The 57671-nt window shown below is 43.6% G+C and carries 53 protein-coding genes and 1 pseudogene (2 of these 54 only partly in view); 15 read left to right on the top strand and 39 right to left on the bottom strand.

Annotation, left to right across the window (positions count from 1 at the left end):
* The 3 genes from ygjJ to OCV19_RS03305 form a co-directional block, all read left to right on the top strand.
* A protein-coding gene (ygjJ, locus tag OCV19_RS03315) for a protein YgjJ (RefSeq protein ID WP_065677564.1) crosses the window boundary here: on the top strand, positions 1-167 show its 3' portion. Its footprint begins 892 nt before the window's first position; the window shows 167 of its 1059 coding nt (coding positions 893-1059); its start codon lies beyond the left edge, outside the window; the stop codon is at positions 165-167.
* Positions 168-182: 15 nt separating this feature from the next.
* The gene (ygjK, locus tag OCV19_RS03310; protein ID WP_065677563.1) at positions 183-2558 is read left to right on the top strand and encodes an alpha-glucosidase; all 2376 of its coding nucleotides are present in this window, start codon (positions 183-185) and stop codon (positions 2556-2558) included.
* A 392-nt stretch (positions 2559-2950) separates the two neighbouring features.
* Complete coding sequence (locus OCV19_RS03305; protein ID WP_017070359.1) at positions 2951-4291, top strand: MATE family efflux transporter; 1341 nt, start codon at positions 2951-2953, stop codon at positions 4289-4291.
* Between the two features lie 84 nt (positions 4292-4375).
* Here OCV19_RS03305 and OCV19_RS03300 read toward each other — a convergent pair whose 3' ends face one another.
* Both OCV19_RS03300 and OCV19_RS03295 read right to left on the bottom strand, forming a co-directional pair.
* Complete coding sequence (locus OCV19_RS03300; protein ID WP_065677562.1) at positions 4376-6070, bottom strand: solute:sodium symporter family transporter; 1695 nt, start codon at positions 6068-6070, stop codon at positions 4376-4378.
* 101 nt (positions 6071-6171) lie between these two features.
* The gene (locus tag OCV19_RS03295; RefSeq protein WP_065677561.1) at positions 6172-8274 is read right to left on the bottom strand and encodes an alpha-galactosidase; all 2103 of its coding nucleotides are present in this window, start codon (positions 8272-8274) and stop codon (positions 6172-6174) included.
* A 248-nt stretch (positions 8275-8522) separates the two neighbouring features.
* Between OCV19_RS03295 and OCV19_RS03290 the strand changes: the two genes are divergently transcribed.
* The 3 genes from OCV19_RS03290 to OCV19_RS03280 all read left to right on the top strand — a co-directional run bounded on the left by OCV19_RS03290 (position 8523) and on the right by OCV19_RS03280 (position 11845).
* Positions 8523-9596 (top strand): LacI family DNA-binding transcriptional regulator, encoded by a 1074-nt coding sequence (locus OCV19_RS03290; protein WP_065677560.1) that lies wholly within the window; start codon positions 8523-8525, stop codon positions 9594-9596.
* Positions 9597-9868: 272 nt separating this feature from the next.
* Positions 9869-10990 (top strand): phosphatase PAP2 family protein, encoded by a 1122-nt coding sequence (locus OCV19_RS03285; RefSeq protein WP_240508221.1) that lies wholly within the window; start codon positions 9869-9871, stop codon positions 10988-10990.
* Between the two features lie 93 nt (positions 10991-11083).
* The gene (locus tag OCV19_RS03280; protein WP_086738309.1) at positions 11084-11845 is read left to right on the top strand and encodes an IS5 family transposase; all 762 of its coding nucleotides are present in this window, start codon (positions 11084-11086) and stop codon (positions 11843-11845) included.
* Between the two features lie 69 nt (positions 11846-11914).
* Here OCV19_RS03280 and OCV19_RS03275 read toward each other — a convergent pair whose 3' ends face one another.
* Complete coding sequence (locus OCV19_RS03275; RefSeq protein WP_065676100.1) at positions 11915-12847, bottom strand: LysR family transcriptional regulator; 933 nt, start codon at positions 12845-12847, stop codon at positions 11915-11917.
* 100 nt (positions 12848-12947) lie between these two features.
* Between OCV19_RS03275 and chrA the strand changes: the two genes are divergently transcribed.
* Complete coding sequence (gene chrA / locus OCV19_RS03270; protein WP_065676101.1) at positions 12948-14093, top strand: chromate efflux transporter; 1146 nt, start codon at positions 12948-12950, stop codon at positions 14091-14093.
* 130 nt (positions 14094-14223) lie between these two features.
* On the opposite strand, the gene OCV19_RS03265 is transcribed toward chrA, so the two are convergent.
* The 14 genes from OCV19_RS03265 to OCV19_RS03200 form a co-directional block, all read right to left on the bottom strand.
* The gene (locus OCV19_RS03265) at positions 14224-15240 is read right to left on the bottom strand and encodes a tetratricopeptide repeat protein (RefSeq protein WP_065676102.1); all 1017 of its coding nucleotides are present in this window, start codon (positions 15238-15240) and stop codon (positions 14224-14226) included.
* Entirely contained in the window at positions 15237-16208 is a 972-nt protein-coding gene (locus OCV19_RS03260; protein ID WP_065676103.1) for a type II secretion system F family protein, read from the bottom strand. The genes OCV19_RS03265 and OCV19_RS03260 overlap by 4 nt, the downstream gene beginning before the upstream one ends.
* Before the next feature lie 3 nt (positions 16209-16211).
* Positions 16212-17177, bottom strand: coding sequence for a type II secretion system F family protein (locus OCV19_RS03255; protein ID WP_065676104.1), 966 nt, complete (start codon positions 17175-17177; stop codon positions 16212-16214).
* 10 nt (positions 17178-17187) lie between these two features.
* Positions 17188-18639 carry a CpaF family protein gene (locus OCV19_RS03250; RefSeq protein ID WP_065676105.1) on the bottom strand — a complete coding sequence of 484 codons (1452 nt, stop codon included), beginning with the start codon at positions 18637-18639 and terminating at the stop codon, positions 17188-17190.
* 32 nt (positions 18640-18671) lie between these two features.
* Positions 18672-19886, bottom strand: a complete 1215-nt coding sequence (locus OCV19_RS03245; protein ID WP_017076273.1) for an AAA family ATPase — start codon at positions 19884-19886, stop codon at positions 18672-18674.
* 1 nt (position 19887) lies between these two features.
* Positions 19888-20388: a TadE family protein gene (locus tag OCV19_RS03240; RefSeq protein ID WP_017076274.1), complete on the bottom strand. Its 501-nt coding sequence runs from the start codon at positions 20386-20388 to the stop codon at positions 19888-19890.
* Positions 20388-20816, bottom strand: coding sequence for a TadE/TadG family type IV pilus assembly protein (locus OCV19_RS03235; RefSeq protein ID WP_065110856.1), 429 nt, complete (start codon positions 20814-20816; stop codon positions 20388-20390). The genes OCV19_RS03240 and OCV19_RS03235 overlap by 1 nt, the downstream gene beginning before the upstream one ends.
* Positions 20817-20818: 2 nt before the next feature.
* Positions 20819-22084, bottom strand: coding sequence for a Tad domain-containing protein (locus OCV19_RS03230; RefSeq protein WP_065676106.1), 1266 nt, complete (start codon positions 22082-22084; stop codon positions 20819-20821).
* Positions 22085-22098: 14 nt separating this feature from the next.
* Entirely contained in the window at positions 22099-22368 is a 270-nt protein-coding gene (locus tag OCV19_RS03225; RefSeq protein ID WP_029225220.1) for a hypothetical protein, read from the bottom strand.
* Positions 22358-23815 carry a type II and III secretion system protein family protein gene (locus OCV19_RS03220; RefSeq protein WP_017076278.1) on the bottom strand — a complete coding sequence of 486 codons (1458 nt, stop codon included), beginning with the start codon at positions 23813-23815 and terminating at the stop codon, positions 22358-22360. Before OCV19_RS03220 ends, OCV19_RS03225 begins: the two co-directional genes overlap by 11 nt.
* An 8-nt stretch (positions 23816-23823) precedes the next feature.
* Positions 23824-24573, bottom strand: a complete 750-nt coding sequence (gene cpaB, locus OCV19_RS03215) for a Flp pilus assembly protein CpaB (RefSeq protein ID WP_017110456.1) — start codon at positions 24571-24573, stop codon at positions 23824-23826.
* Positions 24566-25915 carry a P-loop NTPase family protein gene (locus tag OCV19_RS03210; RefSeq protein WP_065110853.1) on the bottom strand — a complete coding sequence of 450 codons (1350 nt, stop codon included), beginning with the start codon at positions 25913-25915 and terminating at the stop codon, positions 24566-24568. The genes cpaB and OCV19_RS03210 overlap by 8 nt, the downstream gene beginning before the upstream one ends.
* A 39-nt stretch (positions 25916-25954) precedes the next feature.
* On the bottom strand, positions 25955-26485 hold the full coding sequence (locus OCV19_RS03205; RefSeq protein ID WP_065110852.1) for an A24 family peptidase: 531 nt from the start codon (positions 26483-26485) through the stop codon (positions 25955-25957).
* A 162-nt stretch (positions 26486-26647) separates the two neighbouring features.
* Complete coding sequence (locus tag OCV19_RS03200) at positions 26648-26836, bottom strand: Flp family type IVb pilin (RefSeq protein ID WP_017076283.1); 189 nt, start codon at positions 26834-26836, stop codon at positions 26648-26650.
* 193 nt (positions 26837-27029) lie between these two features.
* Here OCV19_RS03200 and OCV19_RS03195 point away from each other — a divergent pair, with 193 nt between their 5' ends.
* Both OCV19_RS03195 and OCV19_RS03190 read left to right on the top strand, forming a co-directional pair.
* Complete coding sequence (locus OCV19_RS03195; RefSeq protein ID WP_065676107.1) at positions 27030-27773, top strand: helix-turn-helix domain-containing protein; 744 nt, start codon at positions 27030-27032, stop codon at positions 27771-27773.
* 83 nt (positions 27774-27856) lie between these two features.
* A complete protein-coding gene (locus OCV19_RS03190) occupies positions 27857-29545 on the top strand; it encodes an AMP-binding protein (protein ID WP_065676108.1) in 1689 nt (562 codons plus the stop codon).
* Between the two features lie 122 nt (positions 29546-29667).
* On the opposite strand, the gene OCV19_RS03185 is transcribed toward OCV19_RS03190, so the two are convergent.
* From OCV19_RS03185 to OCV19_RS03165, 5 genes and pseudogenes are all read right to left on the bottom strand, one after another.
* Positions 29668-31050 (bottom strand): VWA domain-containing protein, encoded by a 1383-nt coding sequence (locus OCV19_RS03185; protein WP_065676109.1) that lies wholly within the window; start codon positions 31048-31050, stop codon positions 29668-29670.
* Between the two features lie 11 nt (positions 31051-31061).
* Positions 31062-31619 (bottom strand): TadE/TadG family type IV pilus assembly protein, encoded by a 558-nt coding sequence (locus OCV19_RS03180; protein WP_065676110.1) that lies wholly within the window; start codon positions 31617-31619, stop codon positions 31062-31064.
* 11 nt (positions 31620-31630) lie between these two features.
* Positions 31631-32125, bottom strand: coding sequence for a TadE/TadG family type IV pilus assembly protein (locus OCV19_RS03175; RefSeq protein WP_017108785.1), 495 nt, complete (start codon positions 32123-32125; stop codon positions 31631-31633).
* Positions 32126-32648: 523 nt separating this feature from the next.
* Complete coding sequence (locus OCV19_RS03170) at positions 32649-32840, bottom strand: hypothetical protein (RefSeq protein WP_065676111.1); 192 nt, start codon at positions 32838-32840, stop codon at positions 32649-32651.
* An 89-nt stretch (positions 32841-32929) separates the two neighbouring features.
* Positions 32930-34198, bottom strand: a pseudogene (locus OCV19_RS03165) (IS4 family transposase).
* A gap of 141 nt (positions 34199-34339) precedes the next feature.
* Between OCV19_RS03165 and OCV19_RS03160 the strand changes: the two are divergent.
* Positions 34340-35245 (top strand): LysR substrate-binding domain-containing protein, encoded by a 906-nt coding sequence (locus OCV19_RS03160; protein WP_065676564.1) that lies wholly within the window; start codon positions 34340-34342, stop codon positions 35243-35245.
* A gap of 56 nt (positions 35246-35301) precedes the next feature.
* Here OCV19_RS03160 and OCV19_RS03155 read toward each other — a convergent pair whose 3' ends face one another.
* Complete coding sequence (locus OCV19_RS03155; protein WP_017080015.1) at positions 35302-35508, bottom strand: DUF1127 domain-containing protein; 207 nt, start codon at positions 35506-35508, stop codon at positions 35302-35304.
* 31 nt (positions 35509-35539) lie between these two features.
* Between OCV19_RS03155 and OCV19_RS03150 the strand changes: the two genes are divergently transcribed.
* Complete coding sequence (locus tag OCV19_RS03150; RefSeq protein ID WP_240508236.1) at positions 35540-36562, top strand: LysR substrate-binding domain-containing protein; 1023 nt, start codon at positions 35540-35542, stop codon at positions 36560-36562.
* A 45-nt stretch (positions 36563-36607) separates the two neighbouring features.
* Complete coding sequence (locus OCV19_RS03145) at positions 36608-36826, top strand: VF530 family protein (protein ID WP_004734468.1); 219 nt, start codon at positions 36608-36610, stop codon at positions 36824-36826.
* A gap of 110 nt (positions 36827-36936) precedes the next feature.
* Here the strand turns inward: OCV19_RS03145 and fusA are convergent, their stop codons facing one another.
* Together fusA and radA are read right to left on the bottom strand one after the other, a co-directional pair.
* On the bottom strand, positions 36937-39024 hold the full coding sequence (gene fusA / locus OCV19_RS03140; RefSeq protein WP_048612295.1) for an elongation factor G: 2088 nt from the start codon (positions 39022-39024) through the stop codon (positions 36937-36939).
* 234 nt (positions 39025-39258) lie between these two features.
* Positions 39259-40638 (bottom strand): DNA repair protein RadA, encoded by a 1380-nt coding sequence (gene radA, locus OCV19_RS03135; RefSeq protein WP_017058826.1) that lies wholly within the window; start codon positions 40636-40638, stop codon positions 39259-39261.
* Positions 40639-40799: 161 nt separating this feature from the next.
* On the opposite strand from radA, the gene OCV19_RS03130 reads away from it, so the two are divergent.
* Positions 40800-43145, top strand: coding sequence for a PilZ domain-containing protein (locus OCV19_RS03130; RefSeq protein WP_059020103.1), 2346 nt, complete (start codon positions 40800-40802; stop codon positions 43143-43145).
* Between the two features lie 121 nt (positions 43146-43266).
* On the opposite strand, the gene serB is transcribed toward OCV19_RS03130, so the two are convergent.
* A complete protein-coding gene (serB, locus tag OCV19_RS03125; protein ID WP_065676563.1) occupies positions 43267-44247 on the bottom strand; it encodes a phosphoserine phosphatase in 981 nt (326 codons plus the stop codon).
* Positions 44248-44356: 109 nt separating this feature from the next.
* On the opposite strand from serB, the gene OCV19_RS03120 reads away from it, so the two are divergent.
* Positions 44357-44968, top strand: coding sequence for a YtjB family periplasmic protein (locus OCV19_RS03120; protein WP_076655999.1), 612 nt, complete (start codon positions 44357-44359; stop codon positions 44966-44968).
* A 125-nt stretch (positions 44969-45093) separates the two neighbouring features.
* Here OCV19_RS03120 and deoD read toward each other — a convergent pair whose 3' ends face one another.
* The 13 genes from deoD to ubiT all read right to left on the bottom strand — a co-directional run bounded on the left by deoD (position 45094) and on the right by ubiT (position 57132).
* The gene (gene deoD / locus OCV19_RS03115; RefSeq protein WP_017063285.1) at positions 45094-45813 is read right to left on the bottom strand and encodes a purine-nucleoside phosphorylase; all 720 of its coding nucleotides are present in this window, start codon (positions 45811-45813) and stop codon (positions 45094-45096) included.
* A gap of 65 nt (positions 45814-45878) precedes the next feature.
* Positions 45879-47099, bottom strand: a complete 1221-nt coding sequence (locus tag OCV19_RS03110) for a phosphopentomutase (protein ID WP_052878856.1) — start codon at positions 47097-47099, stop codon at positions 45879-45881.
* 76 nt (positions 47100-47175) lie between these two features.
* Positions 47176-48504, bottom strand: coding sequence for a thymidine phosphorylase (deoA, locus tag OCV19_RS03105; RefSeq protein WP_065676562.1), 1329 nt, complete (start codon positions 48502-48504; stop codon positions 47176-47178).
* A gap of 110 nt (positions 48505-48614) precedes the next feature.
* Positions 48615-49391, bottom strand: a complete 777-nt coding sequence (gene deoC, locus OCV19_RS03100; protein ID WP_010436196.1) for a deoxyribose-phosphate aldolase — start codon at positions 49389-49391, stop codon at positions 48615-48617.
* Between the two features lie 517 nt (positions 49392-49908).
* Positions 49909-51171: a NupC/NupG family nucleoside CNT transporter gene (locus OCV19_RS03095; RefSeq protein WP_017058833.1), complete on the bottom strand. Its 1263-nt coding sequence runs from the start codon at positions 51169-51171 to the stop codon at positions 49909-49911.
* A 204-nt stretch (positions 51172-51375) separates the two neighbouring features.
* On the bottom strand, positions 51376-52206 hold the full coding sequence (locus OCV19_RS03090) for a TatD family hydrolase (protein ID WP_065676561.1): 831 nt from the start codon (positions 52204-52206) through the stop codon (positions 51376-51378).
* Positions 52187-52342: a DUF5363 family protein gene (locus OCV19_RS03085; protein ID WP_167352286.1), complete on the bottom strand. Its 156-nt coding sequence runs from the start codon at positions 52340-52342 to the stop codon at positions 52187-52189. The genes OCV19_RS03090 and OCV19_RS03085 overlap by 20 nt, the downstream gene beginning before the upstream one ends.
* Positions 52343-52447: 105 nt before the next feature.
* Positions 52448-54028: a peptide chain release factor 3 gene (gene prfC / locus OCV19_RS03080; RefSeq protein ID WP_017059244.1), complete on the bottom strand. Its 1581-nt coding sequence runs from the start codon at positions 54026-54028 to the stop codon at positions 52448-52450.
* Positions 54029-54222: 194 nt separating this feature from the next.
* A complete protein-coding gene (locus OCV19_RS03075; protein ID WP_086738309.1) occupies positions 54223-54984 on the bottom strand; it encodes an IS5 family transposase in 762 nt (253 codons plus the stop codon).
* Between the two features lie 88 nt (positions 54985-55072).
* Complete coding sequence (gene rimI, locus OCV19_RS03070; RefSeq protein WP_050633586.1) at positions 55073-55528, bottom strand: ribosomal protein S18-alanine N-acetyltransferase; 456 nt, start codon at positions 55526-55528, stop codon at positions 55073-55075.
* The gene (locus OCV19_RS03065) at positions 55521-55919 is read right to left on the bottom strand and encodes a DNA polymerase III subunit psi (RefSeq protein ID WP_065676721.1); all 399 of its coding nucleotides are present in this window, start codon (positions 55917-55919) and stop codon (positions 55521-55523) included. Before OCV19_RS03065 ends, rimI begins: the two co-directional genes overlap by 8 nt.
* Positions 55920-56117: 198 nt before the next feature.
* Entirely contained in the window at positions 56118-56621 is a 504-nt protein-coding gene (locus tag OCV19_RS03060; protein WP_065676720.1) for a GNAT family N-acetyltransferase, read from the bottom strand.
* On the bottom strand, positions 56605-57132 hold the full coding sequence (ubiT, locus tag OCV19_RS03055) for a ubiquinone anaerobic biosynthesis accessory factor UbiT (protein WP_065676719.1): 528 nt from the start codon (positions 57130-57132) through the stop codon (positions 56605-56607). Before ubiT ends, OCV19_RS03060 begins: the two co-directional genes overlap by 17 nt.
* A gap of 258 nt (positions 57133-57390) precedes the next feature.
* On the opposite strand from ubiT, the gene OCV19_RS03050 reads away from it, so the two are divergent.
* Positions 57391-57671, top strand: the start of a protein-coding gene (locus OCV19_RS03050) for a bifunctional diguanylate cyclase/phosphodiesterase (protein WP_065676718.1). It continues 1759 nt past the right edge of the window; 281 of the gene's 2040 nt are visible here — the first part of the coding sequence; the start codon lies at positions 57391-57393; the stop codon falls past the right edge of the window.

Genomic DNA, 57671 nt, shown 5'->3' with positions numbered 1-57671 from the left:
ATGGTGACAACGGCGACAAAGAAATCACCTCTTACATCAACGCGGGCGTTTGGTACGAATACGGCAACGGCACATTTGCGACTGCTTTCGATAGCCGCTTTGGCGTAGGCAGCGACACTGAAATCGGCGACGCACAAGTGTTCGCAATGCAATACTTCTACTGGTAATAACAGGAACTCACTATGAAACTGAACAAATCATTCGCAGCTATCGCTATCGGTGCAGCACTTGTTGTTACTGGTTGCTCATCAAATACAGGCTCTGAAGAGCTTCAAGCAAGCCAATTTAAGAACGTTATCGACCGTACTGGCTCACCAGAATACATGCGTGATTACGACTTCGATGACCACCAGCGTTTCAACCCATTCTTCGATTTAGGTGCATGGCACGGTCACCTACTGCCAGACACAGCTGAAGGCATGGGCGGCTTCCCGGGTACTGCTCTGCTTACCGAAGAGTACATCAACTTCATGGCTGACAACTTTGATCGCCTAAGCGTGTTCAAAGACGGAAAAAAAATCGAATTCACGATGGAAACTTACAGCCTACCGGGCGCATTGGTTCAGACACTAAAATCTGACGATGTGACAGTAGAAATGACGCTGCGTTTTGCTTCTAACCGTACCTCTCTGCTAGAGACCAAAATCACCACCGACTCACCGGTTGAATTGGTGTGGGATGGTGAACTACTAGAAAAGACGCACGCCAAAGAAGGCGTGGCACAAACCGACAAAACAATCGCTGAGACTTACCCTGAGTATGACCGTCAAATCGTCGCAACTGACGATGGCTTGAAGGTGACTTTCGGTAAGGTGCGTTCAACGTGGGGTCTACTGACTTCTGGTGAATCTGAATACCAAGTTCACAAGTCGATTCCAACACAAACCACAGTGGATGGTTTAGCGTTTACTTCAACGGCAAACATTGAAGCATCGACCACCATCTACACGACTTACTCGCATGTTCTAACGGCAGAAGAAGCGAAAGCTGAACAGCCAGAAATCAAAAAGATCATGGCAAACCCGACCGACTTCTTAGCCGCATCTGAAGCGCGTTGGGAAGGTTACCTAGAAATGGGCCTGACCAACCCGAATGCAACGCCAGAGCAAGAGCGTGTTGCGGTAAAAGCGATGGAAACCCTAAACGGTAACTGGCGTGGCGCTGCTGGTGCGATGGAGTTTGATTCTGTCACTCCATCGGTAACCGCGCGTTGGTTCTCAGGTAACCAAACTTGGCCTTGGGACACATGGAAACAAGCCTACGCAATGGCTCACTTCAACCCAGACGTAGCGAAAGATAACATCCGTGCAATGTTCGCTTACCAAATCCAAGCCGACGATGCCGTTCGCCCTTGGGATGAGGGCTACGTGCCCGATCTACTCGCTTACAACCTAAGCCCAGAACGTGGCGGCGACGGCGGTAACTGGAATGAGCGTAACACCAAACCAAGCCTAGCAGCATGGGCAGTAATGGAAGTCTACAAGACCACCAGCGACGAAGCTTGGCTACAAGAGATGTATCCAAAGCTCGTGGCATACCATGATTGGTGGCTACGCAACCGTGATAACAACGGCAACGGTGTTCCAGAATACGGCGCAGCACGCGACAAAGCACACAATACACCTGAAGGTGAAATGTACTTCACCGTGGTTCGTGGCGATAAGCACGAAACAGTCGTAGGCCAAGCGGCACTGGATAAAGTGATTGCAGAGGGTAACTACGATTACATCGAGAGCCCCGCACAAACGGCTGCATCTTGGGAATCAGGCCGTGACGATGCAGCCGCATTTGGCTTCATTGATAAAGATCAGCTAGACGCATACGTTGCAAACGGTGGTAAGCGCAGCGATTGGGATGTTGAGTTCGCTCAAAACCGCGCTGAAGACGGCACACTGCTAGGCTACTCGCTACTGCAAGAATCTGTCGACCAAGCAAGCTACATGTACAGCGATAACAAGTACCTAGCAGAAATGGCTGACATTCTAGGTAAAGACGCAGAAGCAAAAGAGTTCCGTGAAAAAGCAGAACACCTATCGAACTACATCAACACTTGTATGTTCGACGAAGGCACTAACTTCTTCTACGACATTCGCATTGAAGACAAACCACTAGCCAATGGCTGTGCAGGTAAACCGATTGTAGAACGTGGTAAAGGCCCTGAAGGGTGGTCACCACTGTTCAATGGCGCAGCAACGCAAGATCACGCTGATGCGGTTGTTTCTGTGATGAAAGATACCTCAGAGTTCAACACCTACGTTCCGCTGGGTACGGCAGCGCTTTCTAGCCCAGCATTTGGCCCAGATATTTACTGGCGTGGACGCGTATGGGTAGACCAGTTCTACTTCGGCCTTAAAGGCATGGACAGCTACGGCTACCGTGATGATGCGATTGAAATGGCAGGCGCGTTCTTTGACCATGCTGATGGGTTAGTTCAAGACGGTCCTATCCGTGAGAACTACAACCCACTAAATGGTGAACAACAAGGCGCACCAAACTTCTCTTGGAGTGCGGCTCACCTGTACATGCTTTACAACGATTTCTTTACTGACGCAGAGTAAATCAAACCTATACCTGTCTTCTGGAATTCAATGAAAACATAACCTCATAAATTTCAGACTTTGGCACTCAGTATCTCGCTGAGTGCCTTTTTTACACCTGAAGCAAAATAAGCGAACAACAAGCACTTAGACCATTTGGCCTACCATGATCCTTTTACTCAATTCGCTGTACTCCGCTAACACGGGCAACCTTTTACTCACAAAAAAACAAAGAGTGCTCTTGCTATGAAATCCCGCTCAAAAATTTCATCACTCTCATTGAAACATTGGTTTCTGAAGACTTATTCAAATTTTATTTATCCTTATTAGCCTTCCGGACATTAATTTGATAGTCGTTTACTAAATAATCGCTAAACTATAGTGTCGCCTACCCCTTTTTTGAGAAAACCTAAATGCCTAATGCTGATTCCACCCTAAACAAACGTATGGGAATCGTTGCGCTCACCTGGCCAATTTTTATCGAAGTTCTTTTAAGAACCGCACTCAACACCAGTGATGTATTCATGCTATCGGGATACTCGGACAAAGCCGTGTCTGCCGTTGGTGTTATTTCTCAGATATCCTTTTTCCTGATCATTGTTTCGACCATGGTCAGCAGTGGTACGGGTATTTTAATCGCGCAGTACAACGGTGCCTCCCGCACTCAAGAGAGCGCTCACGTGGGTGTAGCAAGTATCATTCTAGCCATTATTGCAGGTGTGCTACTGAGTGTGATTGCCGTTCTTGTTGCTGAATATTTTATCCCGCTTTATCAACTCGAACCTCAAGTTGAACAGTACGCGCAAGAATACCTGTTCATCAGTGGTGCTCTCACCTTCAATGTAACCATAGGTGTGGTTCTCACCACTATTTTGCGCAGTCATGGCTATTCAAAGTCACCGATGGTGATCAACATGATTGCTGGCGTTATCAACGTATTCGGTAACTACTGCGCCTTATATCAACCTTTTGGTTTGCCTGTATACGGCGTGCAAGGGGTTGCGACTGCGACCGTCATTAGCCAAGTGATCGGGATGTTGATCTTGATTGGTGTGGTCAGAAGCAAAGGTATTGATCTACCAGTGAAGCAGTTTAAATCTGTGCCTAAAGCCATCTATCAAAAAATCATTAAGATCGGCTCGATGAACGCAGGAGAAGTGCTCTCTTATAACATGGCTCAGATCAGCATTACCTTCTTCGTGGTGCAGATGGGCACCTCTTCACTGGCTGCGTTTACTTACGCACAAAACATCGCTCGTCTCTCTTTTGCGTTTGCACTGGCAATTGGTCAAGGCAGCCAAATCCAAACTGGCTATTACATTGGTAAGGGTTGGATTGACGAGATCACCAAGCGCGTGCAACGTTACTTTGTGGTTGGCTTTATCGCCTCAACTGCGATTACCTGCATGGTTTATGTGTTCCGTTTCGAAATTCTCGATCTGTTCACGCAAGATCCAGAGATCATTGCGCTAACGGCGGCACTGATTGCAGGTTCCATCATTCTTGAAGCTGGCCGAGTATTTAACCTGATCTTTATCTCTTGTCTAAAGGCCGCTGGCGACATTAAATTCCCGATCAAAATGGGTATTCTCAGCATGTGGGGCATTGGGGTTGCCATGAGCTATTTGCTTGGCGTGCATTGGGGTTATGGCGTATTAGGTGCTTGGATGGCAATCGCGATGGACGAGTGGTTCCGCGGAATCATTATGGCCTATCGCTGGCGAGCTAAGAAATGGACTCGATTCTCTTTTTAGACTTCCATTTATCTTCACAAGATCGAAAAACGCCGCTCCTATTTCCAAAGAGCGGCGTTTTCGTTTTTAATTACCCTAACTCATCTACGCGGTCGCAAGTCCTTTCTTACGCTTTGCTAATCGGCCCAAAATACCGACTAACATCACGATGCCACACACACCGTAAACCTGCATGATGGTTGGATCATCAGATACAAAGCCCACATCAGAGAACATCACGTAAGCACCTAATACCATGTAGAGAATGATAGCCGAAGCCTCGAAACGGAACTCCCAAGGTGTCACATCAATATTCTCATTGACTGGCATCACGTACTCAGACTCACGTGGCATAAAGTAGCCAATGATGAACATCAGCGCTGTACATACAACAAACAGAATCGCCAATTGGTGTAAGAAGTGAATAGGTGTTTTGAACACTAACTGCATCGCAGCGTATGAACTTACAAATACCACCAATGCCACTTTAGCCGCTAGAGCTGGCACACGTTTAGAGATGTAACCCACAAACACGATAGTGAAGATTGGCACACTGAAGAAGCCCGCTACCATTTGTAGGTATTGGAACAAACCTTCTGGTGCGTACATGATGAATGGTGCGATACATACCGAGATAATCGCGATCACAACGCCAAAGATACGGCCTTTACCCACTAGCTCTTCATCCGTTTTACCTTGGCCAAACAAAGGTTTGTAGACATTCAATGCAAATAGAGTGGTCGAACTGTTAAGCACACCATTAAATGTACTTAGGATGGCACCAAACATCACCGCAACGAAGAAGCCCACCAGCGGTTTAGGCAAAACTTCATTCACTAAACGAGTGTACATGGTATCTGGGTTACCAGCATCTGCGCCAAACATATGGAAAGCGATAATACCTGGAATGATCAAAAACAGCGGAGAGATAACCTTAATCGCACCAGCAAGGATAACCCCTTTCTGACCTTCTTTCAGGTTCTTAGCACCCAATGCGCGTTGAATGATGGATTGATCAGTACCCCAGTAGTACAAGTTCACCAAAAGCAGACCAGTAAACAGTGTTGAGAACGGCAGTGGATCAGTCTCTGTACCAACCGATTGCAGTTTCTCTGGCGCGGCATAAAGCAGAATATCCAAGCCAGCACCAAAGCTGCCCTCACCCAACACCATTAAACCAAACACGGGGATCATCATGCCGCCAATAATAAGACCAACACCATTAATAGTATCGGCAATCACGACCGCTTTGAGTCCACCATAAATCGCGTAAAAGAAACCAAGTAGACCGATCGTCGCTGAAATTAGGGCAATAGAGCTGAATTCTGAAATATTAAGCAGAGCTTGAACATCAAAGATCTCTCCCAGAACAACGGCACCGGCATAAAGTGTGGTTGGCAAGATATTGATGACGTACTGGCACAAGAAAAGTAACGTCACAAACTTCTTCACCGACATGTCGTAACGGCTCTCTAAGAAATCAGGAATCGTCGTTATCCCTTGCTTCAGGTAACGCGGTACCAGCATCAAAGCGATGATCACCAAAGTGACACCAGAGGCCACTTCCCACCCCATGACACTCATGTTATGGGTATAAGCTTGTGCACTCATGCCAACAAAGCTAGTCGCGCTCAAGTTGGTTAAAATTAGGGAGCTGGCAATCAAACCACCGGTTAAGCTTCTTCCGCCAAGAAAGAAACCGTCTTGTGAGGTGTTCTTGTCATTTTTAACTTTGTTGTAGGTAAACGCGACAACAAAACCAGTAAATAACAAGAATGACAGCAGAACTGTAATAGACATTTTGTTTTCCTTAAGTTTAGTTATTGCGGCAGCAATTCCTCGCTGCCGATTATATTTTTATATTTAGAATTTTATTTGTAGGGGTACTCAGAGTTAGCGTTTCATATCTTTTTCAGATGAACAATCAAGGCAGACTCTGGGTCGAGAATAGGTAAGGTCAATCCAATCTCTTTGAGGTTATCGCCACTCAGGGTTAACGTTTTGTCGAGCCATTGGGGGCGTTGTTTCATCAACTGGAAACTGGTTTTTGGCATGTCCACTAACTTCACTTGATACATCGCGTTGTCTTCCACGCAGCTAATACGAAGTGGCGAAGGCAGAGCATATTCAGGCATCGCTAATTGGCACACGGTGATCAGCATTTCATCGTCATTTTCAACGCCATAAATGTTCTGATTTTTGTCCGAAGGATCCATTCGGAAACTACGACCAGAATGCAAAACATGACGAAATTGCTTATGCAGTGAAATGTAATGTGAGAATGCTTGTTTCTCTTCCGGTGACTCTTTAACAGGGTCAAGCTCAACACCCATATGCCCCATGAGTGCAGTTACACCACGCATATTGATGCTGTGACGACGGTTGGTTGAGTGGCATTCTGCTGGGCCAATGTGCGCCCCCATCACTTCTGGTGGGAAGAAGTAACTCATGCCTTTCTGAATGGCTTGGCGCTCTAAGGCATCATTACAATCCGATGCCCAGAAACGATGTGTTCGTTTTAGAATTTCAAAATCGATACGGCCGCCGCCCGAAGAACAAGATTCAATCTCGACTTCTGGGTGCGCTCGATTCAACTCATCAACAAGGCGATATAGCGCTTTAGTTTGACCATGCACAGCAGCTTTACCTTGATGCCCAGGTTGAACCAACTCTCGGTTCATGTCCCACTTAAGGTAAGTGATGTTGTATCGAGTCAAAAGCGCATTGAGGCGTTCATACAAATAGTTAAAACACGCTTCATTTTGTAGGTCTAACACGTACTGCCAACGGCCAGATGGTTGATGATACCCTTGTAAACCAAGCACCCAATCAGGATGATTTCGGTAAAGATTAGAATCTTGGCTTACCATCTCAGGTTCAACCCACAACCCGAACTCCATACCCTGTTGATTAACATGTTCAATCACAGGTTCTAAGCCATTTGGGTATTTCACCTCATCCAAATACCAGTCGCCCAGTGCGGTACGTTCACCATCACGCCCCACAAACCAACCATCATCAATAATGAAACGTTCAACGCCCATCACGCCCGCTTCCGTTGCCATCTTCATGATGTACTCAGGCTTGTGATCAAAATAGATCCCTTCCCATGTGTTTAAATGAACGGGACGAGGTTTTTCGGTTGGGAATTGAATAATATTGTCGCGAACAAATTGCTGAAAACGCTGAGCAATACCGTTCAAGCCAGAATTGCTGTAACAGGCATAGAGCCAAGGTGTCTGATAAGTAGCCTCTGGTTCTAGAATCGATTCACCCGCTAGCAATAACTCTCCCGCTTGAACAAAGCGGCGGCCATCACTACGAACATCCGCGCGCATTTGGTGGTTACCGCTCCAACCCAAATGAAATCCCCACACCAAACCGTTCTGCTCTGAGAACCCTTGAGTGCCTGCAAACATGCCAGGGAAGTTTTCATGTGAAGTACGACCGCGACGGTTCTCTTGCATGAAGCCGCCATGTTCAAAACGCTGACGTTGCGTTTGAAATTCATGACACCAACGGCCATGGAACGTCATGAGTTCGTTGGCGTGATTCGGCAATGGCAACGTAGAAGAAAGCTTATTCAGGTAGTATTTATTGCTGCCTTTATTGGTGATGGTTACACGCTTTTGGACGACGTCAGATTCGAAATCCAGTTTGATCTCAACCTTAAGATCCAGTAGAGCAACCTTGTCTTCAAGGAGGAAACTCACTTCTTGATCTTGAGCATCGTAACGAACTGTCTTAAAGACGGGAGCCCAATCAAGCCCTTCTCTATGACCTTCAATGCCCGGAGCGTTAAAGTGCCCACTGCCTAACTCAGGACAAAGAGAGAGAGGCACATCCACATCAAGTCGTGCTTGGGAAATCGGTCTCTCTGTCGAAAGCAGAAGATCTTCATCAATACTTGCGATCTTTGCCCCCCAATGCAAAACCTCTGGAACACGCCCTGATTTAATGATCAAACTATGGTTTTTACTCTTTAAGTGAATAAATTCGTTCATTACTAATCTCTATTGTTTTCGTAAACATAATATAGAAATAATAGTGAACCCATCACGCCAGATTAGTATCCAAAACCCACAAAATCGTGATGTAAATTGGCTTTAATATTCGAAAAATTTGCACAAGATCGACTGTTTCCGCAAACATTTTTAATGTTTTAAAAGACATTTATTTGAGAGTGAGCAGAGTTTAGTTTGGTAAATTTCGGTAGGCTTATTTCACTCTAAAATATTCGATGAGCAGAGCGATGAGTATCACCTTCAAAGACGTAGCAAAACTGGCAGGGGTATCCACCCAGACGGTATCTCGAGTAACCAATGGCTCACAAGACGTCGCGGAATCCACCCGTAACAAGGTTAACGCCGCCATAAAGCAACTGGGATATGTACCCAATAAAGGTGCGCAAATGCTCAGTCGAGCCAAGTCCACCAGCGTTGGTTTAGTCACTCTCGATATGGCACTGCATGGCGCAGCAATGATCGCCAATGGCGTGCGAATGCAGGCTCATGATATGAGTTATGGCGTCGCTTTCTCTGTTGTTTCCGAGCCTAATCTCGCGAACACCCGTGAGGCTATTCGTGAACTGATGGCTCAACAGGTCGACAGCATTATTCTGAATGTGCCTTTAAAGAGTGCCGATGCAGAATTGTTAGTGGAACAATATCAGCACCTCAACCTTATCTTCATTGATGTCCCTTCTAACAGCCAAGTGAACTATGTTTGCGGTGATCATGCGGAAGGAGCAAAACTGGCAGCTCAACATCTACTTGAAAGCGGACGAACGGACTTCCTGCTGATCACTGGCCCGAATGAATCCAGTGCCTCAAAGATTCGTCATCAAAGTTGGTTAGCCGTGTTATCAGATGCAGAGAGTAAGGTGCAGTATCAATATCAAGGAAACTGGCAAGCAGAAAGTGGTTACCTTGGCGTTCGAGAAGCTGTCTCTAAACAAGCCGTATTTGATGCCGTGTTAGTGGCAAGTGATCAGATGGCATTGGGAGCTTTACGTGCACTGCAAGAACTGCAGATACCTGTCCCTGATAAGGTTGCGGTCGTCGGCTTTGATGGAATCGAGGACAGTGCGTTTTTTAATCCACCATTGACCACCATCAAACAAGACTTCACCACGATTGGTCGACAAGCTGTGATACTTGCAGAGAAGCTCAACGCCAACTCACAAGATGCTTTATTGCAGCACCATATCGAAACGGCATTACTCCCAAGAGAAAGCAGCCAACCGATAGTGACGGCTCACTATGAAAAACAAGAGATCGAGCAACTGCTAAAAAGGATTCAGACCCTTTTGCCAGAATCGACATAAAAGAAAAAGCGCTAGGGGGAGCTAGCGCTTTAAGACCAACTAAGTCCGTTTAGCCTGGTAGTTTTTTAAGCTATATCATGAGGATATAACCATTTTTTTACTTAGGTAAATCAAAAATCCTATTCTTTACGACTGCTTTGAGTCGTAAATTAAGTATAGTCGGGTTGCGAAAAATGGAAGGAATTATTTCGGTTATTTTTGCTAAATCGAATAAAGCTAAAGTAGAAAACCAGCTCAAATGAACTAACCTTTAATCATGATAGGAAATCTTGATGAAGGGCTATATGGATTCAGAGACGACCACCGCCAAACCCGCTCCTCAAAAAGAACAATCAAACTTATTGTCGTCTTTACTTCATGAATTCAGAAGAAACAAACTGATTTTATGGTACGTGGCATTCATTGCTCCGCTCACCTTAACCATCAACCTATTTGTCCCAAATAATATGAAGTATGACATCTATAGTTATATCGATGTCTTAATGACTATTTGCTATGTCACTTTTATTATCTGGGCAACGTATTACTATTGTTATTTACTGTTTAAGAGAGAAAAGAAACCAACCATACGGTTCATCAAAAAAGTGAAATCATTGCTATTTCCTATCTCGAAACCCATTTACTTTACCTTGTTAATGCTCGCTTTGAACATCTCATTTTCGAGTTACACGTTTATCAAGTCACTCATCCCCCACTTCAACCCTTACACTTTAGACCTCGCTTTTTACCACTTAGATAAGTGGTTACACTTTGGCGTATCTCCATGGGAAATCACACACTTCTTCCTGCCAAATGCAGCTTCAACTTTGGTGATGAACTTCTTATACAACTTATGGTTTTTTCTGATGTGGGGGATGTTACTTTTTTTCATCATCTATCGAAAAGATGACCAACTTCGTAATCAGTTTATCCTCACCTTCTTGATATCTTGGTTTCTCCTAGGTAACGTCATAGCGACGCTGTTGTCGTCTGCGGGCCCCGCCTACTTTCACCACTTCTATGAACAAGATCTCTATCTTAGGTTAATGGAACGTCTACAAGCGCAGGACCTCCAGTTAAAGCAAGCGAATCTATTCCCACTTTGGATGCTATCCGCGCAGGATATGCTTTGGGATAGCTATGTTACAGGCGTAAGAGGCCGAGGAACGGGGATATCTGCTATGCCTAGTTTGCATGTCACTATCGCCGTATTAATGGCAATGACAGCATTTAGGTTGAACAAAAAACTGGGATATTTAGCGTGGGGCTATGCTTTAATTGTCCAGATCGGCTCCGTTCACTTGGCTTGGCACTATGCAATCGACGGATACTTAGGGGCGATATTAGTCGTCGCTCTTTGGCATGTTATTGGGTACTGGTTGCGAAGACGAAAACCACTAATCAAAGTCCCATAAACTAGGGCGTGTTGATCTTTCGTGAGTGTTTTTTGAACAGCATGGTAAAGAGTTATAATTTGCTTCGCCAAAAGTAAAACCATAACCAATACCATGCCAAGAACAATGCTAACTGATATTCGCTGGGAACTGCTACTCCAAGTTATGAAAAGTACAGGTCGTATTTACGATAAAACTGAACATCGAATGACATTTGAAGGAATACTTTATCGAATGAGAACAGGTATTCCTTGGCGAGATCTACCCTCTGAGTTCGGAGAGTGGAGTACCGTTTACAGACGATTTAATCTTTGGTCAAAGAAAGGGATTTTAGATAATCTTTTCAAAAGCTTATCTAACATGGCTGATTTTGAATGGGTATTTCTTGATGGCTCTATAGTTAGAGCACATCAGCATAGTACAGGTGCAGCTACTGAAAGTTCAGAGCAAATAGGAAAAAGTCGCGGGGGCAACTCAACCAAAATTCACTTAGCCGTAGATAGTGGTGGCCTGCCGATTTGCTTTGATTTATCAGAGGGACAACGCCACGATATAGTGCATGCCGAAAGCTTAGTTGAGCAACTCGATGAAGTTAATACCATCGTTTGTGATAAAGGATATGACAGCGAACCTTTCCGTATTTTTGTTAAGGAACGTGGCGGAGAAACGGTAATTGCTAAACGCAATTACGGACAAGATATAGACAAAGACAGTATGGATTGGTGTTTATACAAGTATCGTCACTTGGTCGAAAATGCCTTTGGGAGAATTAAGCATTATCGAGCTATTTCAAGTAGATATGATAAGCTAGAAAGGAATTATGCCAGCATGTTATCGCTGGCATTCATGTTAATGTGGCTACCGATGTATTGTTGAACGCGAAATGTACAGCAAAGATCAACACGCCCTAGATATGTACCGCCCCTTATCACATCGGATAACGAGCTACTCTCCTCGACCTGTTACCTCTTCAACCGCCTGACTAATGGTTTTTCTCAGATGGGTGTTTTTATCATCGAGTTGCTTTCCTTTGCGATAAACAAGTTGAATGTCGAAATCAGGAACCTCTATCGGCGGGGCAACAGCGATCAGCGAATTCTCCATATTAGAGTCAGTTCGAGCGACCAACTTAGGCACAATACACAGCAACTTTCTTCCACTTATCAGCCGTTTTACCGTCAAAAAATTACTCGATGCAATCGCAACTTTTCTCGCATAACCGAGTTCCGCTAATTTCATGTCTACGCCCGTTTTTAGAGAACCATTGGGGGAAACTAATGCATGATCGACAGAAACAAATGTCTCTAGCGACATCGGAAGCTCAACACCAAGCACTGAGCTATCAAGTAAGCAAACGTGCTGCTCGGTATAGAGATGTTCAATGCCATATAGCTTAGGCACTTCACCAAAGCTGCCTATCGCAATGTCTAGCTTAGCCTCTTCAAATACCTGCTGGTAATTGGTTCGATTAACGTTAAGAAATGCAACTTGAGAGTTTGGCGAAGCTTGTTTAATAAAATCGAAGATCATTGGGCCAAACATCTGTTCCGCGTAATCGGTAAGTCCGATCTTCCAGCTGCCTTTATAACTATCAACTTCGAACCTTTTGGACAACAGAACTTCAGATTGAATAGTATTAAGCAACGCATCGACAGTGCTTGATAATTCAATCGCTCGGTCGGTCGCTTCCATCTTACTACCGACACGCTCAAACAAAGGGTCATCAAACAGCTTTCTCAGTCTTTGTAAGCTATGACTCATCGCTGATTGGCTGACATAACAACGTTCTGCCGCCTTACTCACACTGTTGGTTTTATATAGAGCTTGCAGTGCAATCAATAAGTTAAGGTCAATTCCTTTCCAGTTAAAATCAGCCACAAATCAATCCCATATCATTCATAATTATAATTAAAACAATTAATTTGAATCATAGTTTAACTCCACCTAAATTACGCTAAACATTTATCTGGAATCGATCATGCTTTCAATTTTTAAAACCTTTTTCTGGCTTGGCTGGATTAGCTTCGGTGGACCAGCGGCACACATTGGCTACTTCCGTAAAACCTTTGTTGAGAAACTGAATTGGTTATCCGACGAAGAGTACGGGCAAATTGTCGCCCTCAGTCAATTTCTGCCGGGTCCAGGCTCAAGTCAGGTTGGCTTCGCGGTTGGTTACAAAAAAGGTGGCTTAACCGGTGCGATTGCCGCATTTGTCGGCTTCACCTCCCCTTCTGTCATCCTAATGTTGATATTGGCCTTAGTGAGCAACCAGTTGTTGGAAGCACCGCTTTTCATTTCAATCATCCACGGACTTAAGCTACTCGCGGTCGTGGTTGTAGCTGACGCCACTTTCGGCATGTACAAAAACTTTTGCCAATCAAAGATAGCAACAGCACTGTGTGTGATAACCGCGATTGTTCTACTTTTAATTCCTGGGATCTGGCCTCAGGTATTAGTTCTATTGTTTGCTGCTATGGTTGGCAGTAAGTTCTTAACCTCACACGAATTAAAAACAGCACCTTCGACGCACAAGATATCGTTAACACCACTCGTGATTTTCGTTGCTTTACTGGTTGGTCTGCCTCTATTCAGTGCTTACTCTCAAGGCATTGAAGTATTTGGCTTGTTCTATCAAGCAGGCAGCCTAGTATTTGGTGGCGGCCACGTGGTACTTCCGCTGCTACAAAATGGCATTGGTGACCAACTGTCTCAAGATGCCTTCCTAACCGGCTATGCCGCAGCGCAAGCCGTACCGGGCCCGATGTTTACGTTAGCCACTTACCTCGGTTATGTATTAATACCATCAGCACCGATCACTGGGGCACTGCTCGCAACGATTGCGGTGTTCTTACCGGGCTTCTTATTGCTATTGGGTGTACTGAAGAACTGGCAGGCAATTGCGAGTAAGCCTCTAGTAGCTGGGGCGCTTACAGGTGTGAATGCGGCTGTAGTCGGCTTATTACTTGCGGCTCTATACCAACCCATCTTCACAAGTGCAGTGAGTAGCGGCTTAGACTTCGCTCTGATCATTGTTGGTGTTTGGCTATTGAAAACCGTGAAGATGCCGATTGTAGGTTTAGTTGGTACCTTTATCGCAGCTGGTGCGATGCTTAACTATTTATAATTAAGTACTTAGATACCCAACTTTGATACAAAACTGAGTGACAAATATTAGCCCCTGATAAGGAAATTCATCAGGGGCTAATTCATTTGTACTATTTACCATAAGGAGAGTAACTTTTCATAGAACAACACTATATTGGTGTGCTCTCCTTCATTTCTCTCACCTCGGCTAAGGCTCGATTTAGGTTTTCATTGGCGATTTTGTAATACGAAGGTTTTTTGTCGATGGCTTGTTGCAAGTAAGGAATCGCTTCATCAGGTCGGCCTTGAATAATTAAAAAGTAACCGACATTATTCAGAGCTTCCGGCGCATCCATATGACGCATAAACACATTTATGGCTTTTTTCACATCACCTGATGCCAAATAAATAAGTGCAAGGTTGTTTTGAGCCTTCTCATTGTTAGGTTCGATCTCTAAAGCAGAACGCGTGTATTGGTACGCTTCTTTGTAGTTGCCGTACATGTAATGGGAGTAACCCATGTTCAGTAAAGCCTTCACTGAAGTCTTATCGATAGTGAGCGACTTTTTAAAATATTCTTGGGCTATCTGATGTTTACCATCTACATCTTCCAAGACTCCGATTCCCATGTAAGCCAAAGCAGGAGACATACTATCAACCTTCAAACCTGCCACTTCACTTTGACTTAACGCTTGGTAGTTTTTAATCGTGCTACTACTTTTTAAGCGAACTTGGTCTGCATTGATCGCTTTAAAGAAGTAGCTTCGACCTTCGTCTGTACGGCGCTGCTTAGTATATAAAACACCTAACTGCTCTAATACTTCAGTATGCGCAGGGTTAAAATCTAATGCCGCCAAATACGCTTTTTCAGCGAGTGCGTAATTACCTCTCGATGAGTGAATTCGACCGATCGTAAATAGCGTTTTATCGTGAAACTCTTGTTCAGGAAAAGACAGAGATCGGATGTACTCATAGAGAGCTAAATCGATGTTGTTATCTCTAAGAGCGACATCACCACGCATGATTGCTTCTTTTTCACTGACCGGTGGATCGTCACTGGTTAGGGTGTCAATTGGCTTACCCGAATACAATTCGGCATCAAACTGATTAGTTGGCTCATCAGAAGAGGCGCACCCGAGAATCAATAGCGGTAGTAAAAGTAAAACCATTCTGTTCATTCGCATCATAAACCTACTCCTGGCGCACTTAATGCGTCCATAACAATCATCATCCCTGGTCCAAGGGCAACAATAAAAAAACATGGCCAAATAAATAACAACATTGGGAACAACATCTTGGTGGGTATTTTTGCTGCGATTTCTTCCGCTGCTTGTTGGCGTTTATCTCGAAAATCTTCGGTATAGTCACGTAAGGTCTGAGCTAAACTCCCCCCCATTCTTGAAGCATGTGAGAGCAAAGAAACAAGGCCATCCAATTCATGTAACCCCGTTCTTTCTACAAGTTGACTCAAAGCATCTGGCATCGTGACACCTGCTTGTATTTTGGCAAACACCGTATCAAGTTCATCAGCCAATTCGGGTTGGGAAATGTATAACTCGTTAGCGACACGCCCTAGCGCAGCATTAAAACCTAGGCCTGATTCCGTACAAACCACTAAAAGGTCTAAAGCATCAGGAACCCCATTCCTGATTTTTCTCTGTCTCTCTTTTTGCATTTTACTCAATACAAAATTGGGGAAGAACGTCCCGACAAAAACACACGTCACAATCAATAAATTGTTGTAGCTGCCACCTATAGCCAAGTAAAACACCATAAATGCACAGACAAAACCAATTAATGCTGATAGTACCTTGAAGGCATAAAACACTGAAAGTGCGCTCTTTTCATGGTATCCAGCATGCATTAATTTTTCTGAATACGTTTCGTTATCTTTTTTATTCCCTCGTCCAATGAATGGCGTCAGCGACTCCAAAGTATTGGTAAAGTCATAAGGTTTGCGAGTGCCAGTGTGATTCCCTCCAGAAATTTGTTTTAACTTTTTGTCCAACGGAGAGCGAGTGCCAACAAAAAGAAAACCTAAAGTAAGAGTAAGCAGCATCGTAGTCAGAAGAATCATCCCGTAAAGTAGGGTTTGGCTACTGATACCGAACTCAGATAGTGTTTGTTTCCATACTTCTAAATCAAAGAATTCCATAATCTATATCTCGATATTTATTATTTTTCTTATCCACAACGCCCCAATCGCCAACAAAATCACGCCGACACTGACCATAGAAATCCCTCTAGGGTCACTGTACAAAGGCTCAATATATTCAGGGTTTACGAATTTAAGACCGAAAAACAGGGCGAAAGGAGAAAGCGTCAGTATCCAAGCAGAAAGTCGACTCTCAGCGGATAGGGTTTTGATTTTTCTTTCTAGCTTAAAGCGAGCTCTTAATACTTCAGATACTTTTTGCAGATTCTCAGAGAGATTACCCCCCGTTTCTTTCTGCAACATGACCGCACTTGAGAAAGCCAGCATCGATACCGTCGGTACTCTTTCTGTCATTTGTAAAATAGCGAGCCTTAAATCGTAACCATAGTTCAGTAAGTTATAGGTATTCTTAAACTCAACCCCGATAGGCTCTGGCATCTCTTCGCCCACCTCATTAAAAGACTGAACCAATGGCTGGCCCGCCTGTAGAGCTCGACGAATAATATCTAAGGCCTCTGGCAACTGTTCTTCAAACCGTGCCATTCTGTAAGTCACTCTGTTTTGTACAAATAGATAAGCAACAACCCAAACAAAGACGAAAGCGGCAACGCAAATGAACCACACTTGATTGAATACCAAAGCAATCAAAGCCAACAAGGTTCCGCACAAAAATACGATTAATAAGAAGCGGCTTAATGTGAGTTTGAGACCAGCTAACTCAAGCATACGTTTTAGATCGGCAAAGAAAGGAATAACGATCAACTTTCGATCGAGTGGCGATAACTCTTTGTTGTAATGTTCTTTTAAGAGAGACAAGCTCTCTTCATCAATATTTCTTTGCGTCTCTTTTAAGCGACGAGATAACTCTTTGTGCTTGGCTTTTTTTCCGGCAGCTGGCAATAACAAGGCTTGCGAAATAAACAACACTGCGACAAACAATAGGGCCAACGATACAGTTACGTTATCCATAATCGGCTCCTCAACTATGTGATTCGGTAAAGAGCTCAAACGGCAAGTCAAGACCACGCTTAACCAACTGGTCGTGAGACTGAGGAACCACACCGGTTGCAGTGTAATAACCTAAGATATTGCCATTCTCGTCTATACCTTGACGCTGAAAGTGGAATATCTCAGACATAGTGATAACCTCTCCTTCCATCCCGTTGATCTCTTGGATACTCACCATCCGACGCTTACCGTCTTCTTGTCTCTCCATTTGAACCACCAAATGAATAGCAGAAGCAATCTGTGCTCTGAGGTTTTTCGTCGAAATATTCCAACCCGCCATCGAGAACATATTCTCAACACGGCTTAGTGCATCACGAGGTGTATTCGCGTGAATTGTAGCAAGTGAACCATCATGACCCGTGTTCATCGCCGCTAACATATCAACAGCTTCGCTACCACGCACCTCCCCGACAACAATACGGTCAGGTCGCATACGCAAGGTGTTTTTTACCAGCTCTCGCTGACTGATCTCACCTTTACCCTCAAGGTTCGCTGGGCGTGTTTCTAAACGAATCACGTGTGGTTGCTGCAGCTGTAACTCTGCGGAGTCTTCTATGGTAATAATCCGTTTATCTCTAGGAATAAACCCAGAAAAAATATTCAGCGTCGTCGTTTTCCCTGAACCAGTACCACCAGAAATAAGGATATTAAGTTCACCTTTTACAGCGGCTTCAATGAACTTTGCCATTTGTGGGGAGGCTGACTTATATTCCAGCAAATTATCCATGGTTAGGCTGTCTACAGAAAAACGTCGAATAGAAACGGAAGGACCATCTAAGGCCAAAGGGGGAATAATGGCATTCACTCGTGAACCATCAACTAATCGAGCATCCACCATCGGAGACGCTTCATCAATCCGGCGTCCAACCTGACTGACAATACGATCAATAATGTTTCTTAAGTGGCGATCATCTAAAAACGTATACGGTGTTTTTTCTAATTTACCTCGGCGTTCGACATAAACACTTTTAGGTCCATTGACCAAAATATCTGAGACCGTTTTATCGGCTAACAATGGTTCGAGCGGGCCAAGACCAAAGACTTCGTCTTCAATTTGCTTGATAACTCGTTTACGACCTTCAGCACTTAATGCGTGGCTTTGGTCATCCGCCATTAACTGAACGATCGCTTCATGAAGGTCTACTTTGGCACGCTCTTTATCCAAACTAGAAAGTAGACCTAAATCTAATGTTTCAAGTAGCTGTTTATGAAAGTAGTGTTTAATCGACAATTCTTGCTCTAAGACTTTTTTCGCCTCATTCACCGACTTCTCTTGCTCTTCACTCGCCTCTAAACTCTTAGCTTCATGAGATACGTTAGCTACTTTCTGAATAAGGGGCGATACAACGCCGTCTTCCTCTTGGGAAAACTGTTCTACTTTCTTTTCAAACTCCGGATTAATATTTTTTCGTTTAAAGAACATAACGATCCCTCATATATGCTGTAACAAACGTGTTATGAAAATATTTTTTTAAGCCAACCTTTCTCTTCTTGTTCTGGAGGAGAAAGGATATGGGACAAATCAATAATCGACCGTGTAATCGAGCTCTTTTTCTTCGATTCAACCAACGGCAAACCTAAATTGGCGCTCTCAAGAGCCACCTTAAAATCATTAGGCATTAAATGGATGTCATGCTTTCCAACGGTTTGTTCTATGTCTGTTAGCTTGATGGTTTGTCGCTTTTCATAACGATTCACAATGATCTCAATTGAGTCCTGCTGCAATCCGTACTCAAACTTGAGCGTTCGAATTAATCGATTACTATTTTTAACCGAAACCAAGGTTTGTTGAGCAACAAGTAACACCTTAGTCGCAGGAGAGATAGCCGATGCGAAGATATGATCCAACCCTCGAGAAAAATCGATAATAATATAGCGATAGAAGCGACGTAATACGGGCAGTAACTTCCCGATTTTCTGAGCATGTTCATAATCATCTGCGTTATTTTCATGCTTGAAACTTAAAACGTGTAACCCTGATGTGTGCTTATTCACCAAGCTACTCAAAGACATCTCATCCAAATCATTTGAGCTATCGATGGCATCAGAAATACTGTAGGTCGGCGTGATATTCAAATACTCAGGAATAACACCAAACTGGAGGTCAATATCGAGCAACAGCACCTCATTCGGGTGGTAACTTGCTATTTCTACGGCTGTATTGAGCGCTAAGGTTGTCGCCCCCATACCACCTTTAGTGTTGATAAATAAGAACACTTCTCCGTAGCTCGAGTTTTCAATTTTCTCTGCCGCTGTTTTCTTTAGTAAGGGGAGAAGACCAGAGATAGATATATCGTGAGACAAAAAATCCGAAGCACCGAGTCTTAGCGCTATTTTTAGTGAACCATTGTCACTTTCATCACCAAACACAACCAAAGATAAATCATGCTCTTCTAACTGCAGATTGTAGCTTTGCAAATCCACCATTTTCTGAGCCCAGCCACCGCTTGCTTCAACAAAGATTAGATCAGGGGCATCAATATTTTTCACATACTCTTCAGTCATACCTAACAAAGAAAAAGACTCAATATGCACGTTTCGACAACGTTTCAACTGCTGCCTCATATGAGCATGAAAATTCTCATTGTTATAAATCAGCCATACATTCAAGTTAGTTTTAAGGCGAATCGCATCGTCTTCATTAGGTAAAATATCAATTGCTTCGCCCATGCTACTCACCCTGTATTTGTTTCGGACATCTTGTCCTAGTATTTGAATTCGCTCTTATCACACCTAAGTTCTCAGACGGTAAAATCGTCTCAAATGCAGGTGCAGCCAAAAAACCATTCGTTCCTAAAAAGCTTAGGTTACTGATCAGTTGAATGCCATAACCTGTCGCTCTTGCTCGTACAAACTTAATCGCACTCAGATTTGCTTCCAGATCAGAAGTAATCTCAGCGCCTGCAGCATCCAAATACGCAACCTCCAAATTACTATCACTAAAGCCTAATATGGGTATATCTTCTACAACAACCCCTGCAATATTATCGCGATCCAACACGTAACAAACGGTGGCTAACCTTGCTGCTTTTCTTGTCGCTTCGTTCACTATTTGCAGTGAAAAGACATAAGCCCCCAAGGCGACAATCAAAAAAATCAGCAAGAATATCAACCAAGAAACAATCGTAAACTCAATGATGGCTAAACCGTTTTGTTTCTTGATTAACTTCATCAGAAAACCCTCATCACGGACGAGACGCTTAAAGGAACCGATAAACTTTCCGATGAAAATGGGATAGATAAAAAGTGCGGAACATAGTTGTAATTAACCGTCACTCGCACGTAACTATCGCCAGAAGGAGGGGTAATTGTCACATCAGAAGTGACAAGGCTCGAGAGTATTGCAGTACCGACTGTATTCTTCCCATAAACCACTATGTTTTGAATTTCTGCAGTAGGCGCTACTGTTCCACCTTGTGTTCCATAAACCTCAGTAACCGCATAACGGGCCCCATTTTGAACAGATTTTGAGATGATGTTGTAGTGGATTAAAATGTTTCCCAGCTCAAGAACCAACACCAAGAAAAACAGTAACACCGGTGTCGCAATCATCATTTCAATCGCAGCAAAACCTTGCTGTTTTTTGAATTTACTATTCATAACTACGACCCCTCTCCATCAGGATCCTTATACAACACAATCGTATATGGACCTTCAGTGGATGACTCTGAGCCACTAGAGCCACCAGCGACACTGCAAGAGTGTATAAATTCACCAAACACAGCAGGCGTGCCAGAATTGTTTGTTGGCGCTTTTTGCAATAAGAAGAAACACCCTATTTTCTCTACAGTAAAACTGGTTACTCCACCACTTTTCCCTGAACAGTCGACCATAGGAATTGGGAGGATACGTCGCCATGCAGTACCACCGGAAACGCAACCAGAACCGTTATTTGCAATACATGCGTTTGTAGCGGCCTCATATTGCGCATAGGTATAAGAACCATCAAAGTCTATATCGCCTGTTTTGCTGTCTATCGTAATTTTAGAACTAGGTTCTGTTGTTACGTAATCGGAAGGATAATCTGAACTCGCCAATCCTCCACCGTAATCACCAAAACGAGTGTTCAGCCCTTGACCTGTAGGGCCAACCGTTCCTCCGGGCTTAGTTGTGACATCATCGCCAATCGCAACTGAGTAATCATAGTATCCAGCCAAAGCTTCTCTAACTGTGCTCCCACCAGATCCAAAGTCCAGCAAGTGGTAGTTACCATTCCCCATCTGAGACAGCTTTTTGTCTCCGACTTTAAGCGCCTGAACACTACCGACTTCATAACCAAATACGTTGGTAATTTCCGCGCCAGTAGTATCGTGATAGCCATCTTCATTTACATCATTATCTGAGGTTCCATCACCAATACACACTCCAATCGGTACAATGTTGTTTACGACTTGTTGACCAGAACTTGGTCCTGCAACAGCGGTTGCAGATACACTTTTGGCCAAACCAAACATCTGAATAAAGAATTCATCCATATCCAATGAACTGACATTGACTCGCACATAAACATCATCGTCAGCACCGAACGTTGCCACTCCAATAAAATCTTGCGGATTATTCGAGTACTCTACGGTTACTACAGCAGTCGAAAAATCAAATTCATGATTGCCAGAAGATCCCGCCATCGCATTTAATGTTGATGTAACTTCTGTTGATACCGCAGTTTGATCTTTGCTGTTATCTAAAATCGTCGCTGCTGCTAAAGCCGCAGAGTCAACAGCATTTTGCAGGCGAGTTTTATTCACTAACATATGATTTATATCCACCGCTAAGGCAGATACAGCTAGGAAAACTAACAGCGCAATGGTCACAAATATGACCACCAATCCGCCCTGTTTTTTAGGCATTCTTGATACTTGATACAACATAAAGTACCTCCAAACTAATTAAAGCTCTTTAAAACCTGGCTGCTACTTCCGGAGAGTTCTTCATCACCTTTACCCACATACTTATCGTACCCAGCTTGCATTCGCTCTCCGGTACCATCAGGTAAAACCTGTAAGTTCTCTTGAGTCGCATTAGGGTTGTACGTTTGTTCTGCTTGCAGCTTAGCAACCGACTGACCCAAAGGTGCGTCATTCGCGCAACCCGCTAATAGAATGACGAGAAAGACCATCATTGTTCTAATCATATCTATCTCCTTATAAATCATGACCAAATGAACCTTCACTGCCACCATCAGTTGGCGCGATTCCTTTGTCTGAATTTGTATTGCTGCTGTCTTCAGAATCAGAAGGCTCAGCAATGTAAGCACTTCTACCTAATAAGTAATATTCCAGATCATTAGGATCTACAAAGGCATCAGTTGGTAGCGTGATTTTACTTCTATCCACCGGTTTGGCGAGTCTAGGGGTGACAAGAATGACCAACTCGGTTTCACCCGATATGTATTCCTGACTATTGAAAAGCTGACCTAAAATCGGCACATCACCAATACCCGGCATTTTGTTACTGACATCTCGTACATTCTCACTCAACAACCCTGCAATACCGATAGTTTGGCCATCAGCAAGCTCAAGCGTAGAAGATGCACTTCGACGTGTGATTGGTGGGATAAAATAAGTCGCATTCGTCGAACCAGGATCGATAGTCAATGAACTGCTGTTAGCTATCTCACTCACATCAACCGCTAGGTTAAGATTGATTTTTTTATCGCTGAGTACGGTAGGTATGAATTTCAACCCAACACCGTATTCCTTGTACTCAATGGTAATTCCATCATCGTCGGGAACAGGAATAGGAAATTCACCACCCGCTAGGAACTCAGCTTTTGAGCCACTCAATGCGGTTAAGTTTGGCTCAGCTAATACCTTAGCCACACCGTTTTGCTTCGCGACATCAAGAGCAAAAGTAAACAAGGTATTACTATCGATGAAAGAACCTAAAATCCCGTAATCGGTAGAGGTTGGGATATCGAAAATTGGCGTTGCGCCCAATACACCTGCAGGGACTGATGAAGCGCCCCACGAAAAGTTAGAACCACTGGTTTGGAAGAAATGGAAGTTAGCATCGAACTTTCTCACTAAGCTTCTCTGAACCTCGGCGACCGTTACTTCAAGCATAACTTGTTGTGCGCCACCAATAGACATCAAGTTGATCACACCCGTTGCGGCTGCTTGCTCACTACCACTTTCTTTAGCATCATCCGCTGCTTGTCCTGCCGCATAAGTTTCGGCAATTCGCATCGCTACATTCATTTTTTGTTGATTACTGATTTGCCCACTTAACAGCAAACGGTTTTGCGCACTATGAACCTCAATCGTCTCATCAGGAAGAAACTCGTATAGCTTTGACTTTAAGCTATTAAGATCATGAGTAACCTCTATGTTAATAGACTCAATCAACTGACCTCGCGAATCCCAAGCCATCAAGTTTGTCGCCCCTAATTTTTTACCAATTAAGAACAACTCATTAGATTTCAAAATCACAATGTCTAAGACTTCAGGATCACCAAGAGAAACCTTCGCCGCTTTTCCCGACAGCACCACATGCGTAGATTTGTGATGTGGAACCGTGACCGTTTTTCCCGTCTGCAGTGCAGCAACACTGGCTGCCGAAAAACAAATCAGGCTAAAAACACACGCTAATAATATTTTCATATCTCACCTCAATCCTTGACGCGCACACTAGATGTTTCTGTACCTTTGATAATGGTGACACTTGGTCTAGGCACATATCGACGAACCACTTTTTTCTCTACTTCATGTGGATTTCTCAAGGTCAGCTGAATACTACCTTTGCTTTTAGCCGTGAGAAGCTTCTCCGCCTCTTTTGGCGTCATCTCAAGTGTTACCGCACGAACGATAATCGGACTGTTTTCTTTCGTTTTAGCCGTTTGGTCGACGGCTAAAACCTTAATGTCTTTTAAGACCGTTTGAGTCGCTGCAGAATTTTTTCCGTAAGAAACGGTATTGAGAATATCAACCTTATTCCCCGGTAATAAGAAACCGGCCACACCAATAACATCATCAACACGTATCGTTACCGCACGTTTATTTTCAGGGATGAGAGCAGCAAGTGTTGACCCCTCTCCTGGCACAGTAAAACGTAACTTGTGAAGCACCTCTCCGGAATAAATAGTATTGGCGACTACTTTTCCGATAAGCTCCGCTTTATCCGAATAGTTGTTTTCATTGATCCAATCAACTTCCATCAACTTCGTTGTTAAATATTGCTCTTCAATTATGGTTCCAGCTTCAATTTCTTGAGATGCCACTACAACCGGATGACGCTCAACTTGCTCGACTTCAATCGTCGGTTGAACTTGATTGTCCATCCATTGTTTAGCGAAAAATACAGCGGCTAAACCGAATACTACGGACAGTAAAAACAGTAGGAAAACTTGACTCTTATTCATTATTCTCTTCCTCGTGTCCATCAGAGGTAAAATAGACTTTCCATGCCATGGCTAGAATGTCGAATGTGATAACGGGTGGGAGTTGCTCAAACGAAAGAATGTCTTTGCTAATACCAACAAGGTCTTTCGGTAAACAAGGGAAAAGCGGTACTTTGTGCAGCGTATGCATTTGAGACAAACGCTCAAAGAAACCATCTTGCAGCTCTATCTCTTTATCAACAGTTACGCTCACCCACAGAGCTTCATAATCTTGCTGATTCAGAGGCTTGAATTCTATTTTGTAGCCCAAGCGACGTAGAAAGGCAGGGTCACTGATCTTTTCAGGATTCAAATTGGTAGAAAATGCGAGCGTTAAAACGAATGGCATGGTGATTTGTTGCCCATTCGGTAATGACAGGTGATCAAAGAAATATTCCATTGGTACGATCCAGCGGTTGAGCAAAGCATCCACCGGCATGGGTTGGCGCCCCAGATCATCAATAACAAAGATGCCGTTATTAGCCATCATTTGTAAAGGTGCTAACCAAACGCGATTGTGCTCGGAGTGATTTACCTCAAGCATATCCATGGTGAGCTCTCCACCCACTTGGATATTAGGACGTTCACAATTGAGCCATCGCTTATCGTATTGATCTCGGAGTGAAACAGTTTGCTCACTGCCATTACGATCTAAAGGGGTATGATGTTGCGCTGAAAAAACCTTAATGACATTCCCTAGCGCATAAACGGCATAGGGGATAAAAACTGAAGTATGAAGCGCATTTACGATACGAGACGCAACAAAAGTCTTACCTGTACCAGCGTGCCCATACAACAACAGCGCCCTACCCGAGTTTATTGCCGGCCCTAACACGGAGATCATTTTTTGTACGCCGTAAACATCACTCAATGCAGCTTCCACATCAGGGCGAGTAACAAGCTCTGCCCTTAAATCTTGTTGCTCTACAATTTCAGTATATTGTTTGAGAGAAACAGGAACTGGACCTAAATAAGCATCTCGTTTGAACGCAAGGTCGGCCTCTTCTAAGCCTTTTTCTGACAAGGAATAACGGACATGACTATGAGAAGACGATTCCAAAGACAAAGTAGAAGTAGGTTGGAATACTTCGATAAGGGATTTATTTCTGAGTACCGCAAGTCCGTTTTCAACAATATGTGTCACTACACACAAATAGTTAGAAAGTTCCAGCACATCAGATTTAGGGTAAGCGGATAAGTGCTTGAGCAACAAGTTTTCAACAACAACCTCAGGAACACCAAGCATTTCAATGGAAGTCGGAACCATAGGAGCTGATATTTGAGGCTTTAAATTACTCGGGGAAGGTATCCCTCTCATATCCATATGTCCTCTCCAACACATCGATTAGTGATTTAGTTTGATCTATGTAAAATAGCTATACATCGCTAAACCTATAACAACGGAAGGTGCGAAAGGCATCGTCACCTTATTAGAATACCGAGAATGTGCCGTAGACGAGTTTCTTGTATTTGTTGAAACCCCACTAACTAACATTAGTTTTTCTTCAAAATAACTTCTAACGGTTAGAGACTCGCTGTTGGCACGGTTATAAAGTAAATAAAACGTAGCTATTATCCCTGCGGCAATGAGAATATAATAAGAAGTATCGAGTAAGCTTCCCCATCCGACATATAAACCTATCACACCCAAAAACTTCACATCACCCGCAGACATTGCTCGTAAGAAATATAAAAAAAGTCCTGAAACGAAAAAAGCTGCTGACCCGGCCAAAGAAATGGCAAGCGAACCCCAAGTAGAGCCACTATTAATTGATAAAATAAAGTACAACAATATAAATAAAATCAGAACTTTATTCGGTATTCGATTTTCTTTTACATCGAACACTGATACGACAATTAGTAGCATCCAAAATACTAGAGATTCACTTATCATTCATTTATATACCTGACACAATTATTAAGAATTTACTGAATAAGGCGGTGGCTATACCAGAGAATATTGCCCAAGCAAGAAAAACAAGCAAAGCCGCACCGATAATGTATTCGACAATGGTTAGTCCTTTCTGCTTTTTAATGCCTTTAAAATTCATGTTTTCTATGGTGCAGTTGTAGTACTAATCGCACCAACAATCGCGGTTAGTTTTGTTGATAGCGCACTACCGATTCCGCTAAATATGGTTGTCAATCCTAAAACCAACATAGCTGCGCCGATCACATACTCAATGACTGTTAGGCCTTCTTCGTCATTCATGAATTCTTTAATGTTTTTCAATAAGTTGTTCATAAGAATCTCTCCTTGATTTACGTATCAGGTTTTATTTACCTGTAAACTAAATCTAGAGCCGAACAATATATTCGGTTAGGATTTTCTTGCTATTTACTTGCACTTTTTTGTGGTGCTTCTAATCTATTTAATAAATACCATTTTCACATTAATTCCTTACTGTTTATTTTGATATGACACAGGTTCAATACCAATGGAAATAATAACACCACTACTTTCTGATATAGACAGTGATTTCAACTCAATTATTACCAACAAAATTAGTCACTACTTCCCTATTGAGAACTATAAACAAGATATATCTATAATCAGTAACTTAGATGTAAGGTTAGTATTCTATATATTGAATCGAACGGATGAACTTCAACTACTTACAATGGCACTGTCTATTTGTGAAAACCTAAACAAGCGAATAGTCATTATTTGTTCAGGTAAGATACCTAATATCGTTCGAAATCATAAGAATATATTTTTTATTATCGAAACAAACAGTAATCATCTGACCAGTAAGTTCGAAGAACTACAACGTAAAACACAACATATCTTCGAGCCTCACTTTGATCTAGACCGAGATACGAACAACAATAATCAACTACCTGCAAAGTTGTTTACCTCTGAAGTCGTTAACTTTGTTATGGACAACATCAACAAAGAAATCAGAGAAACCGAGATAGCGGAAAAGTGCCATTGTTCAACAACCTACTTTTCTAAGAAGTTTCATCTACACTTTGGGGTAAGCTTTAGAGACTTTGTATGCGATAAACGAATCCTGTTAGCTAAAAAGTTAATCGAAGCCGATACCGAATCAAAAATCGCTGTTATTTCTTACCAATGTGGATACAAGGATGTGTCGTATTTTTCAAGAATCTTTAAGAAAAGGACCGGAGTAACACCCGCAAGTTACAGACGTGCCTGCACGGATAACAGAAAACGCTAATTTTACTCCCTAAAAGAAAAAATCATGGTACATTTAACATGATTTTAACAAAAATAACTTAGCGAAAAACATGGAGTTAGACAATGATTCAGCCTAACGAGTTTAGCCAAGAAAAAGCAACAGCTCTCCCTACACCCAATGACATGATTTTAAAATGGGCAGAAGAACGCCCAGATGAAGTCTATTTAAAACAAATCATTAACCGCCAATTTGTTGAATTCACTTATAAAGAAGTGGCCGACAAAGCACTAAAACTGGCGTCAGCATTAGAAGGACTCGGAGCCCAACCCGGCGATCGAGTCGCTCTCGTTTCAAAAAACTGTGCAGAGTGGTTTATCTGTGATCTTGCCATGATGTTAGGAGATTTTGTCAGCGTCCCAATCTTTCCGACAGCGGGAGCAGACACCATTCAATACTGTATTGAACACAGTGAAAGTAAGATCGTAATTGCAGGTAAGCTCGATGATCCTGCAGCGACACAAAAAGTACTCGATGATAACCCGAGCTTAGTCAGTATCTCATTACCCTACGATACTGCTGCGAAGTGCCAACATACTTTTGAGCAGCTCATAGAGACACATGAACCATCCACGAAACGACCTCAGCATCACGATGATAAGCTGATGTCGCTTGTGTATACTTCGGGTACGTCTGGGTTACCTAAAGGCGCAATGCTTACGTATGGTGCCTTTACATGGTCAGTTCAGAGATTAATCGATCACATTGGTATCCAACCCGGCGACCGTCTGTTTTCTTATCTGCCGCTTGCCCATATCACCGAACGAGTGTACATCTTTGGTTCGTCCGTAATGGGGGGTGTAGTCACTGCTTTCCCAGAATCTTTAGACACGTTTATTGACGATGTAAAAATGCACCGTCCAACTTTGTTTATCTCAGTTCCTCGTTTATGGACTCTATTCCAACAACGAATCCAAGATAAGCTGCCACAGAAAAAACTGAACTTCTTACTTAAAATTCCATTTGTGAATAACATCATTAAGAAGAAACTGGCTGACGGTCTGGGTTTAGACCAAGCGCGTGTTCTCGGCTGTGGCTCAGCTCCGGTATCACCAGCTCTACTTGCATGGTATGAGAGTGTTGGCCTACACATTACCGAAGCTTGGGGAATGACTGAGTCTTTCGCCTACAGCACGATTAACCACCCGTTTAGAGCAGACAAAATTGGTACTGTAGGTAATGCAGGTCCGGGCATTGAACTAAAAATTGCAGAAGACGAGGAGATTTTAGTTCGAAGCAAAGGCATGTTCTCTGGTTATTACAAAAATGATATTGCGACTCAAGAGTCTTTTGACTCAGAAGGTTGGCTACATACGGGTGATATTGGTGATATTGACAGCGAAGGCTATTTAACGATTCGTGGACGTAAGAAAGATACCTTTAAAACCGCTAAAGGTAAGTTTGTTGCTCCCGTTCCAATCGAGAACAAACTCTTTGAGTACAGTCGTGTAGAAATGATGTGTTTGATAGGCCTAGGCTTACCTGGCCCTATCCTGCTGGTAGTACCGCATGACTTCCCTAATTTTGATCGGGCTCGTTACGAAAGAACAAGCAAACGCGTCATTGAAAAAATGAACGAACAGTTAGCTTCGCATGAGAAGATCAAAGGCGTACTAATGATTAAGGAACCATGGAGCATCGATAATGGTGTTCTTACTCCAACTCTCAAGATAAAGCGACATATCCTTGAGCAGAAATACCATGAAGTCGGTCATAACTGGCCGAAAGATAAATTGGTAGTTTGGGAAGAATAACCGACGACAAAAATACACATAGCATTGGGAGGGAGCGAAAAGCTCCCTCTTTTATTTTTCTAATCTCTCGATTGAGCTCCCTTTAACCTATCAATATGTAAAAGTGCTAAACCAGAAAGACGTTACAAGGTTAAACGGATAATCACATCCAACATCTCATCGAAGCAAGGACCTAATGCTTCCTCATCGATGGCATGGCAATACACGCCTTCTAGTTGGGCAGGGTCATAATCCGCACTCAAATCTGGATCATCCAAAAGCGCACTAGAATTTGCCATTCGTAACAGCAAGTCTTCTCCAAACTCACTATCAGGTCCGGTTGCCGATGTTAATGATGAACCCAACCCCAAGGTAAAGACGTAAATATCTTCCCCTCTCGCGGCTTCAGCAATGTCTTCCACTAAATTACGTGCCACACGATTCACTCTGGTATACAGATCATTTGCCGAATGACTATCAGGGTCATATTGTGCTACCGGCCGCACCGTATGAGTCGGATTTAAAATATTGAACTCAGTTGCACTTGAATCATGAGCGGTATAGTAATCGGGCATCTCGCTAATATGGTCATCAATATCACGCCCCTCATAACCTCCACTTAAAGTCGTTGCAATCGAGTCATGTCTCCAAAGCCCTCTAGGTGTACCACTGCTGCCATCACTCGATCGAATAGCTCCCGTATGCGAATCACCGTCCTCAAAATCAAACGTTGTCGCAAAGGTATTGGGCGCTCCATCAGTGAAGAACACGATCACTTTCAAGTTAGCGGGATCGGTAACCGTTCTAAGCTCGTTTAAAGCTCGATAGATCCCCTCCGACGCATTGGTATATTGTGCATTAGACGTACTACCAAAATTAAAGCTATCTATCTCCGATTTGATAGTACTTCGACTATGGCCACGAGTCGCGTTGAATCCCACTGGAACCTCAGCTCCGAAAGCAAATTTAACCAATGAAATTCGGTCAAACCCTTCATGGAAATTTTCAACGAATGACTTAGACCTATCAATAACATCTTGAGTAACATCACCTATGCTCCCAAGCCTCAAAGAAGTTGTGTTATCAATCACTAACACTAGATCGACAGGGCGACGAATAGATTGTGCTGACACGCCAGGGTTAAAGGTGTCTAACCCTATTAAAGGTAAAAATATGGTGGGCACTTGTGCCGTAGCTGAAATATCAATCGAGATATTACCGAATGAATCATAGGAGAAATTGACTGCGCCCAAGCTAGGTGTTGCTGAATAAAAGTCGGCCGGGATATTTGCTGTAAAATATTTTTGAGCAGCGGCACGCCCTGCATCTTCGCCATTGGCGACCGCTCTTGCAGCGGCAATACTAGCCGCGTCGACTGCTGCAAATAATTTCGACTTAACAATATAAGCACGTCCAGCATCAACAGAAAGCCCGACAACTAACAGAATAAAAGGCAATGCGATGACTGACATCAAAGCCACTAACCCACGATTGTAACGATATTTGATTGGGGTTCCCTTATCCATTTAAACCTCCCTTACATATATGTTGTATCGCTCAGAATATATTCCTCATCGAATACTCGACTAAAAATCGGCGAATAGTCATAGAATACTTCTACGCTGTACACGATCTCCCCATCATCAAGCGCAACGGCTAAATTGTTAATGAGCGGAGGATCATCTGCATCCACATCAGAACACTCCCCATCATTTGCCCAATTACTGCAGCTCGACCAAATAGAACTATTTTTACTTAGCCCGTGTTGGTTCCATCGGTATTGGCTTTTAATGTAGGGAGAAGCATCTTCTTGCCCAACGACCTCGGTAATGTAAATGACGCCGTCTTGCGTCAAATCCAATGTTCCCGATGTCGTGGCGATGATGTCCATCACTTCTTGGGGGGTGTCAGTATTACTCCGAGAAATAATGTTTCCACCTTCTCGGCTGATACTAATAATGGTGTGGTTGGCTTGAATGAGGTGCGTGATATCGACAGCCGCAACAATAAGCAACATAAACAATGGTGCTATTAACGTCATTTCGATTGCCGCAAACCCTTTCTCAGCGGCTTTCTTTGTCTGTAAAGGAAACATCCTGTCCCTCCTTAAAAAGCTTCGTTTTTCATTGCCGCACTAACGGTAAATTTAAACTTCCCGTCATCAAGCAAAACATACATATAAGGATTTACAGATGGCCACTCGCAATCAAGATGAATAGAAATAATGTCTCCTGAGCCACCAAAGCCAGTGACTGCGTTGCCATAGACATCTTCAACACGTATGTTTTGGACATCCATCACTTTGTCGAGCAAACCGCTCGAGGATTGAGAAATTTTTTCTAATATTGCTGCTTCGCGGTCACTCGACGCATCAGGATCCAGATCAGAACGACCTGTGATGGCATATCTTGCGCCCTCTCTTGCCGAATGTTGCATGGTCAATTTAACAAACCCATATATACCAAGATCGACAACCGTTAAGAAAAGCGCAAAAAACAGGCTCACCACAACCGTAAACTCGATAATAGCGATGCCTTTCATTTTTGATTTTAAACTGCTTCGGAAACGGCTACGCTCCGAAACTCTTAAAATAGATTTCATACAGCCCCCACCCTCTCGCCTTTCTATTCACCTTATCTAGCCCAATAGAAAACCTCAGGAGATATAGAAAAACTGAACACTACATATATAGAACTGACAAATGAGTTACACAAGCACTATTCAATTAATCAATTTCAATACTATTAATACGTAGGTGGATTCAAACTGTTTTTATTTTATTTAATTTAATTCAATTACTTATATAAAATTAAAGAATCTAATAATACATAGTAATTTAATTTTTATTTATTAATCCCCAAAATAACTGTCTGTTTTATATCCATTAGACAAAGAAAGGAAAAAACATTACGACGCTTGTTTCTATATAAATCAGAGTTGCAGTCTCAAAAATAAGACAACGTAAATTGAAAACTAAGCATTTAGTTTAGTAGGAATAGGATTTTATAAGTACTCGATGATTAATGGGTAAAGTCAGGCTGGATTAAGCGAGTACAAATGAATATTGTGGCCGAGATAGAACCAGCGAGACTAGCCTTCACGCTAATTGCTACATAAGTCATGATTATAAATATTTAGTATAATCAGTTGCATCGTTGTTTTCATATTCTAACCCTATATCTTCTTTCACTCGACGACTCAGCTGTTCAGCACATAAAACCTGATTCTGTTTCGCCTTAACTTCACCTACTTTTATTTTCTTATTTTTAAATAACTTAGCACCATAAAACCTCGTCAAACTGATTAATATTTCCATAATTACTCTCTTGTATTTGCCATCGCTCTGTCGTTATTATGAAAACAACCTGTTCGATAAGCGAACAACCATTTCTCATAGACTGAACCTTAAGCATTAAGACCAGCATAAATCCCGTCTAACGTGATGTTTTTCTTTGACTTCCTCTGGGCGGACTTTTGTGCGTTCTTAAATATATAGCTAGAGGCCCATTCCAGTTTATTACCTATTTCTGACCATGCCTTGTGGCTGATACATTCAAATATGGGCAACAGCCACACATCCACATTTTTTGCCGCCTTAAACAGCGAGACCGATGGCATTATCTGAAGCGCAGTACTGCGCCTGATGATCAGCGAGAGTAAACTGGCCCAGATAAGCCCATCAACGATGGCCTTTTGTGCGGTGACAAATCGTTGCCAGTTTGTGTGAGATTTTAATTCTTTAAAAAGCAACTCCACCTGCCATCGACAGCGGTAGATCGCCATTATGTCATCAGCAGTATAGGTACCTGAAGGCAAGTTAGTTAACCAAATACAGAATCGCTTTTCTTCTGCAAACCAACGTCTTACCACTCTAAATTCTTGCTTACCACTACGAACTTTAAGGTCGAGTACCTGTGAGCGATTAGTACCTCGAGTGATGTCTTTGAGCTTCTTTCCTTCTAGTTTAGATAAATGCCGGCCCTGACCGTTTCTCGCTTCTATAACATGAGGATTCAGGGACTTTGCTCCTCGAAAAATATAGAAACCACCATACAGTTCAAGCTCAGTAAAGAATTGGAAGTCAGGGTACCCTGCGTCAGCCAACAACAATTTGTTACTCATTGTTTTGGGGGGCGGGCAAAAAGTCTCTTTCTGATGCTGTATCAGCGCTGATGCTCATTGCGACTGGAGAAAAGCTTTTTTAAAGACATTGTCATATGGCATTCAACTGCGGCTGGATTGCGTTTAAATCGGCTCGGGTAAACGTTCGAAAGGTCACGATGAATGTGGAAAGAGCTACCATCTTGAAGCAGCACATCATCAAAGGTGGCGAGTTTATCTGGTAGGTTGGCACTCTGCTGGCGAGCAAACTGAGCTATCGCTCGCATGGCCAATTGGCGCATGAATATCGGAAATTCTTCTTTTTAACTGGTTATGGTAGGGCTTATAAGCCACAGTATCTTTAGCGCTTAAGCACATCCCATTGAATTGCCTTAGTAAATCGGCAATAGATGAGCAGTTTCCTTTGCTCAAAGCGGCCACTAGGCTTACTACTAGCTGGTCGGGTAAGATAGCCCGACATCGCTTCATAAGTCCTGTACTTTTCGCCATTTTTTGAAGGCTATCAGCATTAAAGAATTGCTTAAACTGCTTTTGTAGGGAGATAATCGTCATCGGCTTCACGGTTGATATGGGTGGTTTGTTTGGCGACGATTATCTGATCATAAATGAAGCCTTTTTTCTATCTAAATAAATAGCTTAGAGCTTAAGATCCTGTCTATGAACCATTTCTAACAAGAGCTATAAGCAGACGTTATGGACAATAGACTACGCCACCTTTCCGGACTTCGTTACTTCGAAGTCGCAGCTCGCTTGAGTAGCTACAGCAAGGCAGCAGAAGAGCTCTTCGTTAGCCAAGCTGCTGTCAGCCAAAAGATCCGTCAGTTAGAGGGACAACTAGAGTGCAAGCTGTTCATTAGGAAAGGGCGTGAAATGGCATTAACTCAAGAGGGGCGGACTCTCTTCCAACATGTGTCAGATGGATTTAAAGAGCTTGTTGTCGGATTGGATAAGATCCAGTCTGAACCCTTGCAAGGCGTTATCGTTGTTCGAAGTCCTCCCTCTTTTGCATCGCGTTGGTTGCTGCCGAGGCTTTGGAAATTCTCAGTCAAGCACCCTGAGATTCCAATCAAGATCCTCACAGGGTGTGACACACCAAATCTAAAACATGGTGAAATTGATGTCGCGATTCGACAAGGGGAAGATCTGTGTGTTGAGCAAGGTTTAGCACTTGAGGTACTGTTCAATGAACCTCTATATCCCTTTTGTTCTCCCGAGCTCGCCAGTTCTTTGAAATTTACATCACCAGAACAACTACTTAAGTGTTGGTTAATCCAATTTGAAGGCGGTTGTTTTCCTTGGGAAGAGTGGTTCAAACAAGCCAATATCTCGACTCAAACTAGCGCTATGCAATGGATGGAGGTGGGAACATTTGATATGGGGTTAACGACAGTGATGGCGGGCCATGGGGTTTGCCTAGCAACAGATAGCCTGGCCGGAGACTTTATCGAACGCGGCTTGCTTGTTAAACCGTTTAATATTGGGATGACACCTGGCGTTCAAGTTAACTTATGTTTTGATCCTAGCTCACCGAGAAAAGAGCGTATTGCGGCGTTTACTGAGTGGCTGCATGAAGAGGTTTCTGATATCTCAAAGATCTAGCATTGGTTTTGGCGTAACTCCTCCTAAGAAGAAAGAGTTACGTCTGATCACCTGAATCACTCCCAAAATGCTTTTCTCACCTCTTCATTAGCCTGGCCTCGGGTAATACCAACATCTTCAAGTAAATGATCTGACAGTTCAGCTAGGTGCTTTCTCGTTCTACGGTTCTGAAAATACAGTTTAAATTTAGAATAGTATTTCTTAACTGATAATGATGAAAAGAATGCTTGATGACTATTTTTTCCCGCAGTTATTGTATTCATAACCTTTCTCCTGTTGATCTTTCGCTTTGTTATGGTCAATAATCGACCAACAGAGCAACATCGACAAACGATAGATACTGACATTCAGTTAAGGAAAACTAATGTTAGAGAACGCACCCCACCATTCCAAGGGATCTACTATTTTTATACTGCGGCTGAAACTGGCAGTTTTAAGCTCGCAGCTGAAAAGCTGTTTGTCACGGCAGCCGCCGTCAGCCAACAAATTCGCCAACTTGAAGAATGGCTAGACGCAGACCTGTTTATTCGCCAGCACCGAAAAATAGTACTCACTCACGAAGGTGAAGTGCTTTACCTGCAAGCGAAGAAAGGCTTTGCCCACATTCAAGATGGTGTGAGGCGAATTAACCAAGACCCAAACCCGACTCAACTTTCTATTTCAACCGTGCCATCATTTGCCCAACACTGGTTGGTACCTAGAATTGGCGACTTTCGCGATCGCCACCCTGACCTATCCATGCTGATTGAACCGACCAACAAGCTAGTGACGTTTGAAGATTCTAATGTCGATGTCTGCGTTCGGTATGGTCATGGTAACTACCCAAATATCGAGTCTCGTTGGTTAATGGACGAGGTGGTTTACCCAGTTTGTCACCCGATTTATCAAGAGAAGCATGGGATCCATGACATTGACGATCTACACAAAGCTGAATTGATTGAAGATCGATGGCCAGATATGGATTGGAATCTATGGCTAGACATTGTTGGAGCGAAGGCAGGACGCTCATCATTGCAATTTGATGGCTCGCATTTTGTTTTAGAAGGTGCATTATCCGTACAAGGCGTTGCTCTTGTGAAGCACAGTTTGGTGTATCGGTATTTGCAGGAAAAGAAACTCGTTCGAATCGGTAACTTAGCACTCAAGCCTAAATACAATTACTTCTTATGCGCCCCCGCTGGCTACTTTCATCGAGAAAAGATAAAGCGTTTTGAGGCTTGGATGCAAAATCAGGTTCGGCTGTTTGGGAATAGAGGTCGAGAAGAGTTAACTATTATCGATACAGATTACCAACTTAAATGGTCTGATAATTCATAAAGCGAAACTGATATACTGAGCTCAAATAAATGGCGAGAACATCTCATGACACAAGACAATAATCCACTTCACGGTATCACTCTACAGAAGCTACTGACTGAATTGGTTGAACATTACGGTTGGGAAGAGTTGAGTTACATGGTGAACATCAACTGCTTTAAAAAGGACCCAAGCATTAAATCTAGCTTAAAGTTTTTGCGTAAAACAGACTGGGCTCGAGTGAAGGTTGAGTCGATTTACATTGAGCTAAAACAGAACTCTTAAGTCTTAGTCTTAGTCTTAGTCTTAGTCTTAGTCTTCCAAGAGTAAGATAACAAAAAGCCCCGCAAGCTTTCACTTGCGGGGCTTTTTTAGTTAATTTAGAAAAGAGCTAATTACTTACCAGCTTCTTTTTCTGCTTTAACTTTTGCAATCACTTCGTCAGCAACGTTAGTTGGACATGGTGCGTATTGTGCGAATTCCATAGAGAATTGGCCACGACCAGAAGTGATAGTACGTAGGTGACCGATGTAGCCGAACATCTCAGAAAGAGGTACGTCAGCTTTAATACGAACACCAGTAACGCCAGCTTGTTGATCTTTGATCATGCCACGACGACGGTTAAGGTCACCGATAACATCACCAACGTGATCGTCTGGAGTGAACACGTCAACGTTCATGATAGGCTCAAGAAGTTGCGCGCCAGCTTTAGGCATAGATTGACGGAATGCACCTTTCGCTGCGATTTCAAATGCGATTGCAGATGAATCGACTGCGTGGAAACCACCATCGAAAAGTTCAACTTCAACGTCTAGAGTTGGGAAGCCAGCTAGTACGCCGTTTTCCATCATAGATGCGAAGCCTTTCTCAACTGCAGGCCAGAATTCTTTAGGAACGTTACCGCCCACAACTACAGAGTTGAACTTGAAGCCAGAACCTGCTTCGCCTGGTTTGATACGGTAATCGATCTTACCGAATTGACCAGAACCACCAGATTGCTTCTTGTGCGTGTAGCTATCTTCAATTGCTTGAGTGATAGTTTCACGGTAAGCAACTTGAGGAGCACCTACAGTTAGGTCAACGCCGTATGTACGCTTAAGGATATCTACCTTGATGTCTAGGTGAAGTTCACCCATACCTTTCAGGATAGTTTCGCCAGTCTCTTCGTCAGTCTCAACTTGGAAAGATGGATCTTCTGCAACCATTTTACCGATCGCGATACCCATTTTCTCAGAACCGCCTTTATCTTTTGGAGATACAGCGATTGAGATTACTGGAGTTGGGAATACCATTGGCTCAAGCGTTACTTGGTGCTTAGGATCACATAGAGTGTGACCAGTTTGCACGTTCTTCATACCAACGATCGCAATGATGTCACCAGCTTGTGCGCTAGTTAGTTCGTTACGGTCATCAGCTTGCATCTCAACCATACGGCCAACACGTTCTGTTTTGCCAGTGAATGAGTTAAGAATCGTGTCACCTTTGTTCAGTTTACCAGAGTAAATACGAACGAAAGTTAGAGCACCAAAACGGTCATCCATGATTTTGAATGCAAGCGCTTTGAAAGTTTCATCTGTAGAAACGATAGCGTGTTCGCCAGTTTCTTCGCCGTTCTCGTCCATTAGAGGTTGAGGATCAACTTCAGTTGGAGAAGGTAGGTAATCTACAACAGCGTCAAGAACGATTTGTACGCCCTTGTTCTTGAATGCAGAACCACAGAAAGTTGGGAAGAACGCTAGGTCACGAGTACCTTTACGGATACAACGCTTGATGTCTTCGATAGAAGGCTCTTCACCTTCCATGTAAGCTTCCATTAGGTCATCGTCTTGCTCTACAGCAGTTTCGATTAGCTCTTCACGGTATTGCTCTACGTCATCTACCATGTCCGCAGGAACATCTAGAATTTCGTAGTTTTCAGGAAGACCAGTGTCATCCCAAACGTATGCTTTACGGCTTAGAAGGTCTACAACACCCACGAATTCATCTTCGCGGCCGATTGGTAGAACCATAACTAGAGGAGTAGCACCTAGAACGTTTTTAACTTGGTCAACAACGTTGTAGAAATCTGCACCCATACGGTCTAGTTTGTTAACGAAGATCAGACGAGATACTTCTGATTCGTTAGCGTAGCGCCAGTTAGTTTCTGATTGAGGTTCAACACCACCAGAACCACAGAATACACCGATACCGCCATCAAGTACTTTAAGAGAACGGTATACTTCAACTGTGAAGTCAACGTGTCCAGGAGTATCGATAACGTTTAGACGGTGACCGTTCCAGAAACAGCTTACAGCTGCTGATTGGATAGTAATACCGCGCTCAGCTTCCTGTTCCATGAAGTCAGTAGTTGATTCGCCATCATGTACTTCACCAGTCTTGTGGATTTGACCAGTTAGCTTAAGGATACGCTCAGTGGTAGTTGTTTTACCCGCATCAACGTGCGCGAAAATACCAATGTTTCTGTATTTCGATAAATCTGCCATTGTCTTACTCTGTTAATAGGATATAAAATGCGCGCAGAGTATATCACAATCTGTGAAGACTGATAGCTTTGCATGCATTTGGGACTAAAAAACTTTGCCTTTTTCTAACATATAGAAAAAGGCAATCTGTAGAAACAATCTAAATGATTGTTTAGTTTAGTGCTAATCTAAAGCGCAATTGGCGTTTAAGTTAGACTGAATTTCTGCTGTATAGAGTAGCTGAAGTGAGCTCAATTACAACTCATCAAAAGCATTAATTGCTTCTGATAATTTTTTCACGCCATGGATCTGCATTCCAGGAATGCCACCTTTAGGCATGTTTGCTGCCGGTACGATTGCTTTCTTAAAGCCGTGTTTAAATGCTTCATTTAAACGCTCTTGTCCGCTCGGTACCGGTCGAATCTCACCCGCTAGGCCTACTTCTCCAAATACCACCACATCTTTTGGCAATGCGCGATCTCTGAAACTTGAAAGTAGAGCCATCACCAACGCAAGATCAGCACTGGTTTCGGTTACTTTAACACCACCGACGACATTCACAAACACATCTTGGTCAGCCATTTGTAAGCCGCCGTGTTTATGCAGCACAGCTAATAACAACGAAAGCCTGTTTTGCTCTAGGCCGACAGCGACACGACGCGGGTTAGCCAGCTGGGAATAATCCACCAGCGCTTGGATTTCAACAAGCAATGGACGAGTACCTTCCCACACAACCATCACCGAACTGCCCGAGGTTTCTTCTTCGCCACGAGATAAGAAGATAGCCGATGGGTTGCTGACTTCTTTTAGTCCTTGTCCTGTCATGGCAAACACGCCAAGCTCATTGACCGCACCAAAACGGTTTTTGTGACTGCGCAGTGTTCTAAAACGGCTATCGGTTCCGCCATCTAATAGAACAGAACAGTCAATAATGTGCTCAAGTACTTTTGGCCCGGCTAAGGTGCCGTCTTTAGTTACGTGTCCAACTAAGAACACGGCAACGTTATTCTGTTTTGCGTAGCGCGTTAATGCGGTTGCCGATTCACGAACCTGAGCAACACTGCCCGGTGAAGATTGAACATCGGCAACGTGCATAACTTGGATTGAGTCGATAACCATGATCTTTGGCTGTTCTTTTTCAGCAACCTGACAGATCTTATCTACGTTGGTTTCAGAGAGCATCTTTAGGTGCTCTTTTGGTAATCCGAGTCGAGAGGCGCGCATTGCAACCTGCTGTAGGGATTCTTCACCTGTTACATAAAGAGTCGGCAGTTGAGAAGAGAGCTGACACATGGTCTGCAATAATAATGTTGATTTACCCGCGCCTGGGTTACCACCAATCAGGATCGCAGCCCCAGGGACAACACCACCACCGAGTACGCGGTCGAGTTCTTTGAAGCCACTACTAAAGCGTGGTACTTCTTGTAGATTAATTTCAGATAATGTCTGAACGCTCGATTCTGTTACTGCACCTGCATAACCAGATAATCTTTCATTGCGCGCTACTTGAGGTGAAGCGGCTAACCTAACTTCTGTAATCGTGTTCCAAGCACCACATGCGTTGCACTGCCCCTGCCAACGTGGAAAGTCAGCACCACAGTCATTACACACATAAGCTCGTTTTGCCTTAGCCATAAAACCTCAATAATTTACTCAGTTACACAATGCTGTTGTCAATTTGTGACTTATTTGACCGTACGGATGAAAATAAACATTGCAGTCATACCACTTATACTTAAAGATCGATTTAAACTAGTCGATAACATAAATGCACCGTCCATTCTAACAAGAAAAGTATGCAGCAATCTGAAATTCTATCTGTAGCAGAACGTCTTATCCCGGCCTACCACGCCGAAGATTTCGAATTCCTTCTTTCTCAAATGACAGAAGGCGAATCTCCGTCTCTAAAACTGCTGGTTAAAATGGAACTGAATCGTATCATGGCTCCGTGTACAAAGAGCATTGATTTACGTGGGCGCATTGATAATGAATGTCGTCAGTTCACGTTAGACGGCCGTAAGCACTGGCTCGATGACATCGCGTTAAACGCGTATCAACGTGGTACTAAAAAATTTAAAGGTTACACAGAAGGCGCATGGGAGTTAGTAATGACTCCGCGAACTCAGCCTCTGAGCGTTGTTAAAACGTCTTCTCAAGGTAACCATGACATTACTAGCGCCAATAGCCCGTACGAAGCGGAAGCTATTAACCTAGGTTACGACTTAAAACGCCAAGAGAACAGACTCAAGATTAGCTCGCAGGTCGAGATCACCACATCGAAAGGTCAAAGCCTACATGGTGTAACGGTTGATATATCCCCGTCAGGTGCAAAGTTCAAGGTGCCTAGCGCCTTTCGATACAACCTCGGCGAGATCATCAGCGTTAAGTTCTCAGAGCTTATCGAAAAGTCCCAAGAAAACGATGTTAACCAAGCGGTTGAATTTCGTGTTTTGGGTATCGACGAATCTTATGAGAACAACGCGGTCAAATTTCTAAGAACCATCAAGGTAAGCGACAACAATATTGTGGCTCGCTTACTCGATGAGTCTTTAAATAGCACCAGTAAGAAAACCAGCCATGAGAATCAAGATAGGGTCATTCGAACTCGTACTCGAGGAATCGAACACACCTATCTAAAGCACACTTGTAACCTTCCCCTGTTTTTCAGCGGCAGCGAACTCAAGCTTGCCCTACTGACGGATAATAACCATCCTTTATGGCAATATTGGCACGACGAGCGTAATCAACAAGCGCTGGGCACCCTGTTCAACGAGCAACGTATGAACCTACTGGCGAAACCAGGAGTGAAGGGAACCAGTAACGTTATCTACTCTTTTACCCATGAACACCAAAACAAGACCTTGTTCTATTCAATGATGCTACCTGAAGCCTCTCGTGAACAAAGACAACTGTTCTGGCATATCGGTGGTAAGCGTAAAAGTTGGAAGGCGTTCAAGTTCTCGGTTTTCGAACTGTCAGACACCGAGCGACAAGCATTAGCTAAACACTCGGATACGCTGGCTCAAAGCTCAGCTCAACTGACGCATTGCGGAATCTTGCAAGAGATCGGCGATCACGAAAGTGCGGCTGATTATTTATTAAGTGAGAAGCCACGGATTCCAAGCAGTGAACTGAACCGCTTCCGTCACCCGCGTACTGTCGTCGGTAATATTCAAAGCATCTACTTTGACTCTCAGACTCGTCGTAAGGAGCCGAGATACCAATTTAAGTCACCGTTGCAACTCACATCACAAGATGGCGCAGCGGCGAACGGACACACCTTAGATATCTCGAAGCGTGGACTGAGCATTAGCCTTGAACACCCAATGGTACTCAAGATTAATGATCCGGTATTAGTGAACTTCAATGAACTGCAGCTCTATGACAAGAACCTGCCCCTGAGCACTGTGCCTTACCACGTGATTCGAGTGAGCCCGAATGGCCGTAACGTGCAGTTGGTTATTGCTGAGAACGCCAAGACAATGCGTACCATCGCTTTTCTTAATGGGCTTATCGATCAAAACCAAAGTAAGCTGATTAAGAAGCAAGAAATACTGCCAACACATTCGCTACTCGAATCACTGCACAACATTTTGTTGAGCAAGATGGTCAGTAACCCAATATTCATTGATAAGCCAAGTTCAACGCTGCGCTGTAAGATCATTGGTGTGAATTTCCCACTGAATAAGCATCTAACGTTACTTGCTAAACTTGGTCACAACCAAAAGTTCTCACTGGAGCCAATCTTCAAGGGTCACACCAACTCACTGTTGGCTGAGCCACTAAAAAGAATTGAAGGTGCAGAACCGAAGCATCATGACGTGTACATTGCTGCGGTAAAGTTTGGCGACAAGATCCAATCGGTACACACCAAGTTGGTTAAAGACTTCGCCTCAGCAAAAGAACGCATCTTATTCATTAAGAAAGCGCAGCACTTAGGTGACGTGTATGTATTGCGAGTCACGACGGCACCTATCTTTAATCCGCTAACGAGTTTATTCCAGTCTGATTTAGAAGAGCTTTCACGCATCAGTATGCATCAAGCTAAGAAACTAGAGAATGAAGTGACGGCATTTATCGGTTATGGCGAGATAGAAGACATTACCGATGAAGTGTTGATTCGATTAGAGCTGACACGCTAACTTCGAACCGCGTCTTAACTTAAAATTAAAATAGAAAAAGCAGGTTGATAGCCTGCTTTTTTTGTGTCTGAGCCACTATAGCTAAATAAGATACATAGCCAATAGCACTTAGGTAGAACCCCTAAGGTTTCGCTCGCCAGCTGATCTTCTGCTGCTTAGCCAATACACCCGACAAGATACACAGCACCCCGCCTAAACCTGCGTAACGCACAGCGGTTTGAGCTTGCTGCTCTACTTTTGGTTTTGCGTGGTAGGCAATGCCTAATCCTGCAGAACCCATCATCACCAAGTCATTGGCACCATCACCAACGGCAACAGTATTGTGCAGTTCCAATTCGTACTCTTCAGCCAACTCTACCAAGATATCCGCTTTGGTCTGCGCCGAAACAACATCACCTAAGACTTCACCCGTTAACTTACCATTGACGATCTCAAGCGTATTCGACTGAGCATAGTCAAGATCAAGGGTATCTTTCAGGTAGTCAGAGAAGTAAGTAAAGCCGCCTGATGCAATCGCAGTTTTCCAACCAAGTTTGTTTAGAGTATTCACCAGTCCGACCAAGTCTGGCATGAATGGCAATGACTGACGCACTTGCTCTAATATCGACTCATCCGCACCTTTCAGTGCTCCTACTCGTTGGCGCAGGCTCTGTTCAAAGTCGAGCTCGCCTTGCATTGCTCTTTCTGTGATTTCAGAGACTAGCTCTCCCACTCCGGCTAGCTTGGCAATCTCATCGATGCATTCAATTTGAATCGCTGTGGAATCCATATCCATCACGATCAAACCTGGCTTAGATAAGTCTGGGACCTCGCTAAGGCAAGCATAATCAAGCTTTAGCGCTTGGAGGATTTCTTCGTGTGCTGGCGTTAGATTGCCTGACATCAAAGCCACTTCATAATGCCCAACCTTCCACGTATCGAGGATGGTGTTGTAAGTGCCAGTGAAAAAGTCGATGTCATCGAAAGATTGTGGAGATAGGTACTCACCAAACACAATCCAATTGGCCTTGGATTTAGCGAGTTGAGAAGCGAAACGAGTCTCGGGGAGTCGAGTTAATAATGTCGTATGCCTTTTTATCGGCAGATATTTCTGAGCGTCCATGTGTATGATTCCTAATTAACTATGCTAAACGTTAACCTATTGCAATTTGAAAACGCAAGTCTCAATATGTCTTAATCATAACATTTGTTTATTTCAGGCTTCGTGAAACATGAATGAATCATTGTTCTCAATACGTAACGCTTTACGAATGCTAGCCCTCATTTTGTTGGCTACCATGTTCGTTGTAACGATTAAAAATACGGTCGTGATCAGTAAAGGTAACGAGAAGATCCAAGCAAAACAGTTGGAAACTCTTACCAAGCTGCTTATCTCTCAGGCATCCCTTTCAGCCAGCAAGATGATCACGCAACAAGACCAAGAGCGATTGCTTGATCTGACTAACCAGCTATCTCAAGACCGACTGGTGTTCGATACCACCATCTATGATGCAGAGGGTATTCGACTGGCTTCGAGCGAAAAAGCCCTCTCGGTACGCGAGGTTCTAGGCTTAGATACGCCACTTTCAACAGCAAGTATCGGCAGACAACAGTTAGTTGAACCTATTTATTCTCCAGAGAAAACGATCATCGGCTTTATTCGAGTGACTTTTGAAACCGGTAAAATGACGGCGATTTCTGATCACCACTACCGCAAAAGTGATCGCTACATGATCGGTATGGTGTTGATGGGGTTTGTGAGTGGCGTGTTGTTCATCATGCTGATTCGCAGAAGACCGACTAAGTCTGGTGAGAACTTACTGTTGAAGAATGTAAGCTCATAGACACACTAGGCTGACAATAAAGACACTAGACTGAGAATAAATATCGCAATCAAATAAAAAGCCCCGACGCTCAGGCAGCGGGGTTTTTGTTATCTGTTAACTTATCAAGCTAAGACAAATCAAGATTATTCTTGGTCGCCAAGCAACACTGAGTCTAGTGCGATAACCATCATGTCGTTGAAAGTCGTTTGACGTTCATCTGATGTCGTTTGCTCACCAGTCTTGATGTGGTCAGAAACAGTACAAATCGTTAGAGCTTTTGCGCCGTATTCAGCACATACACCATAGATGCCAGCTGCTTCCATCTCTACGCCAACAATGCCGTATTTGTCCATTACTTCGAACATTTCTGGATCTGGCGTGTAGAACAGCTCAGCCGAGAACAGGTTACCGACTTTTACACCGACACCGAGAGCTTTGGCTGCATCTTCTGCCGCGCGCACCATTTTGTAATCCGCAATAGCCGCAAAGTCATGATCTTTAAAACGAATACGGTTCACTTTAGAGTCAGTACATGCGCCCATGCCGATCACCACATCACGCACTTTGATATCTTCGCTCACTGCACCACAACTACCCACACGAATGATCTTCTTCACACCAAAGTCTTTGATCAGCTCAGTCGCGTAAATAGAACAAGATGGAATACCCATACCGTGTCCCATTACCGAAACCTTACGACCTTTGTAAGTACCGGTGTAACCAAACATGTTGCGAACGTCGCACACTTGAACCACTTCTTCTAAGAAGGTTTCAGCGATGTATTTAGCACGTAGCGGGTCGCCTGGCATTAAAACTACGTCAGCGAAATCACCCATTTCAGCATTAATATGTGGAGTAGCCATTGAAAATATCCTTAATCTCAAAACAAAAAAAGAAGAGAGAGGTTTCCCTCTCTCTTCGTTAACTATTATAGAAAGCTTGTACCGTGTCCCATTGGCGATGTACCAAAGTATGACGCTAAGCTCTGACCGATATCAGCGAACGTATCGCGACGGCCTAAAGAACCGGCTGGAACCTTCTGACCGTAAACAATCACAGGGATGTGCTCACGAGTATGGTCTGTACCTGGCCATGTCGGATCACAACCGTGGTCAGCCGTTAGGATAAGCACATCATCTTCTTTCATCATATCGACGATTTCATTGATGCGACCATCGAAGTACTCAAGTGCCGCTGCGTAACCAGCAACATCACGGCGGTGGCCATAAGCTGAGTCGAAATCAACGAAGTTAGTGAACACGATAGTGTTGTCGCCCGCTTCATTGATCGCTTCTTTGGTTGCTTCAAATAGCGCAGGGATACCTGTTGCTTTGGTTTTCTGAGTGATGCCACACCCCGCGTAGATATCAGAGATCTTACCGATTGAGTGAACGTTACCGCCCTTCTCATCAACCAACTTCTGAAGAATGGTGGCTGCAGGTGGCTCAACAGAAAGGTCACGACGGTTACCAGTACGTTCGAATTGACCTTTACCTGGGCCAATGAACGGACGAGCGATAACACGACCAATGTTGTAGTCTTCTAGCTCTTCACGAGCAATCTGACAAAGGTCTAATAGGTTCTGCAGGCCGAATGTCTCTTCGTGACAAGCGATCTGGAAAACAGAGTCTGCAGAAGTATAGAAGATAGGCAGGCCAGTCTTCATGTGCTCTTCACCTAGGTTATCTAGGATTTCCGTGCCAGATGAGTGGCAGTTACCTAAGAAACCAGACAGGCCTGCACGCTCAAGGATGCGGTCAGTCAGTTCTTTTGGAAAGCTGTTCTCTTTGTCGGTGAAGTAGCCCCAGTCAAACAGTACAGGAACACCCGCGATTTCCCAGTGACCTGATGGCGTGTCTTTACCAGAAGAAAGCTCAGCAGCGTGACCGTAAGCGCCAATGATTTCAGCGTCTGCATCCATACCAGGAGCAAAACGACCTGTAGACTCTTTATGAGCCATCGCTAGACCTAGCTTAGACAGGTTTGGCAGCGTCAGTGAACCTTTACGATCTGCATTGTCTGCAAGACCTTGGTCACAATGATCTGCGATGTGGCCCATAGTGTCAGAACCTACATCACCAAATTTGTCCGCATCCGCTGTTTCACCGATACCGAATGAATCTAAAACTAAAATAAATGCTCTTTTCATTTTCTTCACCAACTTATTGCTCTTTGCACCAGAACTCTGTTTATCGGTATACGCGAGGCATACCGATATCTGTTATTTACACGTCTTCAGAACGAATCTGACGGTAAACGTCTGGCGTTGCTGTATATTCTCCGCCCACAGTGATTGCATTTTGTAATGCAGTTGCAGCTTCTTGCCACTGTTGTTCGTTGCGAGCATGAATCATTGCTAATGGCTTATCTTCACTTGCTACTTCACCTAGGCGAATGAAGTGATCAAAACCGACTGCGTAATCAATGCTGTCAGTTGCTACGCGACGACCACCGCCCATACCAACCACAGCCATACCAATTGCACGAGTATCCATTGCTGATACCACACCGCTTTCTAGCGCGTACACTGGCTTAACAATTTCTGCTTTTTCTAGGTAGTTATCGTAGTTCGCTACGAAATCTGCTGGACCACCAAGGCCCGCTACCATTTTACCGAAGCACTCTGCTGCTTTACCGTTATCCAGTACTGCCATCAGTTTTTCGCGCGCTTTGTCTGAATCTTTAGCTAGGTTACCCAGCACCAACATTTCAGCACACGATGCTAGAGTGATCTCTAACAAGCGTGGATTACGGTATTCGCCTGTTAAGAATTGAACCGCTTCACGAACTTCTACTGCGTTACCCGCTGAAGAAGCCAGAACTTGGTTCATGTCCGTTAGGATTGCTGTTGTTTTCGTACCCGCACCGTTTGCTACTGCAACGATAGATTTCGCTAGCTCTTCAGATGCTTCGTAAGTCGGCATGAATGCGCCTGAACCTACTTTTACATCCATCACTAGAGAATCAAGGCCAGCAGCCAGTTTCTTAGATAGGATTGAAGCCGTGATTAGCGAGATGTTATCGACTGTTGCTGTGATATCACGAGTTGCGTAAACACGCTTGTCAGCAGGAGCTAGATCGCCTGTTTGACCGATGATCGCTACACCAGCATCTTTCGTTACTGCACCGAACACATCATTGGTTGGTGTAATGTTGTAGCCAGGGATAGATTCAAGCTTGTCTAGCGTACCGCCAGTGTGGCCTAAACCACGACCAGAGATCATTGGAACGAAACCGCCACATGCTGCAACCATAGGGCCAAGCATCAGAGAAGTTACGTCACCAACACCACCAGTAGAGTGTTTATCAACGATTGGGCCATCAAAGTTCATGTGGCTCCAGTCAATCACCATGCCTGAATCACGCATTGCACACGTTAGTGCGATACGCTCTGGCATTGTCATTTCATTAAAGAAGATAGCCATTGCGAATGCTGCAATTTGGCCTTCAGAAACCGTGTTTTTAGCGACACCTTGAATGAAGAAGTTAATTTCTTCCGCTGTTAGGACTTCGCCATCACGTTTTCTGCGAATAATTTCTTGAGGTAGATACATTAGTGCCTCCCAAACTCTAGTGAGTATGGTTTGTAGGGAAAGAGGTAATGTGGAGTGACTTAACGCCACTCCATCAAACAGACTAAATTTTGTTACACCCGATTGGGATATTAGTATGCTGCTGGATCAGCAGTCTGGTCTGTCACTTCTAATGTATTAAGAAGGTTAGTTAGTAGGCTTGAAGCACCAAAACGGTAGTGCATGTTGTCTGCCCACTCAGCGCCTAGTAGCTCATCAGCCATTGCTAGGTATAGTGCTGCATCTTCAGCAGTACGTACGCCACCAGCTGGTTTGAAACCAACTGTTTTAGCAACGCCCATGTCACGAATAACTTCAAGCATCATGCGCGCGTACTCTGGAGTCGCGTTTACTGGCACTTTACCTGTTGAAGTTTTGATGAAGTCTGCACCTGCTTCGATACAGATTTGAGAAGCTTTCTTGATCAGTGCTTCTTCTTTCAATTCACCTGTTTCGATGATCACTTTAAGCGTGATGTCACCACAAGCTGCTTTACACTGTTTAACTAGCTCAAAGCCAACTTCTTCGTTGCCAGCAATAAGAGCACGGTATGGGAATACTACGTCAACTTCGTCTGCGCCGTACGCTACCGCTGCTTTTGTTTCTGCAACAGCAATTTCGATGTCGTCATTACCATGAGGGAAGTTAGTTACAGTCGCAATGCGTACTTCTGGAGTACCTTGCTCACGCAACGCTTTCTTAGCTGCTGGGATAAAGCGAGGGTAAATACAGATTGCAGCGGTGTTGCCTACTGCAGTCTTCGCGTCATGACAAAGCGCCACTACTTTTTCTGTAGTGTCATCGTCATTTAGCGTAGTTAGATCCATAAGTTTAAGTGCACGTAGAGCTGCTGCTTTTAAATCGCTCATTTCTATCTCCGATCAATATATTCAAATAGTTAACTACTTCGCCCTCCATCCAGTATAGATGGATATTTTAGTAATGCTCAGTAGCCACAAATGAACGGACTTGGTTCCCTGAAGACTTGATAACTTTCGCTACCAATTGCAATCCTTGTCACCGCACAGTACCAGTTTGGTCTATGGCACAACAAATCAGTCATGTTGTGTCTAACATCTATAGCGTATCGCTAATTTTGGCTTAATCCCAGAAGAATAACGTTCGAGTTGATTTCGAGGTTACTTTCTTGCCAACAGAGACATCCTATCCCTTTAGCTTATACATTATAGGTATCCATCAATAAATTGTAGTGCTCCTTAGAACGCAAACGGTTTGTATCTCAAAAAAACATTCTAGACCCATTAATCGACTTCAAGCTGATGCTTATGCCAAAGAATCACTAGGCCTAAAAACAAAAAAGCCCCGCAGCAATTTCTTGCTACGGGGCGATATTATTATGGCGTCTATATATCGATTTCTAACTAATTAGAAAGACAGGAAGAAGCCAGCAATTGTTGCTGCCATCAGGTTAGATAGAGTACCAGCAATTACCGCTTTAACACCCATACGTGCGATGTCGTGGCGACGGCTTGGTGCAATACCACCTAGACCACCTAGAAGAATCGCAATTGAAGAAAGGTTTGCGAAACCACATAGTGCGAATGCGATGATAGCTTGAGTCTTCTCAGACATCACTTGACCAGTTGCTGCAACAACTTGAGCGTTTTCACCAACGTATGGTACGAAGTTTAGGTATGCAACGAATTCGTTAACAACTGTCTTCTGACCAATGAAAGAACCAGCGATAGTTGCTTCTTCCCATGGAACACCAATGATGAATGCTAGCGGTGCGAAGATCCAACCTAGAAGAAGTTCTAGAGTTAGGTTTTCCATACCGAACCAACCACCGATGCCACCTAGGATACCGTTGATTAGAGCAATTAGACCGATGAATGCTAGTAGCATTGCACCAACGTTAAGTGCTAGTTGTAGACCAACTGATGCGCCACCTGCTGCTGCGTCGATAACGTTAGCTGGTTTGTCATCGCCACCGTCCATTTCGTCAGCGATGTTGTCGTCTGGCGTATCTGTTTCAGGCTTGATGATTTTAGCGAATAGTAGACCACCAGGTGCTGCCATGAATGACGCTGCAACTAGGTACTCTAGAGGTACACCCATAGATGCGTAACCTGCTAGTACACCACCAGCTACAGAAGCCAAACCACCACACATTACTGCGAATAGTTCAGAGTTAGTCATTTTAGGAACAAATGGACGAACAACTAGAGGTGCTTCAGTTTGACCAACGAAGATGTTTGCTGCTGCAGACATAGACTCGGCGCGAGAAGTACCTAGAGCTTTCTGAAGACCACCACCAAGAACTTTGATTACAATTTGCATAACACCAATGTAGTAAAGTACAGAGATAAGTGCAGAGAAGAAAATCAGAGTTGGTAGTACTTGGAAAGCAAAGATGAAACCGATACCGTCAACTGAAAAGTTAACTAGGCTGCCGAATAGGAAACCAGTACCGTCTTTACCGTAGTCGATCACGTTTGCTACACCAGCAGAGAAACCTGCAAGTAGATCACGACCCCAAGGGATGTAAAGTACGAATGCACCAAGTGCGAATTGGATAGCGAAAGCGCCACCCACTGTTCTTAGATTAATAGCTTTGCGGTTGTCAGATAGTAGTACTGCGATTGCGATCAGTGCAACCATTCCGACTAGGCTCATAAACAGGCTCATAGTTTATGACTTCCTTATTAGTTATTTATTGGCGTGTTACAAAATGGGGCTATAAAGCGGAGGCAATTATACTCATGCGACCACTAATAAAGTAATGCCGTCCTCACACTTTCGTAGAAGATTCATGTACCATTCACACGCAAATGTGAGCCAAATCACAAGCTCAGTGCAATTTACGCAAACGATAAACAAAAACCTTCGGTTTTATTCACATATACCGAATGCGCGATGGCTATTTTGCCAAATTTGCGCTGCAATCGATTGCTTTGGCTCTTTTCTAAGCAAAAAAAGTTCATTTAAGATCGTAACTAAATATTTGGAATGATTAACATTTCCTTGGTTTCCATACAGGGGCATGTCCGGAGCATCCGTTTCCAATACCAGACATTCAAGGGGCAATTTTGCCATGGTTGTGCGTGTTTTTTGCGCTCTCGGGTAAGTTATCGTTCCACCGACGCCAATATAGAAACCGAGCTTGATCCACGCTAAAGCTTGCTGTTCACTCCCTGAAAAGCCGTGAATCACACCACCTAAGGTGAACTTATGCTGCTTTATTAGCTCGATAAGTCGGTTATAAGACTTCCTCTCATGGATGATTAAAGGCAGCTCAAACGCCTTGGCAAGTTCCATTTGTTGGATGAAAAAGCGCTCTTGTTTCTCTCGTTCAACGTCCACAAAAAAGTCGAGCCCGCACTCACCTATCGCGACACATTGGCTGTTTTTTGAAGAGAGTAATTGGCGAAGTTCCGAAAATTGTTCGTCATTGGCCTGCTCTAAAAAGTAAGGATGGAAGCCTAATGCATAGTAAACATTGGGGTGAGATTGAGCGATTTCATCGAGCTTCCTCCAGTTACTTTGGCCAATAGAAGGGATGATTAACTTCTCGACTTGAGCTTGCTTTGCTTCTTTAAGATAGCCATCAATACTTTGATCAAGTGTAGTTCCCTGATCAATTACAATATGTTGCTCAAACGCCTCAAAATCCGCATGGCAATGAGTATCAAACAGCGGAAAGTCACTTATTTGCTGTGTCATCTTCCCTACTCTCTGTTTGTTTCCCTTGAGGATCACGACGATAAGCAACACAACTGCGCTTGTTCTCAGGCATTAAGCCAAGCTCTTCACACCACTTATCGTATTTCCTAACCCAAGCTTTTATCCAACCCAACATAACTGCTTCTAACCTCAGCCTTTAAACCTCAAATAAAACGCATTAAAAAACGCCTATTGCAGAACAATAGACGTTTTTGTTTAACTCGAATAGATCGCGGAGAAATTAGTGCTCGCGCGTCGCTCGGAACTGAACTTCAGGGAAGCGTTCAGAAGCAAGGTTCAAGTTCACCATAGTTGGTGCGATGTAAGACAGGTTGTCACCGCCATCTAGCGCAAGGTTAGATTGGTTCTTACGTTTGAATTCTTCTAGTTTCTTAGCGTCATCACATTCAACCCAGCGAGCTGTTGCAACGTTAACACCTTCGTAGATAGCTTCTACGTTGTATTCCGCTTTCAAGCGCGCTACAACCACGTCGAACTGAAGCACACCAACCGCACCAACGATCAGGTCGTTGTTCTGCATAGGACGGAATACTTGTACTGCGCCCTCTTCTGAAAGCTGCACTAAGCCTTTTAGAAGTTGCTTCTGCTTCAGTGGATCGCGTAGACGGATACGACGGAATAGCTCAGGTGCAAAGTTAGGAATACCAGCGAACTTAAGGCTCTCACCTTGAGTAAAGGTATCACCAATCTGGATAGTACCGTGGTTATGTAGACCGATAATATCACCCGCGTATGCTTTCTCAGCACGAGCACGGTCACCCGCCATGAAGGTTACCGCATCAGAGATACTTACACTCTTACCAGTACGAACATGGTTCATCTTCATACCTTGGTTGTAAGTACCCGACACGATACGCATGAATGCGATACGGTCACGGTGTTTAGGGTCCATGTTTGCTTGGATCTTAAATACGAAGCCAGAAAACTTCTCTTCTGTCGCTTCAACATCACGCTCGTTAGCTTGACGCGTTTGAGGCGCTGGAGCCCATTTCGTTAGACCATCAAGCATATGGTCAACACCAAAGTTACCTAATGCAGTACCGAAGTAAACCGGCGTTAGTTCACCCGCAAGGAACAGTTCGTGATCAAACTCAGGGCAAGCACCGATAACAAGCTCTAGCTCTTCACGTACGCTTTCCGCAAGATCAGCACCTACCGCTTCATCTAGCTCAGGGTTATCTAGACCTTTGATGATGCGAACTTCTTGGATCTCATGGCCGTGGCCAGATTCATACAAGATCGTTTCATCACGATGAATGTGGTAAACACCTTTAAACTCTTTTCCACAACCAATTGGCCATGAGATTGGAGCACAAGCCATACCTAGCTCGCTCTCTACTTCATCAAGCACTTCCATTGGATCACGAACGTCACGGTCAAGTTTGTTCATAAACGTTACGATTGGCGTATCACGCAGACGTGTTACTTCCATTAGTTTACGAGTACGATCCTCGACACCTTTCGCAGCATCGATAACCATCAAACAAGAGTCAACCGCTGTTAGCGTACGGTACGTATCTTCCGAGAAATCTTCGTGTCCTGGAGTATCTAGTAGGTTTACTAGGCAATCATTGTATGGGAATTGCATTACCGACGTAGTTACCGAGATACCACGTTCTTTTTCCATCTCCATCCAGTCAGATTTAGCGTGCTGGTTAGAGCCACGGCCTTTTACGGTACCCGCTTTTTGAATCGCGTTTCCGAATAAAAGAACTTTTTCAGTAATCGTGGTTTTACCCGCATCCGGGTGAGAGATAATCGCAAACGTTCTACGTTTGCTCACTTCTTGTTGGAAAGACATAGTCGCCCTTTGCTGATCTAAAGCGTAAAAAGGGCAAGTAGATAATACTTGCCCTTGAATTCTGTGTGCGGATTATACAGAAAGCGTGTCACTTTCTAAAGGGTCAGTTTACACCCTATTTTTCGCGTACTCTCTGCTTAGCTAAAAGCTACAGTATGACTAGGGCGTGTTGATCTTTGCTGTACATTTCGCGTTCAACAATACATCGGTAGCCACATTAACATGAATGCCAGCGATAACATGCTGGCATAATTCCTTTCTAGCTTGTCATATCTACTTGAAATAGCTCGATAATGCTTAATTCTCCCAAAGGCATTTTCGACCAAGTGACGATACTTGTATAAACACCAATCCATACTGTCTTTGTCTATATCTTGTCCGTAATTGCGTTTAGCAATTACCGTTTCTCCGCCACGTTCCTTAACAAAAATACGGAAAGGTTCGCTGTCATATCCTTTATCACAAACGATGGTATTAACTTCATCGAGTTGCTCAACTAAGCTTTCGGCATGCACTATATCGTGGCGTTGTCCCTCTGATAAATCAAAGCAAATCGGCAGGCCACCACTATCTACGGCTAAGTGAATTTTGGTTGAGTTGCCCCCGCGACTTTTTCCTATTTGCTCTGAACTTTCAGTAGCTGCACCTGTACTATGCTGATGTGCTCTAACTATAGAGCCATCAAGAAATACCCATTCAAAATCAGCCATGTTAGATAAGCTTTTGAAAAGATTATCTAAAATCCCTTTCTTTGACCAAAGATTAAATCGTCTGTAAACGGTACTCCACTCTCCGAACTCAGAGGGTAGATCTCGCCAAGGAATACCTGTTCTCATTCGATAAAGTATTCCTTCAAATGTCATTCGATGTTCAGTTTTATCGTAAATACGACCTGTACTTTTCATAACTTGGAGTAGCAGTTCCCAGCGAATATCAGTTAGCATTGTTCTTGGCATGGTATTGGTTATGGTTTTACTTTTGGCGAAGCAAATTATAACTCTTTACCATGCTGTTCAAAAAACACTCACGAAAGATCAACACGCCCTAGCTAAAAGACATAAAAAGATAGCTCATAATGATGGCGTCTTCGTTGCCTTGCTTGGTTGGATAATAGTTACGACGGCGATCAACTTCATTAAAACCGGCCTTTTCGTAAAGATTAAACGCATTCACATTACTTTCGCGAACTTCTAGCCAAGCGCTTTCTGCGTCAGCTTGTTCGCACATATCAAGGAAATGTTCCGTTAACGCTTTTCCATACCCTTTGCCTTGCTGGCTTGGGTCTACCGCAATATTAAGCAGCGTGACTTCGCCAACGATATTCTGCGCGAAGAAGTACCCGACCACTTGCCCATCGACTTCAAGCACATGATGACAAGCGCCTCGGCTATCAAGATCTCGGATCATGTTTTCAGACCAAGGGTGAGAATGCGCGGCCTGCTCTATCTGCCAAATGGCATCTAGGTGTTGTTGTGAAGTCGGTAAAAATTGATTAGTCATAAGCACAAATTTGTTGCCATAAGTCGCGGCGGTGTTGGGTGTTACCGTTAATGTCAGACAGTAATGGCGATTGAAGTGTTTTAGCCTTCAGCTCTTGAGGCGACTCACAACCAGCAAACCATACCCACTCAACCGAACCTAAATCCACAGTAGACAAGTGTTGCGGTTGAAGGTGTAAAGCCTGAGATAAGTCGAGTTTGATACTTTTGAGTACTCGCTCAAACATCACGGCGAGATCTTCCTGAGGTTTTTCAGGCGAAACCAACAGTAACTTGCAATCGTTCGAGAGCGGAGTCAATTCAGATTCATAACCTGCTAAACGCTCTGGGTGACTTAGTTCCCATTGGCTAATGCCCATCTCTTGTAGGTATTGCGCGTGTGTTTGTGACATATCTAGCGGTAGTAACCTTAAGTTTATTGGAGCCAAAGTTTATTGAAACAAGAAGTTTGTTAGAACTAGTTTTGTGAAAGCTGCCTCTATTGAAAGAACACTTATTAGAACTGGGCTGATACTAACAAAAAATAAAGGAGCATCAAGCTCCTTTATTTAGACTAAATCAGTTTGTATCTTATTGCGTGATAAATCAGCTTATAAGTCGTTGAACTCTGGGCTGTAAGCAATCTCACCAGCATGTCCAGTAAATGCACCGTCTACCAATTCGATCGCTTGGAAAGCACCTTCAGGCACATCCCAAACACAACTCAGGCCAAACTCGCTCGCAGCCTTGAAACCAAAGCGGCTGTAATAAGCAGGGTCACCAAGCACAACGCAAGCTGGGTAACCAAAATCAACCAAAGTGGAAAACGCATCTTCAACTAGAGATTTGGCAATGTCTTGATTGCGGAACTCTTCTTTCACAGCGAGAGGCGCAAGCCCTTGCCAGTTATGATCGTCGCCATCAAGAGTGATAGGGCTAAACATCAGGTGACCAACCACCTCGCCTTCATCAGAACAAGCCACCAGCGATAGCGTTAAATGGCTATTCTCACGCAAGCTCATAACCAAGTTAGCTTCTGCATCTGTTTCAAAAACAGATTTCAATAAACGATCAATGACAAGTATATCTGCCGGTGCTTCAGTTCGAATAAGCATTCATTACCTCACTTTGTGTATCTGGGGATTGTACTCCCTTCTGCACAAAATCAGCTAATTGATTTAACAAAGTTTTCATAGGAGTCGGCAATAAGTCCAAATCTACGCTATCCATCAAGTTTTTGACTTCTAAACCGAGCTCGGTATCGCCTTCAATAGACAGTCTACGTTGGAAGAAAAGCGTATCTGGGTCTTCTTTACGCCCCGCAATCAACACAAGATCGTTAAGATTGCCGCTAAAGCTTACATCTTCAGCCACCTCTTCATCAGCTACAACCAGTTGCTCATTTTTGTAGCTAATACACCAACTTAACCCCATGTCTTTTATTGAGACTTTCAGCCATTTGTCTTCTAAAAACTCAAAGTCACCGTCCTCTAAAGCTTCCTTGAAGACATTCTTAAGCGCCTCCAATAAGGCTTTTTTTTGTACTGTTTTAGGCAATAACTGGACTGGAGATCGCAAAATTGATGCGGCATTTTGAACTAGTTGAGTGCGAATCTTGTTTATCACGTGACTTATCCGTAACTTTGTCAATAATATGGAATGCATCATAGATGATGTTGAGATCTCAGTTACTGTTATGTATCAAATTAACTTCTGTTTGATACTCGACCTTTAATATCCTGAAAATCACAGTTATAGTAACTCAGGTAATGAGAATTACAGCGGATCGCTGCACTCACAGGTAAATATCGATAGCCACACAAAAAGTAATAAATATTTATCGATAGTGAATATTCAAGCTCTTGGAGAATTGGTAGTACTTTGATGCCTCCCCAGCAACTACAACATTGGTTTACCCAGCTAACTGCAAATAGTCCGTTCTTTTTTGCAGTACTTGATGCTCAACATAACTATTTTATGGTGAATGAGCGTTACTGCGATATTGCTGGTTTGAGTCAAACAGAGCTTGCAGGCATGAATGACCGCCAAACATTGGGCGAACAGTTCTACCAACATCTCAAGCCTTACTATGAGCGTGCATTCAGTGGCGAAACGATTGAGGCCGAAGTCACCCTCAACGAAACTGACCTCGATACCAGCCTTCA

The sequence above is a fragment of the Vibrio celticus genome (genome assembly GCF_024347335.1).
Lineage (GTDB): Bacteria > Pseudomonadota > Gammaproteobacteria > Enterobacterales > Vibrionaceae > Vibrio > Vibrio celticus.
This window is presented reverse-complemented; position numbering and strand designations above follow the sequence as displayed.

Bases quoted from the DNA above. Each gene is read 5' to 3' on its own strand.
- deoC (WP_010436196.1), bottom strand. From the start codon at position 49,391: ATGAGCGATTTAAAAGCAGCAGCTCTACGTGCACTTAAACTTATGGAT.
- OCV19_RS03130 (WP_059020103.1), top strand. From the start codon at position 40,800: ATGCAGCAATCTGAAATTCTATCTGTAGCAGAACGTCTTATCCCGGCC.
- OCV19_RS03170 (WP_065676111.1), bottom strand. From the start codon at position 32,840: ATGGAAATATTAATCAGTTTGACGAGGTTTTATGGTGCTAAGTTATTT.
- radA (WP_017058826.1), bottom strand. From the start codon at position 40,638: ATGGCTAAGGCAAAACGAGCTTATGTGTGTAATGACTGTGGTGCTGAC.
- ygjK (WP_065677563.1), top strand. From the start codon at position 183: ATGAAACTGAACAAATCATTCGCAGCTATCGCTATCGGTGCAGCACTT.
- OCV19_RS03185 (WP_065676109.1), bottom strand. From the start codon at position 31,050: ATGGATAAGGGAACCCCAATCAAATATCGTTACAATCGTGGGTTAGTG.
- OCV19_RS03300 (WP_065677562.1), bottom strand. From the start codon at position 6,070: ATGTCTATTACAGTTCTGCTGTCATTCTTGTTATTTACTGGTTTTGTT.
- OCV19_RS03090 (WP_065676561.1), bottom strand. From the start codon at position 52,206: ATGACACAGCAAATAAGTGACTTTCCGCTGTTTGATACTCATTGCCAT.
- deoD (WP_017063285.1), bottom strand. From the start codon at position 45,813: ATGGCTACTCCACATATTAATGCTGAAATGGGTGATTTCGCTGACGTA.
- OCV19_RS03280 (WP_086738309.1), top strand. From the start codon at position 11,084: ATGCCAAGAACAATGCTAACTGATATTCGCTGGGAACTGCTACTCCAA.
- OCV19_RS03065 (WP_065676721.1), bottom strand. From the start codon at position 55,919: ATGTCACAAACACACGCGCAATACCTACAAGAGATGGGCATTAGCCAA.
- OCV19_RS03145 (WP_004734468.1), top strand. From the start codon at position 36,608: ATGACACAAGACAATAATCCACTTCACGGTATCACTCTACAGAAGCTA.
- deoA (WP_065676562.1), bottom strand. From the start codon at position 48,504: ATGTATCTACCTCAAGAAATTATTCGCAGAAAACGTGATGGCGAAGTC.
- OCV19_RS03175 (WP_017108785.1), bottom strand. From the start codon at position 32,125: ATGAAATCTATTTTAAGAGTTTCGGAGCGTAGCCGTTTCCGAAGCAGT.
- OCV19_RS03155 (WP_017080015.1), bottom strand. From the start codon at position 35,508: ATGAATACAATAACTGCGGGAAAAAATAGTCATCAAGCATTCTTTTCA.
- OCV19_RS03085 (WP_167352286.1), bottom strand. From the start codon at position 52,342: ATGTTGGGTTGGATAAAAGCTTGGGTTAGGAAATACGATAAGTGGTGT.
- OCV19_RS03200 (WP_017076283.1), bottom strand. From the start codon at position 26,836: ATGAACAACTTATTGAAAAACATTAAAGAATTCATGAATGACGAAGAA.
- OCV19_RS03210 (WP_065110853.1), bottom strand. From the start codon at position 25,915: ATGGATATGAGAGGGATACCTTCCCCGAGTAATTTAAAGCCTCAAATA.
- rimI (WP_050633586.1), bottom strand. From the start codon at position 55,528: ATGACTAATCAATTTTTACCGACTTCACAACAACACCTAGATGCCATT.
- OCV19_RS03110 (WP_052878856.1), bottom strand. From the start codon at position 47,099: ATGAAAAGAGCATTTATTTTAGTTTTAGATTCATTCGGTATCGGTGAA.
- OCV19_RS03160 (WP_065676564.1), top strand. From the start codon at position 34,340: ATGGACAATAGACTACGCCACCTTTCCGGACTTCGTTACTTCGAAGTC.
- OCV19_RS03250 (WP_065676105.1), bottom strand. From the start codon at position 18,639: ATGTTCTTTAAACGAAAAAATATTAATCCGGAGTTTGAAAAGAAAGTA.
- OCV19_RS03305 (WP_017070359.1), top strand. From the start codon at position 2,951: ATGCCTAATGCTGATTCCACCCTAAACAAACGTATGGGAATCGTTGCG.
- OCV19_RS03295 (WP_065677561.1), bottom strand. From the start codon at position 8,274: ATGAACGAATTTATTCACTTAAAGAGTAAAAACCATAGTTTGATCATT.
- OCV19_RS03245 (WP_017076273.1), bottom strand. From the start codon at position 19,886: ATGGGCGAAGCAATTGATATTTTACCTAATGAAGACGATGCGATTCGC.
- OCV19_RS03195 (WP_065676107.1), top strand. From the start codon at position 27,030: ATGGAAATAATAACACCACTACTTTCTGATATAGACAGTGATTTCAAC.
- OCV19_RS03205 (WP_065110852.1), bottom strand. From the start codon at position 26,485: ATGATAAGTGAATCTCTAGTATTTTGGATGCTACTAATTGTCGTATCA.
- cpaB (WP_017110456.1), bottom strand. From the start codon at position 24,573: ATGAATAAGAGTCAAGTTTTCCTACTGTTTTTACTGTCCGTAGTATTC.
- OCV19_RS03190 (WP_065676108.1), top strand. From the start codon at position 27,857: ATGATTCAGCCTAACGAGTTTAGCCAAGAAAAAGCAACAGCTCTCCCT.
- OCV19_RS03150 (WP_240508236.1), top strand. From the start codon at position 35,540: ATGGTCAATAATCGACCAACAGAGCAACATCGACAAACGATAGATACT.
- OCV19_RS03285 (WP_240508221.1), top strand. From the start codon at position 9,869: ATGAAGGGCTATATGGATTCAGAGACGACCACCGCCAAACCCGCTCCT.
- fusA (WP_048612295.1), bottom strand. From the start codon at position 39,024: ATGGCAGATTTATCGAAATACAGAAACATTGGTATTTTCGCGCACGTT.
- prfC (WP_017059244.1), bottom strand. From the start codon at position 54,028: ATGTCTTTCCAACAAGAAGTGAGCAAACGTAGAACGTTTGCGATTATC.
- OCV19_RS03265 (WP_065676102.1), bottom strand. From the start codon at position 15,240: ATGATGCGAATGAACAGAATGGTTTTACTTTTACTACCGCTATTGATT.
- OCV19_RS03075 (WP_086738309.1), bottom strand. From the start codon at position 54,984: ATGCCAAGAACAATGCTAACTGATATTCGCTGGGAACTGCTACTCCAA.
- OCV19_RS03220 (WP_017076278.1), bottom strand. From the start codon at position 23,815: ATGAAAATATTATTAGCGTGTGTTTTTAGCCTGATTTGTTTTTCGGCA.
- OCV19_RS03180 (WP_065676110.1), bottom strand. From the start codon at position 31,619: ATGTTTCCTTTACAGACAAAGAAAGCCGCTGAGAAAGGGTTTGCGGCA.
- OCV19_RS03240 (WP_017076274.1), bottom strand. From the start codon at position 20,388: ATGAAGTTAATCAAGAAACAAAACGGTTTAGCCATCATTGAGTTTACG.
- OCV19_RS03225 (WP_029225220.1), bottom strand. From the start codon at position 22,368: ATGATTTATAAGGAGATAGATATGATTAGAACAATGATGGTCTTTCTC.
- OCV19_RS03120 (WP_076655999.1), top strand. From the start codon at position 44,357: ATGAATGAATCATTGTTCTCAATACGTAACGCTTTACGAATGCTAGCC.
- OCV19_RS03060 (WP_065676720.1), bottom strand. From the start codon at position 56,621: ATGCTTATTCGAACTGAAGCACCGGCAGATATACTTGTCATTGATCGT.
- serB (WP_065676563.1), bottom strand. From the start codon at position 44,247: ATGGACGCTCAGAAATATCTGCCGATAAAAAGGCATACGACATTATTA.
- OCV19_RS03260 (WP_065676103.1), bottom strand. From the start codon at position 16,208: ATGGAATTCTTTGATTTAGAAGTATGGAAACAAACACTATCTGAGTTC.
- OCV19_RS03255 (WP_065676104.1), bottom strand. From the start codon at position 17,177: ATGGATAACGTAACTGTATCGTTGGCCCTATTGTTTGTCGCAGTGTTG.
- OCV19_RS03290 (WP_065677560.1), top strand. From the start codon at position 8,523: ATGAGTATCACCTTCAAAGACGTAGCAAAACTGGCAGGGGTATCCACC.
- OCV19_RS03095 (WP_017058833.1), bottom strand. From the start codon at position 51,171: ATGAGCCTGTTTATGAGCCTAGTCGGAATGGTTGCACTGATCGCAATC.
- OCV19_RS03230 (WP_065676106.1), bottom strand. From the start codon at position 22,084: ATGTTGTATCAAGTATCAAGAATGCCTAAAAAACAGGGCGGATTGGTG.
- OCV19_RS03235 (WP_065110856.1), bottom strand. From the start codon at position 20,816: ATGAATAGTAAATTCAAAAAACAGCAAGGTTTTGCTGCGATTGAAATG.
- chrA (WP_065676101.1), top strand. From the start codon at position 12,948: ATGCTTTCAATTTTTAAAACCTTTTTCTGGCTTGGCTGGATTAGCTTC.